Raw genomic sequence first — 49278 nt, forward strand, 5'->3', positions numbered from 1 at the left:
GATGACCTGCCCGCGCTGTAAGCGCACAACACAGGAGTGGTAATGCAAGAGCCGGATACCGAAAGCTGGATTAATGTGATGGTGCGCGCGGCAGGACGCTTTGGCCTGCCCGCCGATGCGCCCGCGGTGCGCCAACAGATGCGCTGGTTTGAAGCGCTGCCGCTTAGCGCAAAGCTGGAGCGCCTGAGCGGATTAATGGGGTTGCAGGTGCGCAGTGTGCCGCTCGCCCGCATGCGCTGGAATGGGCAAAACCTGCCGGTGATTGTGCAACTGGAGAGCGGTGAGCTGCTGCTGCTCGAGTCGCTCGATGCCGACGGGCTGGCGACCTACTGGCTCGATAACGGCGGCGATCTGGTGCGCGAAGAGCCGCTGGAGACGCTGCTCACCCGCGTGAAGCCTGAGGTGGTGATGCTGGGCATCGCCGCGCGCGGGCGCGATTCGCGTATCGATGATTTTACCCGCCCGTGGGAGGCGCACTGGTTCTGGAAGCACTTCCGCCATAGCGGACGCAAGCTTACGGAGATCGCCCTCGCCTCGGTGGTCGGCAACGTGCTGGCGCTGGCCGGTATTCTCTTCTCGATGCAGGTTTATGACCGGGTGATCCCGGCCCAGTCACTGCCGACGCTATGGGTGCTGTTTTTCGGCGTCCTGCTGGCGGCGGCGCTGGAGTTCTTTATCCGCCTCGCGCGTACCCATGTCTCTGACATTATGGGCAAACATATCGACCTTAATGTCTCGTCGCTCTTTTTCGCCCGCGCGATGGCGATCAAAAACGATGCGCGACCTAAATCGACCGGATCGTTTATCTCCCAGCTGCGCGAGCTTGATCAGGTGCGCGAACTGCTTACCTCCACTACCGTCGGCGCGGCGATGGATATCCCGTTTGTGCTGCTGTTTCTCGGCATTATGGCGCTGGTCGGCGGCCCGCTGGTGATCATCCCGCTGGTTGCCATTCCGCTGATTATCATCCCCGGGCTGCTGGTGCAGTGGCCGATGGCGAAGCTGGCGAAAGCCGGGATGCGCGAGAGTGCGATCCGCAACGCAGTGCTGGTGGAGTCCATCGAAGGGGTGGAGGACATTAAAGCGTTACAGGCGGAGCCCTACTTCCAGCGGCAGTGGGAAAACACCCACGCCGTGGGAGCCAATGTTGGCATGAAGCAGCGCGTATGGGGCGCACGGCTGAGCGGCTGGGCCTCGACGGTGCAGCAGATCACCTATGCCGGGATGCTGGTGTTTGGCTGTTTTCTGGTGATCGATGGCGACATTACTACCGGGACGCTGGTGGCCTGTAGCTTGCTCTCGTCACGCACCATTGCGCCGCTGATGCAGCTCACCATGGTCTTCTCCCGCTGGCAGCATGCCAAATCGGCGATGAGCGGCCTTAACGATCTGCTGAAAAAGCCACTCGATAAAGAGGCAGACAAGAAGATGGCGCACTGCCCGGTGCTGGCCGGCCATTTTCAGTTGCAGCAGATGCAGTACAGCTATGACGAAGAGAAGGGCGATGTGGCGATCAATATTAATGAACTGGAGATCAAACCGGGCGAGCGGGTGGCGATCCTCGGCAAAACCGGCGCCGGAAAATCAACGCTGTTAAAACTGCTCTCCGGCCAGGCGCAGGCCAGCAAAGGGAAAGTGATTATTGATGGCGTCGATATGGCGCATATCGATCCGACCGACGTGCGCCGTCAGGTGGGTTATCTGTCGCAGGATTCGCGCCTCTTCTTCGGTACGCTGCGCCAGAACCTGATGCTTGGGCATCCGCATGCTACCGAGGCGGAGCTTATTCAGGCGCTGCGCATCAGCGGGGCGATCAACCTTGTGCAGCAGGATGCCGCCAGCCTCGATCGGCTGATTAATGAGGGCGGACGCGGGCTTTCCGGCGGGCAGCGGCAGATGGTGCTGCTGAGCCGTTTGATTGTGCGCAATCCGCAAATTGTGCTGCTGGATGAACCAACGGCCTCAATGGATGAGCAACTGGAAGCGTGGGTGATCCGCCAGCTACAACAGTGGCTCACCGGTCGCACGCTGGTGCTGGTAACTCATCGCCCGGCGCTGCTCAACTTAGTGGATCGGATTGTGGTGATGGAGAACGGCAAAGTGGTGGCCGATGGGCCGCGCGATACGCTGTTGAAACAGGCGGCGCGCAACAGTAACGTGGCGTCCATCGTCTGAGGAGCGGGAAATGAGTCAACTCTCAATGCAGGATGAGCTGGCGCGTCAGGGGCGCTTCTACTCGTCGGTGATCTGGCTGACGCTGCTTGGCCTGGTGGTGTTTATTGCGTGGGCGACGTTTGCCATTCTTGATGAGGTAACGGTCGGCACCGGCAAAATCACCCCCTCAACTCATGCGCAGGTGATCGAAAGCCTTGATGGCGGGATTGTCAGCGCCCTGATGGTGAAAGAGGGCGATATTGTGGAGCGCGGGCAGATGCTGGCGCGGCTCGATCCGACCCGTTTTCAGTCTAACTATGGCGAAGCGGCGGCGCGGGTGCGGGCACTGCGCGCCTCCAGCGAACGTCTGCGCTCAGAGCTGACCGGCGAGCCGCTGCGTTTTAGCGCTGAGTCGATGCGCGAGCCGGATCTGGTCGCCCGCGAACGGCAACTGTATGAGTCGCGGCGGCGCAACCTCAATGAGACGGTGGCGAATCTGCAAAAAACGCATCAGCTGGTGATGTCGGAGCTGCGCATGACGCAGCCGCTGGTGGCAAAGGGCGCAGCGAGCGATGTCGAGGTGATCCGCCTGCAACGCCAGGCGACGGAGCTGAAGGGAAAAATCGACGAGGCGCGTAACCAGTTTGCGGTGCGCGCCCGCGAAGAGCAGGTGAAAAATAATGCCGATCTTGATGCGCAGCTACAGGTGATGGCGGGCAAAGCGGATCAGCTGGATCGCGCGGTGCTTAACTCACCAGTGCGCGGGATCGTTAAAGATGTGCAGATCAATACTGTTGGCGGGGTGGTGCAGCCGGGCGGCAAGCTGATGGAGATTGTACCACTGGAGGATCAACTGCTGGTGGAGACGCGCATCAACCCGCGCGATATCGCCTATATTCGCCCCGGTTTACCGGCGACGGTGAAGGTGACGGCCTATGACTCTTCCATCTATGGCGATTTGAAAGGGACAGTAGAGGTGGTGTCGCCGGATACCTTGCAGGATGAGGTACGGCGCGATCAGTTTTACTACCGTGTTTATGTCCGCACGCAGAGCGCGGAGCTGAAGAACCGCAGCGGCAAAAGTTTCCCTATTCTGCCGGGGATGATCGCCAATGTGGAGATTAAAACCGGGCAAAAATCGGTGATGGATTATCTGATTAAACCGTTGAATAAACTTAATGAAGCGCTGCGGGAGCGGTAGGGCGGAGAGTTGATGCCCTCTCCCGGGGTGAGAGGGCAGCGCGGGCGAGCACTTAGCGGCCCGCGTTTTTCATGATGCGTGCTTTATCGAGCTGCCATTCACGCTCTTTCACATCGGTACGTTTGTCGTGCTGTTTCTTACCTTTCGCCACGCCGATCTTCACTTTACACCAGGCGTTCTTCCAGTAGAGAGAGAGCGCAACCACGGTGTAACCTTCGCGGTTGATGCGGCCGTAGAGGGAATCGAGTTCGCGCTGGTTCAGCAGCAGTTTGCGCGTGCGCGTCGGGTCACAAACATAGTGGCTGGAGGCGACGGTCAGCGGCGTGAAGTTGGCACCAAAGAGATAGGCTTCGCCATCTTTAAGGATCACGTAGCTATCACCAATGTTGGCTTTACCGGCACGTAAGGATTTTACTTCCCAGCCCTGCAGTGAAAGCCCGGCCTCAAACTCCTCTTCAATGAAGTATTCATGGCGGGCGCGCTTGTTCAGCGCAATGGTGGCTGAACCTGGTTTATATGCTTTTTTCTTCGTCATAGTATCGTGGAGCCATCCGGTAATCTGATATCTGAAACTGACCTCATTGCGTCCTGTGAGGCTGAACGGGTTATCTTAGCATGAGTTAGGGCAACGCGTTTTCCTTTCAACCGGGGGAGATGTTATTATTTAACGATTGTGTGAATGCGGAAAACCTTATGCCTCAGATTAGCCGTACTGCGCTGGTGCCCTATAGCGCTGAGCAGATGTATCAGTTAGTGAACGATGTGGACGCCTACCCGCAGTTTCTGCCGGGGTGTACCGGCAGCCGAATTCTCGACTCCAGCCCGACGGAGATGACGGCGGCCGTGGACGTGTCGAAAGCGGGGATCAGCAAGACCTTTACCACGCGCAACACGCTGGAAGCTAACAAAAGCATTTTGATGCACCTGGTGGATGGCCCGTTTAAGTCCCTGAGCGGCGGCTGGACCTTTTCCCCGCTCAGCTCGAATGCCTGCCGTGTGGAATTTCAGCTCAATTTCGAGTTTACCAATAAGCTGATTGAGCTGGCTTTCGGCCGCATCTTCAAAGAGCTGGCCGCGAACATGGTGCAGGCGTTTACCCATCGCGCGAAAGAGGTTTACCGTGCCGGGTAAAATTGCCGTTGAGGTTGCCTATGCATTGCCGGAGAAGCAGTATCTGCTGCGGGTGAAGCTGGAGGTGGGCGCGACCGTCGAAGAGGCGATTCGCGCGTCCGGGCTGCTGGAACTGCGCGAAGATATCGACCTTAAGGTGAACAAGGTTGGTATTTACAGCCGGACGGTGAAGCTGCACGACAACGTCAATGACGGCGACCGCGTGGAGATCTACCGCCCGCTAATTGCCGATCCGAAAGAGCTGCGTCGCCAGCGCGCTGAAAAAGCGGCGAACGAGAAAGCGGCAAACAAGTCGTAACAGCTTAGCCTGACGCGAGATACAAAAAAGGTGCTCACTGAGCACCTTTTTCTTTTACAGGCGGTTAAACCAGCTGGTGTTTAACCGCTTTTTACAAACTTAGCGCTGGTTGGTCAGTGCCGGTTTGTTGTCGATATTGGTTAACACGCCGTTGCTGTTGAAGGTCAGAGTCAGCGTCTGCTGAGTCACATCTTCATGGCCTGGCTGCTGACGGAAGATATAGAACCAGGTATTGGTGCCAAACGGATCGCTCATCATCGGGGTTCCCAGTGCATACGCAACCTGCTGTTGCGTCATACCCACACGGATTTTAGCAACGTCGGTGGGCGTCAGGTAGTTCCCCTGGTTGATATCCGGACGGTAAACCACGCGTTCCAGAGTGGAGCAACCAGCGGTCAACATCAGAAGAACCGCTGCGGCAGCAGTCAGCATTTTACAGCGCATAGTGATTTGATTCCTTTTCGGGCCCGAACAGTACGTGGCTCATATGTAATATGCCGATAATAATAGACCTTTCGCCAGTTTAAAACCTTTGTGGCCGGGTCTGTTGTCGTTTTGTCGAGAAGTCAGACCGTCATATTACCGAAAAGTTTACGCTGCCAGCAGCTCTTTGGCATTCGCCAGCGCGTTACGCGTCACTTCGCTGCCGCCCAGCAGACGGGCCAGCTCCTGCAGACGCGCACGTTTATCCAGCGGCTGCATATGGGTTTCCGTCATTGCGCCATCGGTCTCTTTGCTGACATAGAAGTGGTGATGTCCGCAACCGGCCACCTGCGGCAGGTGCGTCACGCACATAACCTGTGTTGATTCGCCCAGCTGGCGCAGCATCTTACCGACAACGGCGGCAGTCGGGCCGCTGATACCCACGTCAACTTCATCGAAGATCAGCGCCGGGGTTTCCATCTTACGGGCGGTAATGACCTGAATCGCCAGCGCGATACGCGACAGCTCACCGCCGGAGGCGACTTTGGCAATCGCCTGCAGCGGCTGCCCTGGGTTGGTGGTGACACGAAACTCGATACGATCTGCACCATCTGCAGTCAGGGTATGGTCATTGAACGCCACATCAATCTCAAACACGCCGTGCGGCATGGAGAGTAAGTGCATACTTTCGGTGATCAGCTGGCTGAGCTCCTGCGCATACTTCACGCGCTGCGCATGAAGCTGCTGCGCGCTCTCCAGCGCCAGCTGGTGATGATGGCTAACAGCCAGCGCCAGCGTCTCCTGCGAATCCGCCTGATCTTCAAGCAGTTGCTGCTCATCCAGCAGAGACTGGTGGAACTGCGGCAGCTCTTCCGGCGCGATATGGTGCTTGCGCGCCAGCGAGATCTGGCGGGAGATACGCTGCTCCAGTTCGTAAAGTCGGTTCGGATCGAGGTCTAAACGGTCGCAGTAGTGGCGCAGCTCATCGCTGGCTTCGCTGATCTGGATCGCCGCCTCTTCCAGCATCTCCAGCACGCTGGAGAGACGCGTATCCATCCCGGTGAGCTCTGTAAGCAGTTGGCGGGCGCTGTAGAGCTGGCTCTGCAGGTTAACGTCTTCGCCATCGGCAAGCACGTTCAGCGCATGCTGGCTGGTGGAGAGCAACTGCCCGCTGTTAGCGAGACGCTTGTACTCTTCATCGATCTGTTCAAATTCGCCCGGCTGCGGGCTGAACTCATTAAGCTCTTTCAATTGATAGTGCAGCAGCTCAGCGCGCGCGGCGCGCTCCTGGCTCTGCTGCTGGTGCTGTGCCAGCTCACGACAGCTTTGATGCCAGGCGCGGTAGCGCTCAGCCATTTGCTGAGTGAGCGCATACTCACCGGCATAGCCATCGAGCAGGGTTTTCTGGTGTTCGGATTTAATCAGCAGCTGATGCGCATGCTGACCGTGGATCTGGATAAGCAACTGACCCAGTTCGCGCAGCTGGGAAAGGGGAACGGCAGTGCCGTTGATAAAGCCGCGGGAGCGGCCATCGCTGCTGATGACGCGGCGAAGTAAACACTCACGTCCATCTTCAAGCTGATTCTCTTCGAGCCAGCGCTGCGCGGCAGGGGTATCTTTCAGGGCAAAGCGAGCGCACAGATCGGCGCGCTGTGCGCCGGCGCGTACCATGTCAGCTTCAGCGCGACCGCCAAGGCAGAGCCCGAGCGCGTCAATCGCGATGGATTTACCTGCGCCGGTTTCGCCGGTAATAGCCGTCATCCCGCTATTAAAATCGATCTCAAGCTCACGAACGATAGCAAAATTACTGATGGTGAGTTGTGCCAACATGGTTGCTTTCCTGTATGAAAAACCATAACTGTGTTTTCGTACAGTATAAACTGGAATTATATACAGTAAAGCCCCGCAGCCGCTTTTCAGAACAATTTTTTCGACCAGCCAAGCTTGGAGCTTAACGTGTTGAAATAGCTGTAATCTTTAGGGTGAATGAGATTCAGATGATAGTCACAGCGGCGGATGAGCACATCTTCGCCCTCCTGAATCGGCAGCGCGATCTGGCTGTCACAGCTCACTTCAAGGTCGCTACGGCGGTGAGAAAAGCGCAGGCGAATGGTGCTGCTGCTGTTAATCACCAGCGGGCGCGCCGAGAGGGTATGCGGAAACATCGGTACCAGCGTAATAGCGTCCAGCGAAGGGGTGAGGATCGGGCCGCCTGCTGAGAGCGAGTAGGCCGTGGAGCCAGTTGGTGTGGAGATAATCAGGCCATCCGAGCGCTGGGAGAAGGCAAACACTTCATCTATATAGACTTCAAACTCAATCATGTGCGCCACTTTGCCAGGGTGCAGCACCACTTCATTAATCGCAGTGCTGATGCGCTTCTGGCAATCTTGCTGGCACACCTGTACTTCCAGCAAAAACCGTTTCTCGGCGATGTAGTGACCCTCAAGCACATCGGCCAGCTGCTGCTGCGCATTATCGGGGTCGAGATCGGTCAGAAAGCCCAGATTGCCGCGGTTGATGCCAATCACTTTGATGTCGTAACGCGCCAGCGTGCGCGCTGCGCCAAGCATATTGCCATCGCCGCCGACCACCACCGCCAGATCCGCCTGCTGCCCAATGTCCGCCAGCGTACCGGTCCTCACATTCGAGAGTTTCAGCTCATGGGCAATGCGCTGTTCAACCATCACGTCATAGCCTTTGGCATGCAGCCAGCGGTAGAGCATTTCATGTGTGGTGAGCGCGGTAGGGTGGCGCGGGTGCCCGACAATACCAATACACTTGAAATGTTGGGTCATTTTCTGCGGGTCCTTGTGGCGAATGAATGATGACAATCTGACTTGTTCCCTTGAATCCAGGAAACGGATCCCCATAATAATGCAGGTTAGCGAGATGATTGCAAAAAAACGCGGAGAAATTCATGAGTAGTGAAGAACAGAAAACGCCTGACGGGCAGTCCCCGGAAGAAATTATCAAGGAACAGCACGACGACGTTGAGGCGGTAGTTGAGCCTGACGACGCGGCTGAGCAGGTGGATCCGCGCGATGAGAAAATTGCGAATCTGGAAGCGCAGTTAGCAGCAGCGGAAACCCGCGAGCGCGAGACGGTGCTGCGTATCAAAGCGGAGATGGAAAACCTGCGTCGCCGTACCGAACTGGATATCGAGAAAGCGCACAAATTTGCGCTGGAGAAGTTCATCAATGAACTCCTGCCGGTCATCGATAGTCTGGATCGCGCGCTGGAAGTGGCTGACAAAGAGAACGCCGAGATGGCGCCGATGGTCGAAGGTATCGAACTGACCCTGAAAAACATGCTGGATGTGGTGAAGAAATTTGGTGTTGAGGTGATTGCCGACACCAACGTTCCGCTGGATCCAAATGTGCATCAGGCGATTGCGATGGTCGAGTCGGAAGAGGTAAGCGCCGGCAACGTGCTGGGTGTGATGCAGAAAGGGTTCACCCTGAATGGCCGCACTATTCGCGCCGCGATGGTTACCGTCGCCAAAGCGAAAGCGTAAAACGAAAACCCTCTCATGATGAGAGGGTTTTTTTTACTCTGTAACGCTCTCCCGCAGCGCTTTAACCGGGATCACTTTTACCTGCTTAATCATGTTCTCCTGCACATCGAGAATATCGATATCATACTGCTCAATGCGCACGCGCGTTCCTGCCGCCGGGATCTCTTCCAACTCTTCAAGCACCATGCCGTTAATGGTTCGCGCTTCATCTTCCGGTAATCGCCAGTTAAAGGCTTTGTTCAGCTCGCGCACGCTGGCGCTGCCGTCAATAATCACCGAACCGTCATTCTGCGGCGTCGCTTCATCCGCCAGCGCAGGCGACATAGACGTGGTGAAATCCCCGACAATCTCTTCAAGAATATCTTCGACCGTCACCAGCCCCTGAATGTCGCCATACTCATCTACCACCAGGCCGACTTTCTTCTTATTACGCTGAAACTTCACCAGCTGAACGCTAAGCGGCGTGCCTTCCGGCACATAGTAAATTTCATCGGCGGCGCGCAGCATCACCTCTTTGGTGAACTCCTTTTTCTCGGTCATCAGGCGATAGGCTTCACGCACGCGGAGCATGCTGATGGTGTCATCCAGCGAGTCGCGATAGAGCACAATGCGGCCGTGCGGCGAGTGTGTCAGCTGGCGCACAATCGATTTCCAGTCATCATTGATATCGATACCGACGATCTCATTGCGCGGCACCATGATGTCATCAACGTTGACCTTCTCCAGATCGAGAATCGACAGCAGCATATCCTGATTGCGGCGGGAAATTTTCGAGCGCGACTCGTGAACGATGGTGCGCAGCTCCTCTTTGCTGAGCGCGCCGCTGACCACCACATCGGCTTTAATGCCGATCATACGCATCAAAATGCGCGTCACGCCGTTCAGCAGCCACACCAGCGGCAGCATGATAATTTGCAGCGGGCCGAGCAGCAGGCTGCTGGGAAAGGCGACCTTTTCTGGATAAAGGGCAGCGATGGTTTTTGGCAGCACTTCAGAAAAGACCAGCACCACGAAGGTCAGCACACCGGTAGCGATGGCAACCCCGGCGTTGCCGTACAGGCGCATACCGACAATGGTCGCCAGCGACGAGGCGAGAATGTTGACCAGGTTGTTGCCGATTAGCACCAGGCTAATCAGGCGATCGGGCTTACGCAGCAGCTTTTCGACGCGTTTGGCCGCACGGTTGCCCTGTTTGGCCATATGGCGCAGGCGATAGCGGTTGAGGGTCATCATGCCGGTTTCTGAACCGGAGAAATAGGCTGAAACCACGACCATGATGATAAGCGTAATAATCAGCGTCGTGGTGGAGATGTGTTCCAGGGGGAACTCCTTTGCTTTAACTTACGAAATGTTGCAGGACGCGGCTGCCGAAATAGGCGAGCGTTAAAATACCGGCTCCTGCGACGTTGAACCAGACGACGCGGCGACCGCGCCAGCCTTCATGATAGTGGCCCCAGAGCAGGACAATATAGACAAACCAGGCGATGATCGAGAGCACCGCTTTGTCGATATTTTCCATGCTGAACAGGTTTTGCATGTAGAACAGGCCGGTGCAGAGCGTCAGCGTCAGCAGCACCACGCCGACCTGGGTGATATGAAACATCTTGCGTTCAATCACCAGCAGCGGCGGCATTTCATTGCTGAAAGCCAGCTTTTTGTTCTTCAGCTGATAATCGATCCACGCCAGCTGGAGCGCATACATGGCCGCGATAATTAAGGTGGCGTAGGCGAACAGCGACAGACCGATATGCACCATCATACCGGGCGTGGTTTCCAGATGCGTGATGAACTCATTCGGCATGAAAATGGCGAAAGCGAGATTGATTAACGCGAACGTATAAACAATCGGCAGCAGCAGCCAGCCGCGGTTTTTCGAGGCGACAATGGTCATCACCGTACAGATCATCAGGCTGACCAGGGAGCCGACGTTCAGCAGGCTGAGATTTTGACCGCCATCATCAGGAAAGATGCGCTCTTTCAGCGCGAAGCCGTGGAACATAAGCGCAAGCACCGCTGAAAAGATGGCCATTTTGCGCCAGCCGCTGTTTTTTTGTAACAGGCTGGGAACAATCAGCGCGATGCTGGTTGAGTAGGCAACAAGAGCGATCAGGGCAAAAACGGGCATAGGCGTGTCGACAGTTGACTAAGAGAGAAAGAGAAGCAGTATAACGTTACGTGACCCAGCCTCCAACAGTTCCATCACATACAGCCGCGATGTCTTCATGCTATACTGCGGCGAATTTCTGTTATGCGTCGCGCTGGCGGCCAATCGTATCACCTCAGGCGAGAGACAATGTTTGATAATTTAACCGATCGTTTGTCGCGCTCACTGCGCAATATCAGTGGCCGTGGACGCCTCACTGAAGACAACATCAAAGAGACCCTGCGCGAAGTGCGCATGGCGCTGCTGGAAGCTGACGTTGCGCTGCCGGTAGTGCGTGACTTTATCAACCGCGTGAAAGAGAAAGCGGTAGGACACGAAGTCAACAAGAGTCTGACCCCGGGCCAGGAGTTCGTCAAAATTGTGCGCAACGAACTGGTTGCCGCGATGGGCGAAGAGAACCAGAGCCTCAACCTGGCGGCGCAGCCACCGGCAGTAGTGCTGATGGCGGGCCTGCAGGGTGCGGGTAAAACCACCAGCGTTGGTAAGCTCGGTAAGTTCCTGCGCGAGAAGCACAAGAAGAAAGTGATGGTCGTCTCCGCGGACGTTTACCGCCCGGCGGCGATTAAACAGCTGGAGACGCTGGCGCAGCAGGTCGAGGTCGATTTCTTCCCCTCTGACGTCGCGCAAAAGCCGGTCGACATCGTTAACGCGGCGCTGAAAGAGGCGAAGCTGAAGTTTTATGACGTGCTGCTGGTAGATACCGCCGGTCGTCTGCACGTTGATGAAGCGATGATGGAGGAGATCAAACAGGTTCACGCGGCGATTAAGCCCGTTGAGACGCTGTTTGTTGTCGACGCCATGACCGGTCAGGATGCCGCCAACACGGCAAAAGCCTTTAATGAAGCGCTGCCGCTGACCGGTGTCGTGCTGACCAAAGTGGACGGTGATGCCCGCGGCGGTGCGGCGCTCTCCATCCGCCATATCACCGGTAAGCCGATCAAATTCCTCGGCGTCGGTGAGAAAACCGAAGCGCTGGAGCCGTTCCACCCGGATCGTATCGCGTCGCGTATTCTCGGCATGGGCGACGTGCTGTCGCTGATCGAAGATATCGAAAGCAAAGTTGACCGCGCGCAGGCTGAGAAGCTGGCGAACAAGCTGAAAAAAGGCGACGGCTTCGATCTGACCGACTTCCTTGAGCAGCTGCGCCAGATGAAAAACATGGGCGGTATGGCGAGCCTGATGGGCAAGCTGCCGGGCATGGGCCAGATCCCCGATAACGTAAAAGCGCAGATGGATGACAAAGTGCTGGTGCGTATGGAAGCGATCATCAACTCGATGACCTTCAAAGAGCGCGCCAACCCGGACATCATCAAAGGCTCGCGCAAACGCCGCATCGCTGCAGGCTGCGGTATGCAGGTGCAGGATGTAAACCGTCTTCTTAAACAGTTCGACGACATGCAGCGCATGATGAAGAAGATGAAGAAGGGCGGTATGGCGAAGATGATGCGTGGCATGAAAGGAATGATGCCGCCTGGTTTCCCTGGCCGCTAAAACAAGGGTATAAGGCTATCTTGTTTGCCATTTTGGCCCCGGGGTGTGCTCGAAATGCTCACGTACTACGTGTACGCTCCGCTTTCTGTGCGCACGCCGGAACCAAACTGGCTGCACCGATATACGCCTTATTTCCCCTGTTTGCTTTATCTTGATTGCAATTCCCCCCAAAATCAGTAAAATTTTCGGGCTTTTAATATGACACCAGGCTCCGTTCCTCGATGGGGCCGGGTGTTTTATTCACACAAGAGGATGTTATGGTAACTATTCGTTTAGCTCGTCACGGCGCTAAAAAGCGTCCGTTCTACCAGGTTGTTGTTACTGACAGCCGTAATGCACGCAACGGTCGCTTCATTGAGCGCGTTGGTTTCTTCAACCCGATCGCGTCTGATAAAGAAGAAGGCACTCGCCTGGATCTGGATCGTATCGCACATTGGGTTGGCCAGGGCGCTACCGTTTCCGATCGCGTTTCCGCGCTGATCAAAGAAGCAAAGAAAGCAGCTTAATCTGTCACGGTGGTCATGATGAGCAAGCAACAAACCGCATCGGCCCCTGCTGAGCCAATTATTGTTGGCAAACTGGGATCTTCTTACGGAATTCGTGGTTGGCTCAGAGTGTTTTCCTCCACCGAAGACGCCGAAAGCATTTTTGACTATCAGCCCTGGTTTATCCAGAAGGCGGGTCAGTGGCAGAGCATCGAGCTGGAAAGCTGGCGCTACCACAATCAGGATATCGTCATCAAGCTGAAAGGCGTTGACGATCGCGATGCCGCGAATCTTCTGACGAATTGCGAAATTCTCGTTGATTCCGCGCAGTTGCCGCAACTGGAAGAGGGTGACTACTACTGGAAAGACCTTATGGGCTGCCAGGTAGTGACTACTGAAGGTTACAGCCTCGGTAAAGTCATCGATATGATGGAAACCGGGTCGAATGACGTTCTCGTCATCAAGGCAAACCTGAAAGATGCGTTCGGTATCAAGGAGCGGTTGGTTCCGTTCCTCGATGGGCAGGTTATCAAGAAAGTCGATCTCGCTACTCAAACCATTGAAGTAGATTGGGATCCTGGTTTTTAAACCTCCGGATATACGGTAAAAGACGGCGCTATGTGGATTGGCATAATTAGCCTGTTTCCTGAAATGTTCCGCGCGATTACCGACTACGGGGTAACTGGCCGGGCAGTAAAAAAAGGCCTGCTGAGCATTGAGAGCTGGAGTCCACGTGACTTCGCTCATGACCGGCACCGTACCGTGGACGAACGTCCTTACGGCGGCGGACCGGGAATGCTAATGATGGTAAACCCTTTACGGGACGCCATTCACGCAGCGAAAGCCGCGGCGGGCGAAGGCGCGAAGGTGATTTATCTTTCGCCTCAGGGACGCAAGCTTGATCAAGCGGGCGTGAGCGAACTGGCTACTAATCAGAAATTGATTCTGGTGTGCGGTCGCTACGAAGGGATAGATGAGCGGGTAATCCAGACCGAGATTGATGAAGAGTGGTCTATTGGTGATTACGTGCTCAGCGGCGGTGAGCTGCCAGCAATGACGCTGATTGACTCGGTTTCCCGGTTTATTCCGGGGGTACTGGGCCACGAAGCTTCAGCAACGGAAGACTCCTTTGCTGATGGATTGCTGGACTGCCCGCACTATACTCGTCCTGAAGTGTTAGAAGGGATGGAAGTACCGGCGGTTTTACTGTCGGGAAATCATGCCGAGATACGTCGCTGGCGTCTGAAGCAGTCGCTGGGCCGAACCTGGCTTAGAAGACCTGAACTTCTGGAAAACCTGGCTCTGACTGAAGAGCAAGCAAGGTTGCTGGCGGAGTTCAAAAGCGAACACGCACAACAGCAGCAACAGAAACATGATGGGATGGCTTAAGCCCTCCAAATATCAGTTTACCCAGGATAAGAGATTAAATTATGAGCAACATCATTAAGCAAATTGAACAAGAGCAGATGAAGCAGGACGTACCTTCCTTCCGTCCGGGTGATACCGTGGAAGTGAAAGTATGGGTTGTTGAAGGTTCCAAAAAACGTCTGCAGGCATTCGAGGGCGTGGTTATCGCTATTCGTAACCGCGGTCTGCACTCTGCATTCACTGTTCGCAAAATCTCCAACGGCGAAGGCGTTGAGCGTGTCTTCCAGACTCACTCTCCGGTAGTTGACAGCATTGCTGTTAAACGTCGTGGTGCTGTACGTAAAGCTAAACTGTACTACCTGCGTGAGCGCACAGGTAAGTCTGCTCGTATTAAAGAGCGTCTTAACTAAGATAGCGCACGCGCTACATCCAAAGCGTGTTATAAAACAAGGGGTTAGCGTAATGCTAACCCCTTTTTTATTGTCTGTGGCGGCAGAGTGGCGGCAGAAAAACGGGCGATCTACAGGCATAAAAAAAGCCTGCGGATGCAGGCTTAATGAGGTGCGACGTTAGCGCAGGCTGGAAGGCGAAGCGGTGGGCGCTGCCACAGGCCGGACAATATAACGCGCCAGCGATTCATGGGTGACAAATGTACATCCGCACTCGACGTTCTGGCACTGGTGATAACGCTCTTTGGTTTCGGTACTGAGGTAGCGGCTGGAGCGCGCATGCGCCGCCTGCTGGCATACCGGGCAATGCATCATAGTGGGGTCTCCTTCGTGTTTATGCTAGCTATGATAGCCTCCAATCTTGCAAATACAAGTTAATTAATGCATTTGTGATTTTTATTTTGCATCATACTCAACATTATTAATGCGAACCTCCAGTTCCACACTGCTGACAAAACCCTGCGTGTTCATGGTATGGGTCACTTTTTTGACGACCCACATTCTTGCGTTAATCACATTTTTGAACCCAGTCACTATCACCGGCGTTTCGGGACGCAGGTCTGCTCTGCCCTGCGCAAGGGTAATTGAAAATTTCGCCGCGTTGCGCTGGATCTCGCTCCATTGGGCTTCAGCTGCCAGCTTCGCCTCCTCTTTATTCGCGAACGTGGTGGAGAGAATCAGAACGTTATCTTTTGAGCCTACCGTGTAGTCTGTCGGCTCGCTTTTCCCATTTGAGGCTGCCTGGCTACTGACCGCCTGCGGATGGGGAATGGGCGTGGGCTTCTGTTGCGATGTTTTTCTCTGCAACTGAACCGTATTCTGGTTTTTTGGCATGGCGGTATCTTGCCAATGTGCCGTAACGCCAGAGTAGTTGATGCGATCGGCAACCGAGAAATCATGGCTATCGCCATCGCTACGGGCTATCGTGGCGGAGGGCATTGTTTCGCCGCCAACTACACACATCCCCGGGACAATGAAAAACAGTTTGCCCGATTTGACGGCGATCTCGGCACCGTTACGCCGCGCCAGGCGCGTCAGAAAGTTTGCGTCGGACTCATTCGACTGATCGATATGCGCAATCTTAATCTGCGCCAGCGAGGGTGGCAGACTGGTGTCCAGCTTATTACGTTTAGCGATTTCCTCAACGATGGCGCCGAGCGTCGTATCATGCCAGGAGCTATCCTGTGGGCTGTTCAGGCTGCCGCGAAAATCTGCGCTTTTAGCGGTGACGCTAACCTGATCCGGTGTGCCTTTATGGCTGACCTGGTCGACAATAAAGGTGCCCATTTCAGTCAGCGCAGCACCCTGCCAGCCGATGGCCAGCGTGATGACATTGCTCCGCTCGGGCATCTCGATTTGCCCGTCAGCATCATCAAGTGTCAGCGTAAGCGTATCCGCTTCGAACCCCCGGTTATCCGTCACCGTCAGGGCAATCAACCGGGACTGAATATTGCCCGTAATATCCTTCTCCCCGAGCTTTAATGAAAATGCCGGCGTTTTTACCCGTGCTAAGCCGTTTGTGAATGCATTAAGCATCAGAACCTCTCCAGCATGTTGGTCGCCAGCTGCTTACCCTGGTCATAAATATCGCCAAACATCACTTTCAGCGACTCATCGACGCGAGTCAGCTTCAAGGTGAAGTTGATTTTGCGTGGCGAACCGTCCGGGTAAAAAAGAGCGCCGGTTTCGCTAACGTTATTAACAACATACATGCCGTAAATCATGCCTGTGCCATCAATCAGCGGCCAGGCCTTGCCCTGTTCCGCCATCAGACGTACCGCCGAGAGCGACAGCGTACCGCCAGTGAGCTCCGGGAAGAGTTCACCAGTAATATCAATTGTCTCGCTCCCGGGGCCGGTGAATTGATAGGCATCGCGCTTACCGACCCGCGCGTTGCTGGCCCAGCTAAAGTTGCTCTCCCTTTTCATGCTCTGGTAAGGGAGGGTCTGGCGCATAAAAACAAAAAGCCCAAGTGCCAGCATCATGAGGCAAATCCTCCTGCCGCGCTGAATTGTGAAAGGGAGTTAGTGCGTTTCTCCTGCTCATGCTGTGCCAGCAGATCTCTTAACTGGCGTGTGCCATCGCCGCCGGGTGACATATCTCCCTGCAGAGTGATGTTGTATTCGCTCTTGCTTTGATCGACATAGGATCCGCCGGTCGCAGGGCGCGCCGCCTGATAATTATCTAAGCGTGGAGGTTGCACCATGCCAAACGCTGCACCGCCAGTGGTCGGTTGGGTTTGCTTATCCGGGCTGGCATCAGCGGATTGTTTATTAATAACGCCGAGCTTATTCAGTAACCATTCCACCCCCTCGTTCAGCAACTTTAGCGATTTAAGGGGCCACGTCAGTGCCGTAACCAGCACCTGGCCGAACATTTTCCCGGCGTTACCGCAGTTCTCCAGGGTTTGCTGGCTGGATTTGACGGGGGTGAGCAGATCGCCGAACCACCCGGCAATATTACTGATTGCTTTACCTATGCCGTCGAAAAGCGGCTGGAACGGCGCAAACAACTCGGCAATCGGGGCAAACGCCGTTTTGATACCTTCAATAACGCCGCCAAAGAAGGCGCTAATCGGCTCCCAGTATTTGTAAATCGCAAACACAATGGCGGCGACAACCGCGATAATCGGCAGGGTGAGTGAGCCAAATAGTGCCGCTATCCCGCCGAAAATAGTGGTAAATACGCTGCCGAGCGTCGTTGCGATGGTGATTAGCGTACTGATGCCGGTGAACACCGGCGCGATAACGCCCGCCACGGTGCCTACAGCGCCTGCAATGCCCACCACGACCGTGGCGATAAGCCCAAAACTCTGCACCAGGCCCTGATTGTTTTGCACCCACTCTTGCAGCTTCCCGACATAGCGGGTCGCGGTCTGCACCAGCGAGCGCAGGGATGACTCCTGGGTACTGAAAATATCAACGCTCAGGGACTGATAAGCCGCCTGCAGCGCCTCAAGATCGGTACCCAGGTTGCCGACACTGCTCTGCATCGCCGCAGCCGGGCCGGCAGCGCTATTCTGCAGTGCTGCGACCGCCGTTCCCGGAGCACCGGTACTGTTTTGCAGGGTAGCAACGGCTGTTCCCGAGCCTTTTTGCAGCGTAGCGACCGCTGTTCCTGAAGCGAGGGGGCTGTTCTGTGCACCGGGCTCTGCGTTATCGGACGCCGCAGCCGGTGCAAGCGGGCTGTTTTTCAGCGACGCTTCATAGCCCGGCTGCATAATTTTTTTGCCGAGCTCGAACCCGGTTGTGGCAATCGACTTGCTTTTCTCGCCAATGGTCGAAATCTTTTCGCCTGCGCCCAGAATACGCTGCTGCACGGCCTGGATTTTTGCCGCACGCAGCTGGCGCTTCTGATGCTGCTCCTGTTTGAGCGCCTGGCGCTGGGTGATCAACTGTGCCGACTCATCGCTGATACGGCTATTGAGCTGGAGTCGCGCGGATAATGGCGTTCTGGCGTCAATACCGGCTGTCTTCAGGGAGGTCTTATTAGCTTTGATCGTTCTGCGCAGAGTAAGACGTTCCTTTTTGAGCGCTTTCTCCGACTTAGGTTTTCCGCTCCAGGGATCGATAATCGCTGGCGCTGCTGTGCCGTTAGCGGCATTTTGCCTGTTCTGTTTGATGTCGCTCAGCTGCGCATTGACGGAGGCAAGGGCTTTTTCCGCGCGCATGATGTCGTCGACCTGCGCAAGCTGGGTGTACAAGCCACGCAGGTTTTTCTCCGTTCCTTTCACGCTGTCAGACAGAGAGAGACTCTCTGTCTGCAACGATTGAAACGGGCGCGTCGCCTGATCAACAGCCGTGAGCAATTCCTCTAATTTTGCGCTGTTACTCATATCTGTTTCCGCTTCGCTGTAGCGCTTTCTCGCGCCAGGTGATGAGTTCTGTCAGGCTCAGGGGGTAGAGTTCTGACGGCGGCCAGTGAAAGATCACCGCGATATCCGCCATCAGATCGTCAACCGACAGAGAGGCCGGAAAAGTTACTGTGCCGAAGCCGGTGACAAAAAACCGACCACCTTGCCCGCCAGCGCAACCATATCGACCAGGTCGAGAGCGCCCACTTCCTGCTCCGTCAGCGACGGGGAGGTGATGCGCGGCAGCACTTTGATCAGCGCGTCGACATCGGCGTTCGCCACCGACGCCAGGCTCAATCCGCGCAGCGTACCGGCGTTGGGTTTCATCAGCGTCACGCTGTTAATCAGCTGCTCACCGCGCTTAATCGGCGTTTCCAGGGTAATCACGTTGTCAGTTTCGTTGCTCATGGCATCCTCACTCTCTTCTTCGCGGGAAAAGGTACCCGGCCAGCAGGCTGACCGGGCGGTTGTTACAGGCCGATGTTACGGCGGTGCTGCTCAAGGCGATCGACGCCGTTCACTTTCTCCACCATGTTGACGGTGTCGATTTCCACCAGCTCCTTGCCATCCATCGTCAGCTTGAAGTAGCTGCAGACCACGGAGATTTTGGACTCGGTATCTTCGCCCGGCTTGTTCTCACCGGTGTCGATCTCTTTCTGACGACCACGCATCACCACTTCAACGGCAACCGTCTCGCCGGTGTCGTCGCGCTGGTAGGAGCCGGCAAAGCGAATCGGAACCGCATCCGCGGTGGTGGCACCATAGAGTTCCCAGATGGCAGCATCCGGGAAGCCGCCCAGCGACCACTCCATCGACAGGGCTTCGTCATCGAGACCCATATCAATCGGTGCCACGCCGTTCATGCCTGCGCCACGGTAGTTCTCCAGCTTGCGGGTCAGCTTCGGCAGCGTGATGGATTTTGCGATCCCCTGATAGCTAAAGCCATTGAGGAACACGTTCATATATTTAAGTTTTCGCGGCATTGCCATCTATCTGTTCCTTACTTGCTGTTAACTGAGGAGACCAGGTTCGCCAGATACTTATCCGTGATGCGCTGGCGCAGGGTCAGGTTTTCCAGAGGCGGCACCGGCGTATAGTCGTAATCGATATAGAGCTTGCCCGCCTTCAGCGATACGGCGTCGTTAGCCTCTTCATCGAACCAGCAGGTGGCATCGATGATGTAGCCATTGCTTTTCAGTTCGCGGAATTTGGCATTGATGCCGTCGATGATGTCGCGAATCAGCGATGCGGTGATCGGTTTGTCCACCGCCCACATATGCGCATCAGCCATGGTGTCGGCAATCACCTGCGCGGTACGGGTGTAGTTTTCAAACAGGAACAGCGGATCGTCGGAGCAGGTGCGGTTGCCCCAGAAACGGAAGCCATCTTTGCGAATCAGCGTGGTGACGCCCGCTTCGTTCAGCAGATCGGCATCGGTGCCCGACTCCTGCAGATCCCAGAACACCGGGGTGCTGATGCCGGTAACGCCATTGACGCCGACATTGGAGAGGGTTTTATGCCAGCCGGCGGACTGGTCGATCGCCGCACGCAGACCCAGCGCGCGAGCCGTCGAGTAAGCGACAGAAGAGCTGTTGCTGGCGGTATCCCAGGCGAGGAAATCCGGCCAGATGACCATCAGTTCGCGCTGGCTGAAGTTTTCGCGATACTTGATCGCTTCAGAAATGGTTTTGCAGCCCCAGGCGCTGACATAACCAAAGGCGCGCAGCTTCTGGCAGATCGGTGCCAGCGCGGTAGCGACTTCGAGGCTATCGAGACCCGGTACGCCAAGAATGCGCGGTTTCACGCCGGTCACCGCTTCGGCGGTCAGCAGCGCTTTCAGGCCGGTATATTTACCATTTTCGTCGGTGGTGCCGATGATGTTGGAGAGGGTCTGCGCCTGCGCATCCTCACCGCTGCCTTCAGCAACGCGAACAACAATAATCACCGGTTTCGCCTGGTCGGCAATCGCCTGCAGCGAAGCCGCCAGCGTGCCTTGTTTGCCCGCTTTGGCAATCGCGCTCTGCACGTTGGTGATCAGAACCGGTTCATTGAGGGGGAACATCCCCGCGTCTGCATCGCTGGCGGTACAAACCATGCCGACAATGGCCGTTGAGACTGTGGAAATGACGCGCGTGCCATCGTTGATTTCGACGACCTGAACGCCATGATGATAATCACTCATCCGTTTAACTCCGTGGTGTTGGGGTGAGTGCTATTTTCGAGTGTGGCGTCGCGGCGCGCTATTTGTCCGGGTTGGAGAGAGGCTGATACAACAGCGGGAATTAAAAAAACGGGCCGCAGCCCGTTTGATTTACGCTGGCTTTGCCGGCCAGTCGATATTTTTGTAATCATCCTCAGTCGTCACATCACCAACATCAAGCGCTTTCAGTTTATTGGCATACTCCAGCCAGCTTATAAGCTTCGCCTTATTCTCTTCACTGAGGGTGCCGAGCTGCAGTTCCGCTTTCCAGTCACTAACAATGTTGTTAACGTCCAAAATCCGATTCTTAAGATCTGACTTCGCTTTTCCCTGCCAGTTAATCACCGGCTCTTTCAGTACGGGGAAGCCGTTATTGTCTGCGGCTATCACTTTTCCGAACGATTGCGCCAGGATAATAGGCTGATACTCCTCCTCCGTAATTTCAACCAGGTCGTCAGGCCATGTGCCGGCGCGTTGATACGCCTCTTTTAATTCTTGCGGATAGAAAGCATTATTTTTGGCACTGTAAAAATAGATCATATTAATATCCTACCGCCCAGTAAGTAATCAGGCCCGTACGGGCATCAGAGGTTCCGTCATTTGACTGAAAGACCAGGTTAGCAGAAGCATTACTCATCGCCTGTCCCCATACAGAGAGCATCCCCAATGGGTTCGATGTTGTCGTGCTTCGTTTCAGCGTTGGCAAAAAAGCCACGCATGCAGAAGGAAATGCAATCGGGAACGTGATGGTTTTCAGCGTGTCGTCATAGACAGCATCAGTGGTTCCCCATTGATAAATCAATCCTGTGCTGGCGTCTTTAAACCAGCCATTGACCGCTTTCGAGGCTGCATTTTTTAACGGATAGCGCGAATCAAAGTTCGCATAGTCTGAAGGAATAACCATGCCTGAAATATTGGTCTGACTTCCGCCTAAATTGAGCTGCTGGCCTGTTTTCGGTGACAGGAATACTGCGCCAGTTTCAGAAAGGAATAGTCTGTTTTCACCTTTATAGTTGTAGAAGGCTACGTCGTTGGAATCATTGCTGCCCTTGCCGACATACCATTGATTCACATTTGACGCGTCCCGTGAAATAACGTAACTGGCAGCCTCGTTGACGGTTCCCTTTATTGCAACAGCTTCACCATCAGCGTTAATAGCTAATCTTCCCGACATCACATCGCCGGCCTTTGACACAGCTCCCACCTCTGCTGCCGTGAGGCTGTTTTTAATTGCCAGACTTCCAAGACCCAGGTACGCACGAATATCTGTTACGGCTCCCTTTGCAATCAGTTCTCGCCCCACCGCAGTGAGGTCGGTCAGCGTGACGGTATCAACACCGGAGAAATAGGGAAGTTTGTTAGCGCTGGTTGCGAGAGCGGCAATTGCGGTTAAAGCCGCATCGAGAGGTTGCTTGCCTGCCAGTTCGCTATTTATTGTGGTGCTGAAATTGGGATCGTTATTAATAGCCGCAGCGATCTCTTTGAGAGTATCCAGTGTGGCAGGAGCACCATTAACCAGCGCAGTAATAGCTGTCTGAACAAACGCTGTGGTAGCGATCTGTGTAGTGCTGTTGCCTGCTGTCGGAGTAGGCGCCTTCGGCGCACCGCTGAATGTCGGGCTGGCAAGAGGGGCATACTGCTTGTGTGGGTTTGCCGCATCAATATGCTCTTTCATCTGGTTATCGGTGTAGGCTTTCACCTCAATAACCTTGTCGTCGACATACTTGCGCGTCGCGAGCACCACCGCCGGGTCGATCTTCAGGCTCACCGCCGAGGTTGCGGAGACCACCAGCGCCATACGCAGGGTTTGCGTGCGGGCGCTGCCCTCCAGCAGAAGCGGTTTATACGTCTCCGGGCAGTTGGCAACGGCAATCAGCGTGCCATCGGCGTCATAAAGGCCGATTTCACGGATCCAGAAACCGCCTTCGTTCTCGGGGATGACCTGTTCGGCGATAATCTGATTCGCGTCACCAGGGTCGACGAACAGCATATTCAGTGGCGCAATACGTTTCTGGTTAACCAGCTTCGTTTGTGCAGGATCGGGGGTAGGCAGGCTGCCGTTACCGTCGCCGGTGGCCATATGGGTCAGCTTCAGCTGCGTGCCGAGCGCGGTGGCGTTGGCAAGCTTCGCGGTACCCTGGTTAGTCAAAATGGCAAAATATTTCATAGTCAGGCGTTCACTCTCAGTTAGCGATTGAGTAAACGCTATTGTCGTGGCCAGTTTGGGGAAGGGGCTATCGAATGCGGTTGGCTGCCAGGCGGGACAACCCAACGGAAAAGCCTGATGCGGCGTCGCGTTATCAGGCCAGGGGATGTTGTAGGCCGGGTAAACGCAGTGCCACCCGGCAAAACGGGCCGCAGCCCGTCATCTTTTATTGCGGCTGTTCAGGCCAGGCGATATCGGGCGCGGTAGCCGTATCGACCTTTTGCAGCGCCTGAATGTAACGCATCCAGACGATGAGCTGCGCTTTATCATCATCGCTGATGATGCCGAGTTGTAGTTCGGTCTGCCACAGGCTGATGGTATTTTTCGCCTTGTTGAGCAGATGGGTCTTAGTCTGCTCTGCCTGCGCGATATGCGCGGCCTGCTGTGCGACCTCATCCGTTACCCAGCCGCTGCCGTTCCAAAAGTCATACGGCGTTGCGGGGGCAAGCGGGGTAACATCATCCGGATAGTCCCCCAGCATCGTCAGCGTCCTTTTCACACCAGTGGTTTTTTCATACACGTCGCTGCCGCGGTAGTCGGGGGCATACTCCCAGCCATCCAGTGACGCGTTGCGGCGCACCGCAAAACCCGGTTTCGTCGCTAAAGGCTCATCAAGCGCTGAGTTCGCCGGAATACCGACGCCGACGGCAATATACTCGACGGTGCTGCCGAGATATTCGCGGCTTCCCCCGTCAAAGTTATAGACGGTGACAGTGCCTGCCTGGCTGGCTAAGTGATTTTCGTTAAAAATTGCGGTTGTCATTATGCGGCTCTCACGATGAAGTTAAAGGCAACGTTGCGTGGGCGGGTTTCGACACCACCCGTTTTTTCCATCAGGATATAGGTCTGAGCCCGGAGTCCTACTTGTTGTGTGGTCTCCAGACTTTCACTGTTTTCATCGGTATAAGCGATTATTCGATCTGTTCGAGTGTCATACTCGTTAATAAAACGGTGATTGTGCGCCCGGAACTCATCCGCCTGGGCGGAAAGCATAATTCGCAGGGGATCCACATTACGCCCTGCATCCCAGCCGCGAATAAACTCGCCGCGCAAATCCGGCAGTAAACCGGCCGGATACGCTTTCGCCAGACGCGGATATTTTGACTTATCGAACGTGGCGCCATTACAGACGAACCAGCCTGATGGTGGCTCTACCTGCGGCCAGGCGACCGGCACACCGACTGGCAGAATGTAGGCATCATTTGCCACCACATCACGCACATATTTGGTATTGGCAATCTGCTGACCGTAATTACTCACCAGTGCGTCCGGAACCGTCGGGATCCCCGTGAAAGCTGGGCTGGCGAGCGGCGCATATTGTGGGTGTGGATTGGCGGCTTTAAGATGATTACTCAGCAGGTCATCAGCATACTGGCGGGTGGCCAGCACCACCGACGGATCGATTTTCAGCGTCACCGCCGCCGTTGAGGAGACCACCACCACCATCCGGATTGTCTGCGTGCGTCCGCTACCCTCCTGCAACTGCGGTTTATAGGTTTCCGGGCAGTTCGCCACCGCAATCAGCACACCAGCATCGTCATAGAGGCCAATTTCACGGATCCAGAAGCCACCTTCGGTTTCCGGAATCACCTGTTCAGCAACAATCTGGTTGCCATTTTTCGGGTCAATCGAGAGCCGGTTTAGCGGCGCGATACGCTTCTGGTTAATCAGTTGGGTCTGCGCCGGATCGGGCGTAGGTAGCTGGCCATTGGCATCGCCGACGGCCATCTGCGTCAGGTTGATTTGCGTGCCCAGCGCGGCGGCGTTCGCAAGCTTTGCCGCCCCCAGGTTAGTCAAAATAGCGAAATATTTTGCGGTCATGCATACGCTCTCAGGTTGTTTGTTGAGAAGTGAACGATGGCGATATTTTCCGTTCAGCCGCAGGCAAACACCATGAAGGGGCGTTGGTTGCGAACTCACACAACAGGGCGGGCAAAAAAAAACGGGCGATGCCCGTTCGATATAAAGAAAGGATTACGCTGCTCTGACGATGTAGCTAAAGGCGACGTTGCGCGGTCGGGTTTCATTCCCACCCGGAATCTGAAACGCATCTGCAGAAGGACTATTTACCGCCTGGCTAATCCCGCTGGTATAGATCGGGTTCATACCGCTTTGCAATGCAAAAACTGTCGTTGAACCTGTTCCCGCTCCTGGGCCCAGATATTTAAGCGTGAATTTTTTTATCTCATCAGCCTGACTGGTTAACAGGGCACGCCCGCTATCCACTGCGCGCCCATCATCCCACCCGCGAATAAACTCACCGCGCAGATCCGGCAAATTGCCTGAGGGGAACAGGGCCGCCAGCTTTGGATACTGCCCTTTATTAAAGGCCGCGCCGTTGCATTTAAACCAGCCGGCGGGCGGAGTAGCAGACGGGTAGGGCAGCGGCACGCCCACCGGTGTGAAGGAGGCGATATCGGCAATCTGCAGATACTGCGGATGGGGATTCGCCGCCTTCAGATGTCCGGCCAGCAGATCGTCGGCGTATTTACGCGTTGCCAGCACCACCGACGGATCGATTTTCAGCGTCACCGCCGCCGTTGAGGAGACGACCACCACCATGCGAATGGTCTGCGTGCGTCCACTTCCCTCCTGTAGCTGCGGTTTGTAGGTCTCCGGGCAGTTCGCCACCGCAATCAATACCCCTGCGTCATCGAACAGACCCAGCTCGCGGATCCAGTACCCGCCCTCATTCTCCGGGATAATCTGCTCCGCTACTATCTGGCTTGGGTTCTCCGGGTCGACCGACAGGGCATTGAGCGGCGCGATGCGTGTCTGATTGATAAGCCGGGTTTGCGCCGCGTCCGGTACCGGCAGCGTGCCGTTACCATCGCCGATGGCCAGCTGCGTCAGGTTAAGCGTCGTGCCGAGCGCGGTGGCGTTCGCCAGCTTTGCCGCGCCCTGATTGGTTAAAATCGCGAAATATTTTACAGACATGGGATTCTCTCAGGTTTGTTGAGCAGTGAACGGTAGGGATATTTTCCGTTCAGCACCTGGCGGACGCCACGCGGCGGCGTTGGTCTGAGGGGTACACAACAGGGTAGATAAAAAAAACGGGCCGTAGCCCGAAGGGGAGGGTTAAACCGTGATAGTGAGGCTATCAATCAGGTGGATTGCCGATGCGGCATAGCTTTCGCCGCCGACAACAATCTCTTCCGGGCTGTAAGGGTAGACCGTCAGCTCCTCGCCAAGATAGCAGGCCGCGCCAACGTAGCACTCGCCCTGGCTGCTGAGGCTGATATTCAGCTCCGTCAAATGGCGGCTTGCCGGTTTGGCATCATTAATCAGCCGCTCCAGCTCCTGGTACGTCTCCTCGGTAATGCCGTTCTCCTGGACGCCAATCACCAGCCGGAAGGTGCCGGGTTCGGCGTTATCCTGCCACCACTCGCGCAGTTCAATCAGGAAGCCAAGCGGCTCAACCACCCGGTGAATGGCGCTGCGCGTCCCTTTATGTTGATGGACGAAAAAGGAGGAGGCGATCACCTTACGTTTGGTCGCTTCCGGCCAGTTAAAATCCCAGCGGTCAACGGAGAGCGCCCAGGCGAGATAGGGCAGCAGCTCGGCCGGGCAGGTTAGCGGATCCCACAGCGTGCGCAGCGGCACCGGTACGCGTTCAATCTGCGCCGCCGCGTGTGCTGTCGCCACCTCAAGAACCGATGAGCCAACAGGCAACAGACGGTCGTCACTCATCGGTACCTCCAGTGGTGATTTTCCACGCCGTACACCAGGAGGCCTGGCTCTGATCGAGCACAATATCTTGCTGCGGTGCATTCAACACCACCCGCTGCACGCCCTCAACGTGGAGCGCTGCGTAGATTGCAGACAGGCGAATATCGCGCCCCAGTCGGCGCTGGGCAGTGATATAGGCTTTCAGCTTCTGCTCAGCCGCCTGGCGAATCGGCTCCGATTCAGGCCCGGGGTAGAGAAAAAGCGTGGCATCAATCTGGTAGGGCACAATTTTAGCGCTCTGTACCGTCACGCGATCGCCGACCGGGCGCACATCCTCCGCGTTAAGCGCTTTATCGATAATCGCCAGCAGTTCAGGGCTGGCGGTACCGTCGCCTTCGCGGGAGAGCACAGAGATGGTGACGCAGGCGGGGGACGGGCTGACGGCAGAGATATCCGCTACGCGACCATCGGCGCTGCGGCCGTGATACTCATACGCACCCACCGGCCCGGCCACGCTTAGCCCTTCAAAAGCCTGCTGCGCGCGCAGGCGTAAATCGGTATCGGACTCCATTACTGCCGGCGTGGGCGGTATCGTGCTCTCATCAGCAGGGGCGATCACCAGTCGCGCGGTGTTGCTGTTCGCCGCGATGGCATCGAGATCGCTGCGGGAAGCATACGCCAGCATCACCGCGCGGGCCGCTTCGTTGACGCGCTGGCGCCAGATCACTTCGCGGTAAGCATTCTCTTCGAGAAACTTGGTCAGCGGTTCGGACTCCAGCGCCAGCGTACGGGCGATGGCCTCCTGCTGATCGGCGGGAAAGAGTGAAACAAGGGTCGTTTTGCGCTCATCCAGGATGCGCTCATAATCCAGCGCCTCGACGACATCGGGCGCGGGCAGTTGGCTCAGATCGATAATCGGCATGGTATCAACTCACAGGAAGGGTTAAAGAGAGGGACTCGCCGGTGCTGGCAAGCTGACCGGTCAGATTGACCACCATCTTGCCGTCGAACTGACGTTCGGCCGTCACCGCGCTGAGGGTGATGCGCGGCTCCCATTGCAGCAGCGCCATATAGCAGGCCACCTGAATTTGCAGCGCCAGCGCCGGGGTCTGCGGCTGATCGAGCATATCGAACAGCAGCGAACCGTAATCGCGGCGCATCACGCGCGAGCCCACCGGCGTGCGCAGAATATCGCTGATACTCTGGCGAATATGGTCGACGTCGGTGAGGCTGCGCCCGCTGGTGCGATCGAGGCCGAAATAACGTGCTGTCATAAAGGTGCTCCTGTGGTGCCGCCGCTGTCGCCGGGGTGTTGATGGCTATGCAGCACTTTGCCGTTCGAGGTAAGCGAGCCGCCGCTGTGCGTCACATTGCCGCTCATGGTGCCGCCTTTTTGCACCTCCAGCGTGGCGGTGATCAGCTTATTGGTGCAGACCACTTCCGGCGTATCGAGGGTGATGCGCGTAGACGCTTTCACCAGCACTTGTGGCACGCTGGCGGTAATCGACTCGGAGGCGGTGATATCGGCGGTTTTAATGCCGCTTACCTTCAGCGCGCTGCTCTGCGGTTCATATTCAAACACCGCGCCATCCGGGAAGGTGACGTGCCAGGCGTCCGCCGAAGCGGAGGGGGCCGGATAATCGTTGGCATAAATCCCCGGCATCACAAAGGCGGTCTCCAGCTCGCCGCCGACGGCGAGCAATAACACCTGCTCATCGACGGAGGGCGCCCACCAGCTGCGCGAACGCCCGGCGCGGTGGGTTAACCACTGTAGCCAGTCGGTCACCATACCGCCGGTCTGCACCCGGCAGCGCCCGGCTTTCAAGTCGACCTCAACGATAATTCCGGTGCGGATCATATTGCGAAGCTGGCGGGCCAGCTCGTGAAGCGAAAGTTGTCTGTTCATAAGCGAAATGATGCTATGCGTCCCCGGTTTTGAAAATTGAACAAGGCTGTCCGGCTTTTGGCACAACGCAGCCCGTGGCGTATGGCGCAGGCGATCACGCCTGCCAGCGGCTCACCAGCTCGCCGTTGATATAGAGCTCTTTTGGGCGGGTGACGAAGGCCGGCGGCAGCGGCTCTGGCAGCGTCTCGGCGATAAGTGTCCCGTTGAGTTCTTTCACCTGGGTGCGCTCGGTCAGTTGCAGCACCATCGTCACATCCTGTGTACCGTCGGCGTTGGTCAGCAGCGTCCAGCTAAAGCCGCCTTTCTGCCCCGCCTCGATGGAGAGAATGTCGGGCTGGTTATCGCGCAGCCACGCCATCACCGGCACAAACAGCGTGTCGATATCGCCACTGAAACCGGTGATGGTGACGTTGAGGCTGAACTGTTTTTCAAACGATAAGGAGCTGGCGAGCGTGGCGATATTGCTGCCTTTATCGACCCACAGGCGCAGCATCGAGGGGGTATCGTGCAGCGCCGGGACGGCGTTAATCAGGGCGCTGCGCAGAGAGTTGGGTTTTAGCATTGATCTCATCCTGGCAATGTTTAAGGGTTTCAACTTGCAGCGCGCACTGCACCAGCGCGTGCTCAAGCTGGCGGATATCGGCGCTCAAATCGCCGTTAGTTTGCGGCGCGCTTGCCGGCATCGGGCAGAGGCTGACCTGCGGGCAGCTGTTGTAGACAATGAGCGGCGGAGGGGCAGGCGGGGCGCTGGTGCACCCGGCGCACAGCATCAGGTAACTCAGTGCGATACCAGTGGCGAAAAGCCTCGTTCTCATTTAATAACCTCGCGATCGCGTTTTCTCGTTGCAGCGCCTGCGCGCTGGCGGCATCGATCTGCTGGCGCAGTGTGACCTGCGCCTGCTGGTTCTTTGCCGCCAGTTCGGCGGTGGCGTTGAGGGCGGTTTTAAGGCGCGTCAGCGTGGCGTTCTGATCCCGCGCCAGCTGCTGCGCGTTGGCTAAAGACGCACGCAGAGCGTGGTTTTGCTCAAACAACCACAGCCCGGTCAGCGTCGCCAGGAGCGCTATTACCACCACCAGGCGGGCACTCATTTCACCCCCTGCAGGCACCGGTCGCGCTCGCGCTGGCGGCGGTTTTCCAGCCCGCGGTTGCGTACGCCATCGACATAGACCCAGCGCGGCAGCTGATCGCAGGCCTGTTTCCACGCCTTCTGGCGCAGGTGCCAGGCAAGCGTTGAGGCGCACGCCGCGCCGCTGCCGACGTTAAAGGTAAAACTGACTACCGCGTCATAGACCGGTTGCGGCATCTCCACCGGCACGCAGTGCGCCAGGCGGCGCTCAACGTTCAGCACGTCGGCAACCAGGTTGACGGCGGCCTCTTTTTCGCTGATATCGCGCGCAGGGATAACTTTCGCCGTGTGGCCAATCCCCGAGGTCCAGACTCCCGCGCTGCACTGATAGGGGCGCAGACGGCAGCCTTCGAGATCGGTAATCAGCGCCAGCCCCGCCTGCGAGGTGTGCAGCAGATGAAAATCGGGCAGCAGCAGCGCCAGCGCCAGCACGGCCGCCGCGCTACAGCGTTTAACGGGTAAGCCCATTGACCACCTCCTGGCTCACCGCACAGGATTTGAGGAACAGATAGCTTTTACGGCGGTAATACCAGTTCACGCCGACGGTCATGGCGACGCCCAGCGCGCCGAAGTAAGCAGCAAAGTCTTGCGGCGTCATGGCGCCAAAAAAGGTCAGGGCGACGCTAATCCAGTAGGCCAGCGACGAGCTGATTCTCTCGATACTTACGCCCATAGATTTACCGTCTCCTGCATGGTCTGCACCGCGACATCGGGCAGGGTGAGGGTGGTGCCATGCGGGAGCACGACGCCCAGTTCGGCAAGACCAGGATTGGCGGCCAGCACGCGTTCGACGACGCCCGCCGTTCGCCCGTAGTAGCGCAGACAGATCAGATCGAGGGTGTCGCCCTGTTGTGTTATCGCATTCATCGTTTTGCGTCTCTTACCATCCGGAAGGTTTTTTCCATGGTTAAGTTTCCGCAACAGAGAGGCTAAGGGCTATGGCCTGGTGCTGGCGCGTGGCTGGTACAACAACGGGGAGGAAAAAGCGACGCACCGGGCGAGGGAAACGCTAGCCGGTGCGTAAGAGTAAGGTAAAGAGAGTGGCCGGAATGGCGTTCGGCGGGCTATTCGGCTTTGTAATAAATATCCTCATCATCGGGAGTCGTGTTCTCGCTCTCTGCCAGATCCGCGATCAGGCTTAAGGCCAGCTTCAGGTCGGAAGGCTTGCAGTTGGCGATAAGCGACACCTCGGCAATGAATTGCACGCATGCCCATTTGTGCTGAGTCTTATTTAGTCGTTCAAAGACCATGAATTCCTCTCATGAATTCTCTTACTGTATGTATATACAGTATCATAGGCTGGATATTTATGGGAAGCGAAGATTATTTTGTCTAATCACTATGTCGCTGATAAAAAAACAGTATTGTGAAGTGACAAATATTCTGACCATCTATTGCTTGCCAAAAAGCCATTATTCTTAATGATGTTGAGATCGGTTTTTAACCTCCCGTTTCGTTCACTGAGGATCCCTTCCCGCAGCCGGTGGGTGAGCTGCCGCCGCTGGTAATCCGTTAGCGGTTTACCCGGCTCGAAGGGCGTACAGTTATTGACAGAACTCCAAGCGGGCGCAGCCGCGCCCTGAAAAACCGCCGCCGCGCGCTTCGGCACGATGGTCCACTTCTTCAGGCGCGTCAGCACCGGCGAACCGCTACCGATCACCGTGTCATACACGCCGCGAATACGAACCGTCGGTTCGCCGTACTGGTTAAATTCACCCTCTGCTTCATACAGGGTGCGTACCTGCAGATCGTCACGGCGGACAAACGGGCCGCCCTGAGCGTTAACGTAGCCAGCCCAGTCGCCGTTATCGGCGGCATCGTGGACGTCGGCGAACTCCACGCTCAGCCCTTTGGCCGTGGCGCTGTCGGCCATCTTGCGTAACTCCCGGTAGACGGTGACCGGTGCGCCGCCGACAAACTGAAACTGGCGGATATGCCAGCGCGCCGCCCAGGCGGAGACCGCGCAGGCGCTCTCTTTTAGCGGCGCGTCCGTTTCGTGGTCGGTTTCATTCTCCAGCGCGTAGCCGTCGATATTCTTGGCGATATACTTCGCCACATACCCCGTCGCGCTCCCCTTTTGCGTATCGATCGCTTCGGCATGAAAGCGGGCTTTTCGCGCCCTGTCGCTGCGCAGCTCCTCGTTATCTTGCTGGTGGGCAAAATCGCGCAGGATCTCGCGCACCTTCTCTCTCTCCTGCGGCTGCATAAACAGCAGCAGGTGCCAGTGCGGGGTGCCATCGTGATGCGGTTCCGCCACGCGAATACCGAAAATGCGCAGGCCGTCGCGGTGCAGCCTGGCGCGAATGCGCGCCCACAGCCGGGTGAAGTATCCCTGGGTTTGCGCCGGGCTGGTGCCGTTCCATTTCAGATTGCGATGTCCGGTATGGGAGGTGGCGTGAAAGGCGGCAGGCGCGGTCAGCGTGTAAAACTCACCGACGTAGCCAAGGGACTGGCAGATAGTTTCAAAGCCGCGAATGCGCGTCATCAGCTCGCAGCGGCGGATCGCCGGGTTGGCTATCGACCCGTCATGCTTATCAATCAGGCTGATGCGGTTTCCCTCTTCATCCTCCAGCTCCATACTTTTGAGAAAGGCCCGGTGGCGGCGCTTCTGCTCCCGCCACGTGGTAATGCAGTCCCGGCTGGCGTAGGGCTGCGTTTTACGGCTCACCACGCCCAGCGCGATGTGCAGATGTTCGCGCCACTGGGCGGCGGCACGGCGAAGATGGCCACGCCACCACTGCTCGCTGAAAAGACGGATCACCGCCGGGGCGAGATCCTCCGCGCAGACGCGGTGTTGCGTCACGCGCTGCCAGTGCGGTGGGGTGACGTTAAATTGCAGGGCGATAAGAGCAGCGTGGTGATACCAGCGGTGCAGGGTTTTCAGCTCGGTCTGCTCATCGGCATCAATATCCGCCAGCTCGCCGCGGATAAAGTGGGCGATATCTTCCGCCAGCCGGTCAACGCTGGCCCGGTTGCAGTCCGCGAGCTGGTTATAGCGGTTAACCAAATCGACCAGCCGGCCAGCCAGCGCCTGCTGGAAAGCGGTATCAAAATGGCCAGTGAATACCGCCTTTGAGACGCGTGATTGCAGGCCATCGATCTGGTAGCGGGCATTCACTGCTTTCAGACGTGGCAGCGTTTGCCTGGCGAAGCGCAGCAGAAAGGCGTGCGCCCGCGCCGCGCCATGCGCCTTTTCCAGCGCTTGCTCTGTGCGGCTGATGGAGAGGCGTACGCAGGTGGGTTGCAGCGCCAGTGCGTGACGCGCCTGCAGCACCGCCGCAATATGCTGATTGCGGCGGTGCTGTTCGGCGTGAGTCAGGTAGGGGCTGGCGATAGCGCTGCGCGGCGCGTTCCAGGGGTAAGCCAGGCTGACAGCCACTTATGTTCTCCTGAAGTGCTTATCTTTCAGTTCGGCGATCTGCTGGCAGCTGACGCAGCAGGTCACGCCCGGCAGCGCCATGCGACGCGCCTCGGGGATCGGCATGTCGCAGCATTCGCAGGTTAAGCGGGAGGGAAGGAGTAAACGGCGGCGGGCGTGCAGGATATGCCGCTCGCGCTCCTCCATTTCGCGTTGTTGAACGCCATCCATTTCATCGGCCATCAGTGCAGCTCCAGCGCCTGGTTATCAATATGGGTCGCCTCCTGGCGCAGCAGCTCAGCGGCGTCGCTCCAGTCGAGGCGCTGGGAGGCAATAAAGCTTGCCAGCGTAGCAAGGCGGGCAGAAACGGCACCGGCGCAGCGCAGGCGTTCGTTATTGCGGGCTTCAGCCAGCAGCAGCGTGACTTCATCGCCACTGCGGGCGGGGGAGTGAATCGCGGTCTTTCTCATGGTAATTCTCCTGAATTTGGGCAAAGGGATGCCCGACGGGTTGACGTCTCGGTTTGAAAGTTGGGGTTAAAGCGGCATGGTTAGCCGTTTCGGAAACAGGCTGACAACGACGCGAAAGTGGTTCATGGCGGCGATCAGCGCGCGCTTCTCCTCGAGAGTGAGTTGATGCGGGTCAAGCACCTGGCGAGCGGTGGGTACGCGGGCGAGAAAGAAGATCGCCGCCAGCGCCCGGGCATTAGCCTCATACTGCTCGTCGCGTCTGTCGCGCATATCGTCGATAAAGCGCGCCACCTCGCTCCAGCTGTCGCCCCAGTGGCGACCGCGAAGCTCGCTGATGTGGTTTAACCCGGTAAGCCGCTGGCCGGCACTCAGCGGTGCGCTGGCGGCAGGTGAGGTGATCGCCATAGATCCTCCTGCGTGAGCGTGAACTCGCAAATGCAAAATTAACCGAATGAGGTGGCGGAGCGCCGATCGATGTAACGGCAGTCGATAGCCTGCTGTGTTAATTTATCGCGCCAGGCTTTGACGTTAATCAGCGTGCGGCTGCGTTTACCGGCGTCGGTATGCTCGCGGGTCGGCGCTTTGAGCAGCACCCCTTCATCCAGCCACTGCCACACCAGACGCTCGCTGATACCGCGCATTGCGGCAAAATCCTTCACCGTCATCGCATCGGACATCGCCGAGCGGATAAGGGTTTGCAGCGCCGGTAGCAGGGCGGACATTAGCTCATCCATCTGCCCATGTGAAAAGGTGCTGAATTGCATTTGAGAGCCGGATAACGGATGCGACGGCATTGATTTTGCATCTGACATATCGCATTATCTCCTGTTGTTTGAAATGTAGTGCACTGCTGTGCATTTTGGTCGATGAACAGCAATATAAATCGCAAATGCGATTGTGTAAATCACTTTTTCGATGTTGGTGTCCATGAGTGAAAACAAGATGAGTGTTCAGGATGTGGTGGATCGCATTGCGTCGTCCTACTCCGTATCCAGTCAGAAAGCGCTTGCCGAGGCGCTGGATGTGCCGGCGAACAATATCAGCAGCTGGATCCAGCGGGAAAGCGTGCCCTATAAAGCGGTGGTCAAATGCGCGCTGGATACCGGCGCGGATCTGCACTGGCTGGTAAACGGTGAGTTTGCAAATGCGAATCTGGTTGAGAAGCCGCAGGTAAAAGGCAAGGCATTGTATGAGGAGATCCTCTCGGCGGGCGGACGCCCGGTACTGCGGCGTATCCTTGATGCCTATGGCTTCCAGATGCAAAAGGATCTGGGCGATTTGCTCGATATCTCTTCAGGCACCATCAGCACCTGGGTGCGCCGCGATTTCTTCCCGGGTGATGTGGTCGTCACCTGCGCGCTGGATACCGGCGTCTCCTTGAAGTGGCTGGCAACCGGGCAGGGAGAGATGTACCCGGCACCGGCTGCTGCGCAGAACGATGCTGTTATTACCATTCCGAAATTCCGCCATGAGTCTGGCGAGCTGAAAGAGGCGGGCGTCTGGGTATTGGATCCGTCGCTGGCACCTGCCGCTACCGATAGCCTGCGCTTTATTGACGGGCTGCATGCCGGCTGGCTGGTGGATACCGCTGCGCAGAAGATTGGTAACGGGCGCTGGGTGATTGCCATTGATGATGCGCTGGATGTCTTTGATGTCGTGCGCTTGCCCGGCGGCAAAGTGCGCCTGAGCAATAACGCGGTCGATTTTGAGTGTGGCGTAGCGGAGATCGCGCCGTTCGGCGTGGTGCTCTTTACGCTGGAAAAGCATGTGTAAGCGGCAATGACGGTCAGCAAACAGAAGAGCGGGAAGTGGCTCTGCGAAGTCTATCCGCAGGGGCGCGACGGACGGCGCATTCGCAAACAGTTCGCCACCAAAGGCGAAGCGGAAGCCTTTGAGGCGTGGGCGAAGCGGGAAGCGGAAGAGAAACCCTGGCTCGGCGAGAAGGCTGACCGCCGCCGCTTAAGCGAGCTGATTGCGCTGTGGTACAAGCTGCACGGTCAGTCGCTGGCGGCGAGCAAATCGCGGCTGGCGAAGCTGGAGATTGTCTGCCGCGGGCTGGGCGATCCCATCGCCGCGCAGCTGACGGCGAAAGCCTGGGCGCACTACCGTGATAAGCGCCTGAGCGGTGAGATCGACAATGGCTACACGCCAGACCCGGCAAAGTGGAAAGTGAAGCCCATCACCGTCAACCGCGAGCAGCACTACCTTAGCGCGGTGTTTAATGAACTCACGCGGCTGGGCGAGTGGTCGCTGCCTAATCCGCTGGAGAGCGTGCGGCCGTTTCGCGAAAAAGAGCGCGAGATGAGCTGGCTGACGCAGGCGCAGATCGCCGAACTGCTGGCGGCCTGTGTTCGTTTCGGCAATGTCGATTTAACGCGGGTGGTAAAAATTTGTCTCGCCACCGGCGCGCGCTGGCGCGAAGCCGAATCCCTCACCCGCACGCAGCTGTCACCCAATAAGCTCACCTTTGTCAAAACCAAAGGCGGCAGGAACCGCACCGTGCCGATCCCGCAGTGGCTGTTCGACGAGCTGGCTCCGCTCGAGGGGGCGCTGTTTCAGCCCTGTTATCCCGACTTTACCCGCATGCTGGCCACCACCTCTCTGGCCCTTGCCGAGGGGCAGAAAACCCACGTTCTGCGCCACACCTTCGCCTCGCACTTTATGATGAATGGCGGCAATATCCTCGTGCTGCAACGCATCCTTGGCCATGCCAATATTCGTGAAACCATGCGTTATGCCCACTTCGCTCCCGATCACCTCGAAGAGGCGGTGACGCTCAATCCGCTGGCGGCGTTTAATGGCGGCAATGTGGCGGCAGAAGATGCATAACCCTGCATTTCACTGCACTTAACTTGCCTGGCGTGCCGGGAAAATCAGGGCTCAGGCCAGATGGCGTCGGCGGGCCTGCAAAAGCGGCTTAACTAACTTATCTGGCCCTTTTACGCCACGCCGTTTTGCCTCTTCGGGTAAAATGATTAACCTTCTGGTGATGTTTAATTTACAATGCCGCTTCGACCTGAAGGAGACGCGGTGAAGCACGTTTTTCATCATACGAGAGCCCAACGCTCAGCCCTGTGGCTGGCGCTGTTTGCGATCCTGCTGATCCTTGTCGCTCCTCTTATCTCTACCGCGCTGCAAAAAGATCCGATGAGCGCGATGCCCGGTATGCATCATGAGATGAGTATGCCGATGCCCGCGCAGAACGATCATGCACACCATGCGATGTCGCCGCCGGAGAGCCCGCCGCCTGCCATGCCGCTCGATCACGCCGAAGCGTGTGGTTACTGTGTGCTGCTGGCCCATGTTCCCGGCCTGATTTTCCTGCTTGTTCTGCTGCTGCTGGGACGCGTGCTGCGCGTGACCTGCCCACCTGCCCGCACGCGCCCTCGGCTGTGGCACTTCATCCCCTGGCTTTGGCCGGACACCCGCGCGCCGCCATCGTTACGCTTTTCCTGACCCCAAAATAGTGTTCCGCCTGCGCGGAATGGCACACCTTTGCGCTTTTTGAGGAAAAGTATGACTTCCTGCACCCCTCGCGCGGCGTGGCTTAACCTGCTGCGACGCCTGCATTTCTATATTGGTCTGTTTGTCGGCCCCTTTATCTTTATCGCCGCGCTGAGCGGCACGCTCTACGTTGCCACGCCGCAGCTGGAGAGCTGGCTTTATCACGATGCGCTGTATGGCGTGGAGAGCGGCGAGCGGCAACCGCTGGCTGATCAGCTTCGCGTCGCCGAACAGGTAACGGGCGGGCATCTACGCTTACAGGCCGTGCGGCCCGGCCTGAGCGATAGCGAGACGACGCGGGTGATGTTTGCTGACCCGCAGCTTGGCGTCTCGGAGAGCCGGGCGATTTTTGTCGATCCGGTGACGTTACAGGTGAAAGGGGATATGACCGTTTACGGCACCAGCGGTATTTTGCCGCTGCGCCAGTGGATTGATTATCTGCACCGCTCGCTGCTGCTGGGCGATACCGGCAGGCTCTACAGTGAGCTGGCGGCGTCATGGATGTGGATCGCCGCACTGGGCGGCATTGCGCTGTGGTTTTTTACCCGGCCGAAGCGGCGCATCAATAACCGCGTGCAGAACCATCGCCGCCTGCACGTCACGCTTGGCTGGCTGCTGCTGGCCGGGATGCTGCTCTTCTCCGCCACCGGCCTGACCTGGTCGCAGTGGGCGGGCGGCAACGTCGATAAACTGCGCGCTACATTTAACTGGATGACGCCGCAGGTGAATACGCAGCTTCAGGGCGAAGCCGCACCGGCCGATCCACACGCTGAGCACCATATGCATCATCAAGGGATGGAGATGCCCGGCATGGCGCTCAACCCGGCGCAACTTGACGCGGTGCTCGCCCGCGCGCAGGCGGCCGGGATCGCGGCGAAGAAAATTGAAATCCGCCCGCCGCGCGATATGGAGCACGCATGGACGGTTACGGAGATCGATCGCCGCTGGCCGACGCAGGTGGATGCGGTCGCCATTGCGGGAAGTTCGCTGGCAGTGATTGATCATGTGCACTTCGCCGATTTCCCGTTGATGGCGAAGCTGACGCGCTGGGGCGTTGATTTCCATATGGGCGTGCTGTTCGGCATCTTAAATCAGCTGGTGCTGATCGCCTTTGGCAGCGCGCTGTGCGTGATGATTATCGTCGGCTATCGTTTGTGGTGGATCCGCCGCCCGGCGGCGAGCGAGACGCTGCTCCACGCCTGGCTGCAACTCCCCGTCGTGGGCCGTTGTGTGGTGCCGATCATCGCCCTGCTGCTGGGGTTGGCAATGCCGGTCATGGGCGGCAGCTTACTGCTGTTTATGCTGGTCGATGCCCTGCGCTGGCAGCGCAAAACGCAGCCGGTTCGCGCGGCGTAAAGTGCCAGAGGCTGCTGTATGTAAAGTAAATATTACAGATGGCAGCCATATAAACGCTATTAAAGTTGGTTGTGTAACGATATCTGTACGATTTGTGGATTGAAATCTTTACCTGATGTGATATGGTGTCAGCTCCCTCGCTTGAGGAAACCTATCGCACACGAGCCATACAGGATTTGATCATGCAAAAAGACGCGCTGAACAACGTACACATCACCGACGAGCAGGTTCTGATCACCCCGGAACAGCTGAAAACCGCATTCCCGCTGACCAGCGAACAAGAGGCGCAAATCGCGCAATCCCGCCAGACCATCTCCAACATCATTGCCGGGCGCGATCCGCGCCTGCTGGTGGTCTGCGGTCCTTGTTCCATTCACGACCCGGAAGCAGCGCTGGAGTATGCCCGTCGATTTAAAACCCTTGCCGCAGAGGTCAGCGATAGCCTCTACCTGGTGATGCGCGTCTATTTTGAAAAACCCCGTACCACCGTTGGCTGGAAAGGGCTGATTAACGATCCGCACATGGATGGCTCGTTTGATGTGGAAGCTGGCCTGAAGATTGCGCGTCGTCTGCTGGTGGAGTTAGTCAGCATGGGTCTGCCGCTGGCGACCGAAGCGCTCGATCCGAACAGCCCGCAGTTCCTCGGCGATCTCTTTAGCTGGTCGGCGATTGGCGCGCGCACCACGGAGTCACAAACCCACCGTGAAATGGCCTCCGGTTTGTCGATGCCGGTCGGCTTCAAAAACGGTACCGACGGCAGCCTGGCTACCGCCATCAATGCGATGCGCGCGGCTGCGATGCCGCACCGCTTCGTTGGCATTAACCAGGCCGGACAGGTCTGCTTGCTGCAAACCCAGGGCAACCCGGATGGCCATGTGATCCTGCGCGGCGGCAAAGCGCCGAACTACAGCCCGGCGGATGTCGCGCAGTGTGAAAAAGAGATGCAGCAGGCGGGACTGAAACCGTCGCTGATGGTAGATTGCAGCCACGGGAATTCCAATAAAGATTACCGTCGCCAGCCTGCCGTTGCCGAATCCGTTGTCGCGCAGATCAAAGATGGCAACCGTTCGATTACCGGCCTGATGATTGAGAGCAATATTCACGAGGGCAATCAATCATCCGAGCAGCCGCGCTGTGATATGAAGTACGGTGTTTCTGTTACCGATGCCTGCATCAGCTGGGAGGCTACCGAAGCGCTGCTGCGTGAAATCGACAGCGATCTGCGCAATAGCCTGGCGGCGCGTTTTGCATAAGAGGGTGTTATGGTTGCTGAACTGACCGCGCTGCGCGATCAAATTGATGAAGTGGATAAGGCGCTGCTGGGGCTGCTGGCGCGCCGGCTGGAACTGGTGGCGCAGGTGGGCGAAGTTAAAAGCCATTACGGGCTGCCGATTTATGTTCCCGAGCGTGAGGCTTCAATGCTGGCCTCGCGGCGTAAAGAGGCCGAGGCGCTGGGCGTGCCGCCGGATCTGATTGAGGATGTGCTGCGCCGCGTGATGCGCGAATCCTACTCCAGCGAAAACGACAAAGGGTTTAAAACGCTCTGTCCTGCACTGCGTCCGGTGGTCATTGTTGGCGGCGGCGGCCAGATGGGGAAACTGTTCAGCAAGATGTTGACGCTCTCTGGCTACCAGGTGCGTACGCTGGAGAAAGAGGATTGGGCGCAGGCAGAGACGCTGCTGGCGGATGCGGGCATGGTGATTGTCAGCGTACCGATCCACGTCACCGAAGCGGTAATTGCGAAGCTGCCACCGCTGCCAGAGGATTGCATTCTGGTTGACCTGGCGTCGGTGAAAAGCGGCCCGTTACAGGCGATGTTGTCGGCGCATAACGGCCCGGTGCTTGGTCTGCACCCAATGTTTGGCCCGGACAGCGGTAGCCTCGCCAAACAGGTAGTCGTGTGGTGTGATGGTCGCAAACCAGAAGCGTATCAGTGGTTCCTGGAACAGATTCAGGTCTGGGGCGCGCGGCTGCACCGTATCAGTGCCGTCGAGCACGATCAAAACATGGCCTTTATCCAGGCGCTGCGCCACTTTGCCACCTTCGCTTATGGTCTGCATCTGGCGGAAGAAAATGTGCAGCTTGAGCAGTTGCTGTCGCTCTCATCACCGATTTATCGTCTTGAGCTGGCGATGGTGGGGCGCTTGTTCGCCCAGGATCCGCAGCTCTATGCCGACATTATTATGTCCTCGCCCGATAATCTGGCGCTGATCAAGCGTTACTACCAGCGCTTCGGCGAAGCGATTGGCCTGCTGGAGCAGGGCGATAAGCAGGCGTTTATCGACAGCTTCCGCAAAGTGGAGCACTGGTTCGGCGATTATGCCCAGCGTTTCCAGAGCGAGAGCCGTACCCTGTTACGCCAGGCCAACGACAGCCGGGCGTAACTTCAAAAGCCGTTTATACTGAAAAGCCAGTGGTCACCCGCTGGCTTTTTTTATTTAAGGGATGCGCAATGGCTGAGTTGCAGAGACTGTTTGATTACACCGGACATTTACCTGAGTGTCCGACCTGGAGCGAAGCCGAACAGGCGCTCTACTGGGCTGATATTCTGGAAGGTGAAATCCACCGTTACCGGCTGGAGACGGGCGAGCATACGGTGCTCTCGTTCCCGGAAGAGGTGGGCTGCTTCGCGCTGCGTGAGAAGGGCGGTTTTATCGTCGCCATGCGGCAGGCTATCTGGCTGACGGACGAGCGCGGGCTACTGCGACAGAAAGTGTGCGATAACCCCTCTAACCCGCAGCTGGCGCGTTTTAACGATGGCGGTACCGATCACCATGGACGCTTTTATGCTGGTACCTTCTGGGCACCAGGGGATTATAACGGCGCGCTGCTGCTGCGCGTGGATAACGATCTGACGCCGAAAGTGGTGCAGTGTGATATTCACGGCGCAAATGGCCTGGCCTTCAGCCATGACAAACAGTGGATGTTCACCTCTGATACACCACACGGCGTAATTTACCGTACGCCGCTGGATGAGCAGGGCGAGCCGGGGCGGCGCGAGCTGTTCCGTCGCTTTAACCCGGGCGAAGGTATTCCGGACGGTGCGGCGATGGATGTCGAAGGGTGCTACTGGAGCGCGATGTATGACGGCTGGCGAATTGCGCGTTTCTCACCACAGGGCGAACAGCTGGAAGAGTACCGTTTGCCGGTGCGCTGCCCGACGATGGTCTGCTTTGGCGGGGCGGATATGCAGACGCTGTTTATTACCACTACCCGCGAAAATATGGATGAGCAGGAGATTGCTGATTATCCGCTTTCGGGGGCGATCTTCACCCTGCCTGTGTCGGTGGCAGGGATGAAGAAAGTGCTCTTTATCGAGCGTTAAACCGGGTCGACCGGCACGACGTTTTCGCTGGGGTAGCAGCCCAGCACTTTCAGCGAGCGGGTGATGCTGCCCAGCTCGCGCAGCGCTTTTTGCATCGCGCTGGCGTGCAGGTTGGCCTGAATATCCAGATAGAACATCTCTTCCCACGGGTTGCCGTGGATCGGGCGCGACTCCAGCTTGGTCATGATCAGGTTGTGGTTGCGCAGCACCAGCAGCGCTTCTACCAGCGCACCCGCCTGTTGCCCGGTCGCCATCAGCAGCGTGGTTTTTGCCGATACCTGCTCGGATACGTCAATCGCTTTTCGCGCAAGCACCACAAAACGGGTAATGTTCTGTGTCTGGTTCGCCAGGTTGCGCTCCAGCACCTGTAAACCATACAGCGCGCCACCCGGTTCATTGCCCAGCGCCGCGACGTGCGGTGAGTTCAGTTGCGCGACTTTTTCCATCGCCGCCGAGGTGCTTTCGCAATACTCAATCTTCCAGTGCGGATAGCGGTTCAGGAACTGGCTGCACTGCTGGAACGGCTGCGGATGGCTGTAGACCGTCTGGATCTGCTCAAGAGTGGTGGTACCTGATACCAGCACGCAGTGATCGATGGGAACGGTTAGCTCGCCGACAATCGACAGGCTGGTGTGCTGCAACAGATCATAGACATCGTTAATCGCGCCCGAACTGGTGTTCTCCAGCGGCACGACGGCGTAATCCGCCTGCCCGGTTTCAACCTGACTAAAAATATCCTGAAAACGTGCGCAGCCGCTCTCGATAAACTGCTCGAAATGACGCGCGGCATACTGGCGCGCTGCAAGATGCGAATAGGAGCCTTTCGGCCCAAGAAACGCGATACGCGCAGAGCGTGGGTTGATGTTGTTGAGGTGGTGCTGGAGCAGGGCTTGCTGGGTGAGAACAGAATCTTCAATGATGAGCTGAAACAGGCGGGTGATGTAATGGGCATCTAAATGATGCGTATTGCCAAGCTCGATTAAATGTTCCAGCAGGGCCCGCTCTCTGTCGATATCGCGTACCGGGCGGTGGGAGGCGAGTTTCGCTTTGCCAACTTCAACGGAGAGCTGGCGGCGCTCGGCCAGCAGCGTCAGCAACTGCTCGTCGAGCGCGCTGATCTTAACGCGTAAATCCAGTAAGGGGTTTTCAGCCGTCATGTTGTTGCCTTTCATTGTTATCAATAAAAAAGCCTCCCGGTTTGGGAGGCTTTATTGTTCGTCTTCGCACTTTTTCTCACAAAACGAATCGCCTCCCTAACTGGGGAAGGTAAAAAAGAGTGCGAAGAGAAACGGGGTGGTTTTCATCATTTTTCCTGTTGAGCGAGGGAGTTAAAGTAACTGCTCTCTTTTCGCTCTGTCAATAAAAAACGCGCCCGCAGGCGCGTTGGAAACTCAATGTAGAGACTACTCTTCTTCTTCTTCAACGAAGTTGGCATCTTTCACCGATGTTGCGGCGCGACGCGCTTCGCCTTTGTGCTGCACTTTATTGAGCTGCCGTTCCAGCTTGTTGATCAAATCGTTGATGGCGATATACATATCATCGTGTTTAGCGCTGGCGACAAGCTGCCCGTTAGGCGTACTGATGGTCGCATCGGCGGTAAAACCCTGTGGCTCTTTAGAGAGGACGATATGGGGATTAATCAGCTGAGTTTGCCATTTATCCAGTTTGGCGAGACGGTCGGTGACATGCTGGCGGATTGCCGGAGTAATTTCCATTTGTTTACTGGTAATGTTCATTGTCATACATCTTACCTCTCTGTCTTTCCGTCTAAGTCACTTCAGCATAGCGCGCCTAATGTCAAAATGTGTGATTAAAATCACGTAATTTTGTCACTTTTTGTCAAAGGCGAGGGGTTTGTGAGGCAGGGCAGGAAGAGGGGAAATATAGCTTGTCGGATGAGAAGTTAGCGGTCATAGTTGATAGGTTGCATTGGCGCGAAAGCACGACAGCCAGGCATTCAACGGATAAAAAAACGGCAGCCCAAGGGCTGCCGTTTTGCGTTTACAGGCGTTATGCGTTGCTGTTATTGGCAGCGATAATTTTCGCCACTTTGTCAGCCTGCGCATTGAGCTGCAGCTCGCGGTAAGCGTGCTCCATCAATGGCAGCGCATCGCGCGTCGCTTTGGTATCCGGGAAATCACGCAGCATGCCTTCCACGCGATTGGTCACCGCAACCCAGGCACCGCGATCGGTGTAGTACTGCGCGACGGAGTATTCATACTTCGCCAGACGATCTTTCAGGTAGACCAGACGCTTGTTGGCATCGGTCGCATACTGACTTTGCGGATAACCGCGCACCAGACGTGAGAAGTCATTGAACGCATCACGCGCATGAGCCGGATCGCGATCGCTACGGTCAACGCCGAAGAAGCCCTGCAGCGCACTGTCATCAAGCGCCATGTTGGTCAACCCGCGCATATACATCACGTAGTCGATGTTCGGATGCGTTGGGTTAAGACGAATAAAGCGATCGATGGCGGCCTGCGCCAGCGGCAGATCGGCGTTTTTGTAGTAGGCGTAGATAAGATCTAACTGCACTTGCTGGGAGTAAGGACCAAACGGATAACGATTATCCAGAGCTTCCAGTTGCGTTATTGCCGCCTTCCAGTTACCGTCTTGCAGCTTTTGCTGGGCGGTCGCGTAGATTTCGTTTGGTGGATTATCAGGTACCTCTTCCTTAGAACCGGAGCAACCTGCCAAAGCCAGACTTAACGTGGCGGCTGCCACCAGATATTTCAAGCGCGTCATAACGTTTAGACTTTCCTCAGAATGTTCATGCGGGAGATTCTTTACTCCTGCTCCCGACTAAGACCAGCTACAATAGCACACTATATTAAACGGCGAAGCCGTAAAACCCAACGTTAACGAAGAAGCTGTATATGGCACAACTGGTACAACTCACCGCAACGGTATCCGAGAATCAACTCGGTCAACGCTTAGATCAGGCTTTGGCCGAATTGTTCCCTGATTATTCACGTTCGCGTATAAAAGAATGGATTCTTGATCAGCGCGTGCTGGTCAATGATGTCGTTAGCGACAAACCGAAAGAGAAAGTGTTGGGCGGTGAGCGCATTGCTATCAATGCGGAAATTGAAGAAGAAGCGCGCTTTGAGCCGCAGGATATTCCTCTCAATATCGTCTATGAAGATGACGATATTCTCGTCATTAATAAGCCGCGCGACTTTGTCGTGCATCCCGGCGCCGGTAATCCTGACGGTACCGTGCTGAATGCGCTGCTTCACTACTATCCGCCGATTGTAGACGTACCGCGCGCTGGTATTGTGCATCGTCTGGATAAAGACACCACTGGCCTGATGGTCGTGGCGAAAACCGTTCCGGCGCAAACCCGACTGGTTGAATCCTTGCAACTGCGTGAAATCACCCGTGAATATGAAGCGGTTGCCATCGGTCATATGACCGCGGGCGGTACGGTGGAGGAGCCTATCAGCCGCCATCCGACCAAACGCACCCATATGTCCGTTCACCCGATGGGCAAACCGGCCGTCACGCACTACCGCATTATGGAGCATTTCCGTATCCATACGCGCCTGCGTCTGCGTCTTGAAACTGGCCGTACGCACCAGATCCGCGTCCATATGGCGCATATCACCCATCCGCTGGTGGGCGATCAGCTCTACGGCGGTCGTCCTCGTCCGCCGAAAGGTGCATCGGATGAGTTCATTGATGCGCTGCGCAAGTTTGACCGCCAGGCACTGCACGCGACCATGCTGCGTCTCTACCATCCCATTACTGGTATTGAAATGGAGTGGCATGCGCCAATTCCACAGGATATGGTCGATCTTATCGCCGCGATGCGTGCGGATTTTGAAACCCATAAGGATGATGTCGCCTGGTTATGACCAAACTGATCGTCCCGGACTGGCCGCTGCCGAAAGGCGTGGCGGCCTGCAGCTCAACGCGTATCGGCGGTGTAAGCCTGCCGCCCTATGATGCCATGAACCTCGGCGCGCACTGCGGTGACAACAGCGAGCATGTCGAAGAGAATCGCGCGCGCCTGTTTGCGGCGGCGGGCTTGCCTTCTAAACCGGTCTGGCTTGAGCAGGTGCACGGCACGGCGGTATTGAAGCTCGACGGCGAACCCTATGCTTCAAAACGCGCGGATGCCTCATACAGCAACACGCCGGGCACGGTGTGCGCGGTGATGACCGCCGACTGCCTGCCGGTGCTGTTTTGTAACCGGGATGGCAGTGAAGTGGCGGCAGCGCACGCTGGCTGGCGCGGACTGTGCGGCGGCGTGCTGGAAGAGACGGTAGCCTGTTTTGCCGACAAACCTGAAAATCTGCTGGCGTGGCTTGGCCCGGCGATTGGTCCGGAGGCCTTTGAAGTGGGCCCGGAAGTGCGTGAGGCATTTATGGCTCACGATGCTGAAGCCGAACGCGCATTTCGCCCGCAGGGTGAGAAATATTTTGCTGATATTTATCAGCTGGCGCGCCAGCGGCTGGCAAGCGTCGGCGTCGAGCATATCTACGGCGGCGAGCACTGCACCTTCAGCGAGCAGAGTGATTTTTTCTCATACCGCCGGGACAAGACGACCGGGCGTATGGCAAGTTTCATTTGGCTGATATAACCTAACGAATCAAGACGATCCAGTACGCGTGAGTTTTCTTCACATAAATCAGGTCAATCACCTTGAATAATTGAGGGATGACCTCATTTAATCTCCAGTAGCAAATTTGACCTGTTATGGGAGGAGTTATGCGTCTGGATCGTCTTACTAATAAATTCCAGCTTGCTCTTGCCGATGCCCAGTCGCTCGCACTGGGGCACGACAACCAATTCATCGAACCACTTCATTTAATGAGCGCCTTACTGAACCAGGAAGGCGGTTCGGTTCAACCTTTATTAACCTCTGCCGGCGTCAATGCTGGCCAGTTACGTATTGCTATCGAACAGGCGCTGAGCCGCTTACCGCAGGTAGAAGGTACCGGCGGTGATGTGCAGCCTTCGCAGGATTTGATGCGCGTGCTTAACCTTTGCGACAAGCTGGCGCAAAAACGGGGTGATAACTTTATATCGTCAGAGCTGTTTGTTCTGGCTGCGCTGGAGTCACGCGGCACGCTGACGGATTTGCTGAAATCCGCTGGCGCAACGACCGCGAACGTGACCCAGGCTATCGAGCAAATACGTGGGGGAGAGAACGTGAACGATCAGGGGGCTGAAGACCAACGTCAGGCCTTGAAAAAATTTACCGTCGATCTGACCGAGCGTGCCGAGCAGGGCAAACTTGACCCGGTCATCGGCCGTGACGAAGAGATCCGCCGCACCATCCAGGTGCTGCAGCGCCGTACCAAAAACAACCCGGTATTAATTGGTGAGCCGGGTGTCGGTAAAACCGCCATCGTTGAAGGGCTGGCGCAGCGCATTGTGAACGGAGAAGTGCCGGAGGGGCTTAAAGGCCGCCGCGTGCTGGCGCTGGATATGGGCTCACTGGTCGCCGGGGCAAAATATCGCGGTGAGTTTGAGGAGCGCCTGAAAGGTGTGCTCAACGATCTCTCCAAACAGGAAGGTAACGTCATCCTGTTTATCGACGAATTGCATACCATGGTCGGTGCCGGTAAAGCCGATGGCGCTATGGATGCGGGGAACATGCTGAAACCGGCGCTGGCGCGCGGTGAGCTGCACTGCGTCGGCGCAACGACGCTCGATGAGTATCGCCAGTACATCGAAAAAGATGCCGCGCTGGAGCGCCGTTTCCAGAAAGTGCTGGTGGCTGAACCCTCTGTTGAAGACACCATCGCTATTCTGCGCGGTCTGAAAGAGCGCTATGAACTGCACCATCATGTGCAAATTACTGACCCGGCGATTGTTGCGGCGGCATCGCTCTCGCATCGCTACATCTCCGATCGTCAGTTGCCGGATAAAGCCATCGACCTGATCGATGAAGCGGCATCCAGCATCCGTATGCAGATTGACTCGAAACCGGAAGAACTCGACCGGCTTGACCGACGCATTATCCAGCTCAAGCTGGAACAGCGCGCGTTGATGAAAGAGTCTGATGAGGCGAGTAAAAAACGCCTCGACATGCTGAACGAAGAACTGGAAGAGAAAGAGCGTCAATACTCCTCCCTTGAAGAGGAGTGGAAGGCCGAAAAAGCTTCCCTTTCCGGCACGCAGACCATTAAAGCAGAGCTTGAGCAGGCGAAAATCGCTATGGAACAGGCCCGTCGTAATGGCGACCTGGGCAGAATGTCTGAGTTGCAGTACGGGAAAATCCCCGAGCTGGAGAAACAGCTGGCGGCGGCGACGCAGAGTGAAGGCAAAACCATGCGTCTGCTGCGAAATCGTGTAACCGATGCTGAGATTGCCGAAGTGCTGGCGCGCTGGACCGGTATCCCCGTATCGCGAATGATGGAAGGTGAGCGTGAGAAACTGCTGCGCATGGAACACGATCTTCACCACCGCGTGATTGGTCAGGATGAGGCTGTCGATGCGGTCTCTAACGCCATTCGCCGTAGCCGCGCAGGGTTGTCCGATCCGAATCGCCCGATTGGCTCCTTCCTCTTCCTTGGGCCGACCGGGGTCGGGAAAACCGAGCTGTGCAAGGCGCTTGCAAACTTTATGTTTGATAGCGACGACGCCATGGTGCGTATCGACATGTCCGAGTTTATGGAGAAACACTCCGTGTCGCGGCTGGTCGGTGCGCCTCCGGGCTATGTCGGATATGAAGAGGGCGGTTATCTGACGGAAGCCGTTCGTCGGCGTCCCTATTCCGTCATTCTGCTTGATGAAGTAGAGAAAGCGCATCCGGATGTCTTCAACATTCTGTTGCAGGTGCTTGACGACGGTCGATTGACGGACGGGCAGGGCAGAACGGTGGACTTCCGTAATACGGTGGTCATTATGACCTCTAACCTTGGGTCTGACCTGATTCAGGAGCGTTTTGGCGATCTCGATTACGGCCATATGAAAGAGCTGGTTATGGGCGTGGTGAGCCAGAGCTTCCGCCCTGAATTCATAAACCGTATAGATGAAGTGGTTGTGTTCCATCCGTTAGGTGAAAAACACATTGCTTCTATTGCGCAGATTCAGTTGCAGCGTTTGTATAAACGTCTTGAGGAGCGCGGCTACAGTGTGACGCTTTCTGACGAGGCGCTGAAACTGCTTAGCGCCAATGGTTACGACCCGGTTTACGGTGCGCGGCCGTTGAAACGTGCAATCCAGCAACAGATAGAAAACCCGCTGGCGCAGCAGATCCTCTCTGGCACCCTGATTCCGGGCAAGCCAGTGCAGCTTGTGGTGAAAGATGACCGCATTGTTGCCGTTCAATAAAAGATAAAAAACTGAAAAACGGGCCTCTTGAGGCCCGTTTTTGTTTAATAAAACAGCAGAAATAGACGCTTTTCACAGTTTCTGCCTGGAAAGTGAGCGAACGGTAACTTTTTTCAAATTAAGGGTTGTCAGCAGGAATTAACTCCCTATAATGCGCCTCCACTGACACGGCACAACGGCAAACACACCGGCCTGTCAGGTGAAGAATTCTGAAAATAATCAGTTGACTTCACAGCGGGAAAGCGTAATATACACACCCCGCGCCGCTGCGAAAAGCGAAGCGGCACTGCTCTTTAACAATTTATCAGACAATCTGTGTGGGCACTCAGGTGACAT

The 49278-nt window shown here is 56.6% G+C and carries 60 protein-coding genes and 1 other annotated feature (1 of these 61 only partly in view); of the genes, 21 read left to right on the forward strand and 39 right to left on the reverse strand.

The window, feature by feature from the left end:
* The 3 genes in view from IAE48_RS12810 to IAE48_RS12820 are tightly spaced (at most 21 nt apart) and all read left to right on the forward strand, a layout consistent with a single transcriptional unit that may run on beyond the window.
* A protein-coding gene (locus IAE48_RS12810; protein WP_233631582.1) for a TolC family outer membrane protein crosses the window boundary here: on the forward strand, positions 1 to 21 show its 3' portion. It extends 1287 nt beyond the left edge of the window; the window shows 21 of its 1308 coding nt (coding positions 1288–1308); its start codon lies beyond the left edge, outside the window; it ends in the stop codon at positions 19 to 21.
* Between the two features lie 21 nt (positions 22 to 42).
* On the forward strand, positions 43 to 2175 hold the full coding sequence (locus tag IAE48_RS12815) for a type I secretion system permease/ATPase (RefSeq protein WP_042712416.1): 2133 nt from the start codon (positions 43 to 45) through the stop codon (positions 2173 to 2175).
* Between the two features lie 10 nt (positions 2176 to 2185).
* On the forward strand, positions 2186 to 3355 hold the full coding sequence (locus IAE48_RS12820; protein ID WP_042712414.1) for an HlyD family efflux transporter periplasmic adaptor subunit: 1170 nt from the start codon (positions 2186 to 2188) through the stop codon (positions 3353 to 3355).
* 52 nt (positions 3356 to 3407) lie between these two features.
* Here IAE48_RS12820 and smpB read toward each other — a convergent pair whose 3' ends face one another.
* Complete coding sequence (smpB, locus tag IAE48_RS12825) at positions 3408 to 3890, reverse strand: SsrA-binding protein SmpB (protein ID WP_023480573.1); 483 nt, start codon at positions 3888 to 3890, stop codon at positions 3408 to 3410.
* A 158-nt stretch (positions 3891 to 4048) separates the two neighbouring features.
* Between smpB and IAE48_RS12830 the strand changes: the two genes are divergently transcribed.
* Together IAE48_RS12830 and IAE48_RS12835 are read left to right on the forward strand one after the other, a co-directional pair.
* Positions 4049 to 4486, forward strand: a complete 438-nt coding sequence (locus IAE48_RS12830; RefSeq protein ID WP_200134630.1) for a type II toxin-antitoxin system RatA family toxin — start codon at positions 4049 to 4051, stop codon at positions 4484 to 4486.
* Positions 4476 to 4784, forward strand: coding sequence for an RnfH family protein (locus IAE48_RS12835; RefSeq protein WP_042712412.1), 309 nt, complete (start codon positions 4476 to 4478; stop codon positions 4782 to 4784). The genes IAE48_RS12830 and IAE48_RS12835 overlap by 11 nt, the downstream gene beginning before the upstream one ends.
* Before the next feature lie 99 nt (positions 4785 to 4883).
* Here IAE48_RS12835 and bamE read toward each other — a convergent pair whose 3' ends face one another.
* From bamE to nadK, 3 genes are all read right to left on the reverse strand, one after another.
* Complete coding sequence (gene bamE / locus IAE48_RS12840) at positions 4884 to 5228, reverse strand: outer membrane protein assembly factor BamE (protein WP_023480683.1); 345 nt, start codon at positions 5226 to 5228, stop codon at positions 4884 to 4886.
* A 147-nt stretch (positions 5229 to 5375) separates the two neighbouring features.
* A complete protein-coding gene (gene recN, locus IAE48_RS12845; protein ID WP_139568126.1) occupies positions 5376 to 7037 on the reverse strand; it encodes a DNA repair protein RecN in 1662 nt (553 codons plus the stop codon).
* 86 nt (positions 7038 to 7123) lie between these two features.
* A complete protein-coding gene (nadK, locus tag IAE48_RS12850) occupies positions 7124 to 8002 on the reverse strand; it encodes an NAD(+) kinase (protein ID WP_042712406.1) in 879 nt (292 codons plus the stop codon).
* A gap of 122 nt (positions 8003 to 8124) precedes the next feature.
* On the opposite strand from nadK, the gene grpE reads away from it, so the two are divergent.
* The gene (grpE, locus tag IAE48_RS12855) at positions 8125 to 8721 is read left to right on the forward strand and encodes a nucleotide exchange factor GrpE (protein WP_157737683.1); all 597 of its coding nucleotides are present in this window, start codon (positions 8125 to 8127) and stop codon (positions 8719 to 8721) included.
* 33 nt (positions 8722 to 8754) lie between these two features.
* Here grpE and IAE48_RS12860 read toward each other — a convergent pair whose 3' ends face one another.
* Both IAE48_RS12860 and IAE48_RS12865 read right to left on the reverse strand, forming a co-directional pair.
* Complete coding sequence (locus tag IAE48_RS12860; RefSeq protein ID WP_094421679.1) at positions 8755 to 10041, reverse strand: HlyC/CorC family transporter; 1287 nt, start codon at positions 10039 to 10041, stop codon at positions 8755 to 8757.
* Between the two features lie 16 nt (positions 10042 to 10057).
* Complete coding sequence (locus IAE48_RS12865) at positions 10058 to 10846, reverse strand: inner membrane protein YpjD (protein ID WP_139966966.1); 789 nt, start codon at positions 10844 to 10846, stop codon at positions 10058 to 10060.
* 168 nt (positions 10847 to 11014) lie between these two features.
* Here IAE48_RS12865 and ffh point away from each other — a divergent pair, with 168 nt between their 5' ends.
* From ffh to rplS, 5 genes are all read left to right on the forward strand, one after another.
* Positions 11015 to 12376 carry a signal recognition particle protein gene (gene ffh, locus IAE48_RS12870; protein ID WP_023480583.1) on the forward strand — a complete coding sequence of 454 codons (1362 nt, stop codon included), beginning with the start codon at positions 11015 to 11017 and terminating at the stop codon, positions 12374 to 12376.
* 257 nt (positions 12377 to 12633) lie between these two features.
* Entirely contained in the window at positions 12634 to 12882 is a 249-nt protein-coding gene (gene rpsP, locus IAE48_RS12875) for a 30S ribosomal protein S16 (protein WP_023480584.1), read from the forward strand.
* 18 nt (positions 12883 to 12900) lie between these two features.
* On the forward strand, positions 12901 to 13449 hold the full coding sequence (gene rimM / locus IAE48_RS12880) for a ribosome maturation factor RimM (protein WP_023480523.1): 549 nt from the start codon (positions 12901 to 12903) through the stop codon (positions 13447 to 13449).
* A 30-nt stretch (positions 13450 to 13479) separates the two neighbouring features.
* Entirely contained in the window at positions 13480 to 14250 is a 771-nt protein-coding gene (gene trmD, locus IAE48_RS12885) for a tRNA (guanosine(37)-N1)-methyltransferase TrmD (protein WP_023480607.1), read from the forward strand.
* A 41-nt stretch (positions 14251 to 14291) separates the two neighbouring features.
* Positions 14292 to 14639 (forward strand): 50S ribosomal protein L19, encoded by a 348-nt coding sequence (gene rplS / locus IAE48_RS12890; RefSeq protein ID WP_006178051.1) that lies wholly within the window; start codon positions 14292 to 14294, stop codon positions 14637 to 14639.
* A gap of 159 nt (positions 14640 to 14798) precedes the next feature.
* On the opposite strand, the gene IAE48_RS12895 is transcribed toward rplS, so the two are convergent.
* The 29 genes from IAE48_RS12895 to IAE48_RS13035 form a co-directional block, all read right to left on the reverse strand.
* Complete coding sequence (locus IAE48_RS12895; protein ID WP_200134631.1) at positions 14799 to 14993, reverse strand: ogr/Delta-like zinc finger family protein; 195 nt, start codon at positions 14991 to 14993, stop codon at positions 14799 to 14801.
* An 81-nt stretch (positions 14994 to 15074) separates the two neighbouring features.
* Positions 15075 to 16214, reverse strand: a complete 1140-nt coding sequence (locus tag IAE48_RS12900) for a phage late control D family protein (protein ID WP_200134632.1) — start codon at positions 16212 to 16214, stop codon at positions 15075 to 15077.
* On the reverse strand, positions 16214 to 16663 hold the full coding sequence (locus IAE48_RS12905) for a phage tail protein (RefSeq protein ID WP_094421671.1): 450 nt from the start codon (positions 16661 to 16663) through the stop codon (positions 16214 to 16216). Before IAE48_RS12905 ends, IAE48_RS12900 begins: the two co-directional genes overlap by 1 nt.
* On the reverse strand, positions 16660 to 18513 hold the full coding sequence (locus tag IAE48_RS12910) for a phage tail tape measure protein (protein ID WP_200134633.1): 1854 nt from the start codon (positions 18511 to 18513) through the stop codon (positions 16660 to 16662). The genes IAE48_RS12905 and IAE48_RS12910 overlap by 4 nt, the downstream gene beginning before the upstream one ends.
* Positions 18506 to 18625 (reverse strand): GpE family phage tail protein, encoded by a 120-nt coding sequence (locus IAE48_RS12915; protein WP_034813568.1) that lies wholly within the window; start codon positions 18623 to 18625, stop codon positions 18506 to 18508. The genes IAE48_RS12910 and IAE48_RS12915 overlap by 8 nt, the downstream gene beginning before the upstream one ends.
* 32 nt (positions 18626 to 18657) lie before the next feature.
* On the reverse strand, positions 18658 to 18939 hold the full coding sequence (locus tag IAE48_RS12920) for a phage tail assembly protein (RefSeq protein ID WP_042713148.1): 282 nt from the start codon (positions 18937 to 18939) through the stop codon (positions 18658 to 18660).
* Between the two features lie 62 nt (positions 18940 to 19001).
* The gene (locus IAE48_RS12925; RefSeq protein ID WP_023480575.1) at positions 19002 to 19520 is read right to left on the reverse strand and encodes a phage major tail tube protein; all 519 of its coding nucleotides are present in this window, start codon (positions 19518 to 19520) and stop codon (positions 19002 to 19004) included.
* A gap of 11 nt (positions 19521 to 19531) precedes the next feature.
* Positions 19532 to 20713: a phage tail sheath protein gene (locus tag IAE48_RS12930; protein ID WP_200134634.1), complete on the reverse strand. Its 1182-nt coding sequence runs from the start codon at positions 20711 to 20713 to the stop codon at positions 19532 to 19534.
* 129 nt (positions 20714 to 20842) lie between these two features.
* Positions 20843 to 21271: a tail fiber assembly protein gene (locus tag IAE48_RS12935; RefSeq protein WP_200134635.1), complete on the reverse strand. Its 429-nt coding sequence runs from the start codon at positions 21269 to 21271 to the stop codon at positions 20843 to 20845.
* A gap of 1 nt (position 21272) precedes the next feature.
* Positions 21273 to 22904, reverse strand: a complete 1632-nt coding sequence (locus tag IAE48_RS12940) for a phage tail protein (protein ID WP_233631584.1) — start codon at positions 22902 to 22904, stop codon at positions 21273 to 21275.
* A 199-nt stretch (positions 22905 to 23103) separates the two neighbouring features.
* Positions 23104 to 23700, reverse strand: a complete 597-nt coding sequence (locus tag IAE48_RS12945) for a tail fiber assembly protein (protein ID WP_200134637.1) — start codon at positions 23698 to 23700, stop codon at positions 23104 to 23106.
* Entirely contained in the window at positions 23700 to 24758 is a 1059-nt protein-coding gene (locus IAE48_RS12950) for a phage tail protein (RefSeq protein ID WP_200134638.1), read from the reverse strand. Before IAE48_RS12950 ends, IAE48_RS12945 begins: the two co-directional genes overlap by 1 nt.
* 153 nt (positions 24759 to 24911) lie before the next feature.
* Entirely contained in the window at positions 24912 to 25874 is a 963-nt protein-coding gene (locus IAE48_RS12955; protein WP_200134639.1) for a phage tail protein, read from the reverse strand.
* A 141-nt stretch (positions 25875 to 26015) separates the two neighbouring features.
* Positions 26016 to 26627: a phage tail protein I gene (locus IAE48_RS12960; protein WP_042713141.1), complete on the reverse strand. Its 612-nt coding sequence runs from the start codon at positions 26625 to 26627 to the stop codon at positions 26016 to 26018.
* Positions 26620 to 27528, reverse strand: coding sequence for a baseplate assembly protein (locus IAE48_RS12965; protein ID WP_076769064.1), 909 nt, complete (start codon positions 27526 to 27528; stop codon positions 26620 to 26622). Before IAE48_RS12965 ends, IAE48_RS12960 begins: the two co-directional genes overlap by 8 nt.
* 4 nt (positions 27529 to 27532) lie before the next feature.
* On the reverse strand, positions 27533 to 27880 hold the full coding sequence (locus IAE48_RS12970; protein ID WP_023480652.1) for a GPW/gp25 family protein: 348 nt from the start codon (positions 27878 to 27880) through the stop codon (positions 27533 to 27535).
* Positions 27877 to 28512, reverse strand: coding sequence for a phage baseplate assembly protein V (locus tag IAE48_RS12975; protein ID WP_200134640.1), 636 nt, complete (start codon positions 28510 to 28512; stop codon positions 27877 to 27879). Before IAE48_RS12975 ends, IAE48_RS12970 begins: the two co-directional genes overlap by 4 nt.
* Positions 28513 to 28606: 94 nt before the next feature.
* On the reverse strand, positions 28607 to 29074 hold the full coding sequence (locus IAE48_RS12980; RefSeq protein ID WP_200134641.1) for a phage tail protein: 468 nt from the start codon (positions 29072 to 29074) through the stop codon (positions 28607 to 28609).
* Positions 29037 to 29282, reverse strand: a complete 246-nt coding sequence (lysC, locus tag IAE48_RS24125; RefSeq protein ID WP_232045289.1) for an Rz1-like lysis system protein LysC — start codon at positions 29280 to 29282, stop codon at positions 29037 to 29039. The genes IAE48_RS12980 and lysC overlap by 38 nt, the downstream gene beginning before the upstream one ends.
* Positions 29170 to 29601: an Rz-like lysis system protein LysB gene (lysB, locus tag IAE48_RS12990; RefSeq protein WP_200134642.1), complete on the reverse strand. Its 432-nt coding sequence runs from the start codon at positions 29599 to 29601 to the stop codon at positions 29170 to 29172. The genes lysC and lysB overlap by 113 nt, the downstream gene beginning before the upstream one ends.
* A complete protein-coding gene (locus IAE48_RS12995; protein ID WP_200134643.1) occupies positions 29598 to 30107 on the reverse strand; it encodes a lysozyme in 510 nt (169 codons plus the stop codon). The genes lysB and IAE48_RS12995 overlap by 4 nt, the downstream gene beginning before the upstream one ends.
* Positions 30091 to 30312, reverse strand: coding sequence for an HP1 family phage holin (locus IAE48_RS13000; RefSeq protein ID WP_023480641.1), 222 nt, complete (start codon positions 30310 to 30312; stop codon positions 30091 to 30093). Before IAE48_RS13000 ends, IAE48_RS12995 begins: the two co-directional genes overlap by 17 nt.
* Complete coding sequence (locus IAE48_RS13005; RefSeq protein ID WP_124967545.1) at positions 30303 to 30506, reverse strand: tail protein X; 204 nt, start codon at positions 30504 to 30506, stop codon at positions 30303 to 30305. Before IAE48_RS13005 ends, IAE48_RS13000 begins: the two co-directional genes overlap by 10 nt.
* A 197-nt stretch (positions 30507 to 30703) precedes the next feature.
* Complete coding sequence (locus IAE48_RS13010; RefSeq protein ID WP_023480627.1) at positions 30704 to 30889, reverse strand: hypothetical protein; 186 nt, start codon at positions 30887 to 30889, stop codon at positions 30704 to 30706.
* Positions 30890 to 30978: 89 nt separating this feature from the next.
* Positions 30979 to 33018: a replication endonuclease gene (locus IAE48_RS13015; protein WP_200134644.1), complete on the reverse strand. Its 2040-nt coding sequence runs from the start codon at positions 33016 to 33018 to the stop codon at positions 30979 to 30981.
* Entirely contained in the window at positions 33019 to 33240 is a 222-nt protein-coding gene (locus tag IAE48_RS13020) for a TraR/DksA C4-type zinc finger protein (RefSeq protein ID WP_023480592.1), read from the reverse strand.
* Positions 33240 to 33467 (reverse strand): DUF2732 family protein, encoded by a 228-nt coding sequence (locus tag IAE48_RS13025; RefSeq protein ID WP_128482325.1) that lies wholly within the window; start codon positions 33465 to 33467, stop codon positions 33240 to 33242. Before IAE48_RS13025 ends, IAE48_RS13020 begins: the two co-directional genes overlap by 1 nt.
* A 66-nt stretch (positions 33468 to 33533) precedes the next feature.
* On the reverse strand, positions 33534 to 33872 hold the full coding sequence (locus IAE48_RS13030) for a DUF5347 domain-containing protein (RefSeq protein ID WP_200134645.1): 339 nt from the start codon (positions 33870 to 33872) through the stop codon (positions 33534 to 33536).
* 38 nt (positions 33873 to 33910) lie between these two features.
* The gene (locus tag IAE48_RS13035; protein WP_042713132.1) at positions 33911 to 34279 is read right to left on the reverse strand and encodes a hypothetical protein; all 369 of its coding nucleotides are present in this window, start codon (positions 34277 to 34279) and stop codon (positions 33911 to 33913) included.
* 115 nt (positions 34280 to 34394) lie between these two features.
* On the opposite strand from IAE48_RS13035, the gene IAE48_RS13040 reads away from it, so the two are divergent.
* The 7 genes from IAE48_RS13040 (at position 34395) to IAE48_RS13070 (ending at position 41652) form a co-directional block, all read left to right on the forward strand.
* The gene (locus IAE48_RS13040; RefSeq protein WP_094421647.1) at positions 34395 to 35240 is read left to right on the forward strand and encodes a helix-turn-helix domain-containing protein; all 846 of its coding nucleotides are present in this window, start codon (positions 34395 to 34397) and stop codon (positions 35238 to 35240) included.
* A gap of 6 nt (positions 35241 to 35246) precedes the next feature.
* Positions 35247 to 36296, forward strand: a complete 1050-nt coding sequence (locus IAE48_RS13045; protein ID WP_200134646.1) for a site-specific integrase — start codon at positions 35247 to 35249, stop codon at positions 36294 to 36296.
* 174 nt (positions 36297 to 36470) lie between these two features.
* A complete protein-coding gene (locus tag IAE48_RS13050) occupies positions 36471 to 36923 on the forward strand; it encodes a DUF2946 domain-containing protein (RefSeq protein ID WP_200134647.1) in 453 nt (150 codons plus the stop codon).
* A 60-nt stretch (positions 36924 to 36983) separates the two neighbouring features.
* Positions 36984 to 38327, forward strand: coding sequence for a PepSY domain-containing protein (locus IAE48_RS13055; protein ID WP_200134648.1), 1344 nt, complete (start codon positions 36984 to 36986; stop codon positions 38325 to 38327).
* Between the two features lie 182 nt (positions 38328 to 38509).
* Entirely contained in the window at positions 38510 to 39580 is a 1071-nt protein-coding gene (gene aroF / locus IAE48_RS13060; RefSeq protein ID WP_023480662.1) for a 3-deoxy-7-phosphoheptulonate synthase AroF, read from the forward strand.
* Between the two features lie 9 nt (positions 39581 to 39589).
* Positions 39590 to 40711, forward strand: coding sequence for a bifunctional chorismate mutase/prephenate dehydrogenase (tyrA, locus tag IAE48_RS13065; RefSeq protein WP_076769061.1), 1122 nt, complete (start codon positions 39590 to 39592; stop codon positions 40709 to 40711).
* Between the two features lie 68 nt (positions 40712 to 40779).
* Positions 40780 to 41652, forward strand: coding sequence for an SMP-30/gluconolactonase/LRE family protein (locus tag IAE48_RS13070; protein ID WP_200134649.1), 873 nt, complete (start codon positions 40780 to 40782; stop codon positions 41650 to 41652).
* Here the strand turns inward: IAE48_RS13070 and pheA are convergent.
* The 4 genes from pheA to bamD form a co-directional block, all read right to left on the reverse strand.
* On the reverse strand, positions 41649 to 42809 hold the full coding sequence (gene pheA / locus IAE48_RS13075; RefSeq protein WP_200134650.1) for a bifunctional chorismate mutase/prephenate dehydratase: 1161 nt from the start codon (positions 42807 to 42809) through the stop codon (positions 41649 to 41651). The genes IAE48_RS13070 and pheA overlap by 4 nt on opposite strands.
* A 22-nt stretch (positions 42810 to 42831) precedes the next feature.
* Positions 42832 to 42957: a sequence feature (Phe leader region), on the reverse strand.
* Positions 42906 to 42956 (reverse strand): pheA operon leader peptide PheL, encoded by a 51-nt coding sequence (gene pheL, locus IAE48_RS13080; RefSeq protein WP_200134660.1) that lies wholly within the window; start codon positions 42954 to 42956, stop codon positions 42906 to 42908. (Overlaps the previous feature by 51 nt.)
* A 98-nt stretch (positions 42958 to 43055) precedes the next feature.
* Complete coding sequence (raiA, locus tag IAE48_RS13085) at positions 43056 to 43394, reverse strand: ribosome-associated translation inhibitor RaiA (protein ID WP_054804223.1); 339 nt, start codon at positions 43392 to 43394, stop codon at positions 43056 to 43058.
* Between the two features lie 268 nt (positions 43395 to 43662).
* Complete coding sequence (gene bamD, locus IAE48_RS13090) at positions 43663 to 44400, reverse strand: outer membrane protein assembly factor BamD (protein ID WP_023480633.1); 738 nt, start codon at positions 44398 to 44400, stop codon at positions 43663 to 43665.
* A gap of 131 nt (positions 44401 to 44531) precedes the next feature.
* Between bamD and rluD the strand changes: the two genes are divergently transcribed.
* The 3 genes from rluD to clpB all read left to right on the forward strand — a co-directional run bounded on the left by rluD (position 44532) and on the right by clpB (position 48942).
* Positions 44532 to 45512, forward strand: a complete 981-nt coding sequence (rluD, locus tag IAE48_RS13095) for a 23S rRNA pseudouridine(1911/1915/1917) synthase RluD (protein WP_054804222.1) — start codon at positions 44532 to 44534, stop codon at positions 45510 to 45512.
* Positions 45509 to 46240 (forward strand): purine nucleoside phosphorylase YfiH, encoded by a 732-nt coding sequence (gene yfiH, locus IAE48_RS13100; RefSeq protein WP_200134651.1) that lies wholly within the window; start codon positions 45509 to 45511, stop codon positions 46238 to 46240. Before rluD ends, yfiH begins: the two co-directional genes overlap by 4 nt.
* Before the next feature lie 128 nt (positions 46241 to 46368).
* Positions 46369 to 48942 carry an ATP-dependent chaperone ClpB gene (gene clpB / locus IAE48_RS13105; protein WP_200134652.1) on the forward strand — a complete coding sequence of 858 codons (2574 nt, stop codon included), beginning with the start codon at positions 46369 to 46371 and terminating at the stop codon, positions 48940 to 48942.
* Positions 48943 to 49278 lie beyond the last annotated feature (336 nt).

It is taken from the genome of Kosakonia sp. S57 (assembly GCF_016516575.1).
Classification (GTDB): Bacteria; Pseudomonadota; Gammaproteobacteria; order Enterobacterales; family Enterobacteriaceae; genus Kosakonia; species Kosakonia cowanii.

Bases quoted from the DNA above. Each gene is read 5' to 3' on its own strand.
- IAE48_RS12915 (WP_034813568.1), bottom strand. From the start codon at position 18,625: ATGGCGGATATCGCGGTGATCTTTCACTGGCCGCCGTCAGAACTCTAC.
- IAE48_RS12905 (WP_094421671.1), bottom strand. From the start codon at position 16,663: ATGATGCTGGCACTTGGGCTTTTTGTTTTTATGCGCCAGACCCTCCCT.
- IAE48_RS13040 (WP_094421647.1), top strand. From the start codon at position 34,395: ATGAGTGAAAACAAGATGAGTGTTCAGGATGTGGTGGATCGCATTGCG.
- rluD (WP_054804222.1), top strand. From the start codon at position 44,532: ATGGCACAACTGGTACAACTCACCGCAACGGTATCCGAGAATCAACTC.
- IAE48_RS12865 (WP_139966966.1), bottom strand. From the start codon at position 10,846: ATGCCCGTTTTTGCCCTGATCGCTCTTGTTGCCTACTCAACCAGCATC.
- IAE48_RS12950 (WP_200134638.1), bottom strand. From the start codon at position 24,758: ATGACCGCAAAATATTTCGCTATTTTGACTAACCTGGGGGCGGCAAAG.
- IAE48_RS12830 (WP_200134630.1), top strand. From the start codon at position 4,049: ATGCCTCAGATTAGCCGTACTGCGCTGGTGCCCTATAGCGCTGAGCAG.
- IAE48_RS12945 (WP_200134637.1), bottom strand. From the start codon at position 23,700: ATGACAACCGCAATTTTTAACGAAAATCACTTAGCCAGCCAGGCAGGC.
- raiA (WP_054804223.1), bottom strand. From the start codon at position 43,394: ATGACAATGAACATTACCAGTAAACAAATGGAAATTACTCCGGCAATC.
- IAE48_RS13020 (WP_023480592.1), bottom strand. From the start codon at position 33,240: ATGGCCGATGAAATGGATGGCGTTCAACAACGCGAAATGGAGGAGCGC.
- IAE48_RS12935 (WP_200134635.1), bottom strand. From the start codon at position 21,271: ATGATCTATTTTTACAGTGCCAAAAATAATGCTTTCTATCCGCAAGAA.
- yfiH (WP_200134651.1), top strand. From the start codon at position 45,509: ATGACCAAACTGATCGTCCCGGACTGGCCGCTGCCGAAAGGCGTGGCG.
- IAE48_RS12920 (WP_042713148.1), bottom strand. From the start codon at position 18,939: ATGAGCAACGAAACTGACAACGTGATTACCCTGGAAACGCCGATTAAG.
- IAE48_RS12815 (WP_042712416.1), top strand. From the start codon at position 43: ATGCAAGAGCCGGATACCGAAAGCTGGATTAATGTGATGGTGCGCGCG.
- IAE48_RS13010 (WP_023480627.1), bottom strand. From the start codon at position 30,889: ATGGTCTTTGAACGACTAAATAAGACTCAGCACAAATGGGCATGCGTG.
- IAE48_RS12970 (WP_023480652.1), bottom strand. From the start codon at position 27,880: ATGACAGCACGTTATTTCGGCCTCGATCGCACCAGCGGGCGCAGCCTC.
- tyrA (WP_076769061.1), top strand. From the start codon at position 39,590: ATGGTTGCTGAACTGACCGCGCTGCGCGATCAAATTGATGAAGTGGAT.
- rpsP (WP_023480584.1), top strand. From the start codon at position 12,634: ATGGTAACTATTCGTTTAGCTCGTCACGGCGCTAAAAAGCGTCCGTTC.
- IAE48_RS12980 (WP_200134641.1), bottom strand. From the start codon at position 29,074: ATGCTAAAACCCAACTCTCTGCGCAGCGCCCTGATTAACGCCGTCCCG.
- recN (WP_139568126.1), bottom strand. From the start codon at position 7,037: ATGTTGGCACAACTCACCATCAGTAATTTTGCTATCGTTCGTGAGCTT.
- IAE48_RS13045 (WP_200134646.1), top strand. From the start codon at position 35,247: ATGACGGTCAGCAAACAGAAGAGCGGGAAGTGGCTCTGCGAAGTCTAT.
- grpE (WP_157737683.1), top strand. From the start codon at position 8,125: ATGAGTAGTGAAGAACAGAAAACGCCTGACGGGCAGTCCCCGGAAGAA.
- IAE48_RS13055 (WP_200134648.1), top strand. From the start codon at position 36,984: ATGACTTCCTGCACCCCTCGCGCGGCGTGGCTTAACCTGCTGCGACGC.
- trmD (WP_023480607.1), top strand. From the start codon at position 13,480: ATGTGGATTGGCATAATTAGCCTGTTTCCTGAAATGTTCCGCGCGATT.
- IAE48_RS12965 (WP_076769064.1), bottom strand. From the start codon at position 27,528: ATGCCGATTATCGATCTGAGCCAACTGCCCGCGCCCGATGTCGTCGAG.
- IAE48_RS12930 (WP_200134634.1), bottom strand. From the start codon at position 20,713: ATGAGTGATTATCATCATGGCGTTCAGGTCGTCGAAATCAACGATGGC.
- IAE48_RS12910 (WP_200134633.1), bottom strand. From the start codon at position 18,513: ATGAGTAACAGCGCAAAATTAGAGGAATTGCTCACGGCTGTTGATCAG.
- IAE48_RS13070 (WP_200134649.1), top strand. From the start codon at position 40,780: ATGGCTGAGTTGCAGAGACTGTTTGATTACACCGGACATTTACCTGAG.
- IAE48_RS13025 (WP_128482325.1), bottom strand. From the start codon at position 33,467: ATGAGAAAGACCGCGATTCACTCCCCCGCCCGCAGTGGCGATGAAGTC.
- IAE48_RS12900 (WP_200134632.1), bottom strand. From the start codon at position 16,214: ATGCTTAATGCATTCACAAACGGCTTAGCACGGGTAAAAACGCCGGCA.
- IAE48_RS12955 (WP_200134639.1), bottom strand. From the start codon at position 25,874: ATGTCTGTAAAATATTTCGCGATTTTAACCAATCAGGGCGCGGCAAAG.
- IAE48_RS13030 (WP_200134645.1), bottom strand. From the start codon at position 33,872: ATGGCGATCACCTCACCTGCCGCCAGCGCACCGCTGAGTGCCGGCCAG.
- IAE48_RS12820 (WP_042712414.1), top strand. From the start codon at position 2,186: ATGAGTCAACTCTCAATGCAGGATGAGCTGGCGCGTCAGGGGCGCTTC.
- lysB (WP_200134642.1), bottom strand. From the start codon at position 29,601: ATGAGTGCCCGCCTGGTGGTGGTAATAGCGCTCCTGGCGACGCTGACC.
- IAE48_RS13050 (WP_200134647.1), top strand. From the start codon at position 36,471: ATGCCGCTTCGACCTGAAGGAGACGCGGTGAAGCACGTTTTTCATCAT.
- clpB (WP_200134652.1), top strand. From the start codon at position 46,369: ATGCGTCTGGATCGTCTTACTAATAAATTCCAGCTTGCTCTTGCCGAT.
- IAE48_RS12975 (WP_200134640.1), bottom strand. From the start codon at position 28,512: ATGAACAGACAACTTTCGCTTCACGAGCTGGCCCGCCAGCTTCGCAAT.
- bamD (WP_023480633.1), bottom strand. From the start codon at position 44,400: ATGACGCGCTTGAAATATCTGGTGGCAGCCGCCACGTTAAGTCTGGCT.
- rimM (WP_023480523.1), top strand. From the start codon at position 12,901: ATGAGCAAGCAACAAACCGCATCGGCCCCTGCTGAGCCAATTATTGTT.
- rplS (WP_006178051.1), top strand. From the start codon at position 14,292: ATGAGCAACATCATTAAGCAAATTGAACAAGAGCAGATGAAGCAGGAC.
- bamE (WP_023480683.1), bottom strand. From the start codon at position 5,228: ATGCGCTGTAAAATGCTGACTGCTGCCGCAGCGGTTCTTCTGATGTTG.
- IAE48_RS12925 (WP_023480575.1), bottom strand. From the start codon at position 19,520: ATGGCAATGCCGCGAAAACTTAAATATATGAACGTGTTCCTCAATGGC.
- IAE48_RS13005 (WP_124967545.1), bottom strand. From the start codon at position 30,506: ATGAATGCGATAACACAACAGGGCGACACCCTCGATCTGATCTGTCTG.
- IAE48_RS13035 (WP_042713132.1), bottom strand. From the start codon at position 34,279: ATGTCAGATGCAAAATCAATGCCGTCGCATCCGTTATCCGGCTCTCAA.
- IAE48_RS12960 (WP_042713141.1), bottom strand. From the start codon at position 26,627: ATGAGTGACGACCGTCTGTTGCCTGTTGGCTCATCGGTTCTTGAGGTG.
- IAE48_RS12895 (WP_200134631.1), bottom strand. From the start codon at position 14,993: ATGATGCATTGCCCGGTATGCCAGCAGGCGGCGCATGCGCGCTCCAGC.
- aroF (WP_023480662.1), top strand. From the start codon at position 38,510: ATGCAAAAAGACGCGCTGAACAACGTACACATCACCGACGAGCAGGTT.
- smpB (WP_023480573.1), bottom strand. From the start codon at position 3,890: ATGACGAAGAAAAAAGCATATAAACCAGGTTCAGCCACCATTGCGCTG.
- lysC (WP_232045289.1), bottom strand. From the start codon at position 29,282: ATGCTGTGCGCCGGGTGCACCAGCGCCCCGCCTGCCCCTCCGCCGCTC.
- ffh (WP_023480583.1), top strand. From the start codon at position 11,015: ATGTTTGATAATTTAACCGATCGTTTGTCGCGCTCACTGCGCAATATC.
- IAE48_RS12995 (WP_200134643.1), bottom strand. From the start codon at position 30,107: ATGGGCTTACCCGTTAAACGCTGTAGCGCGGCGGCCGTGCTGGCGCTG.
- IAE48_RS13000 (WP_023480641.1), bottom strand. From the start codon at position 30,312: ATGGGCGTAAGTATCGAGAGAATCAGCTCGTCGCTGGCCTACTGGATT.
- pheA (WP_200134650.1), bottom strand. From the start codon at position 42,809: ATGACGGCTGAAAACCCCTTACTGGATTTACGCGTTAAGATCAGCGCG.
- nadK (WP_042712406.1), bottom strand. From the start codon at position 8,002: ATGACCCAACATTTCAAGTGTATTGGTATTGTCGGGCACCCGCGCCAC.